Annotated in this window: 52 protein-coding genes, 2 tRNA genes and 4 riboswitches (2 of these 58 only partly in view); of the genes, 24 read left to right on the top strand and 30 right to left on the bottom strand. The window is 60.7% G+C overall.

What is annotated here, in order from left to right; genetic code table 11:
* From FDM28_RS14470 to FDM28_RS14460, 3 genes are all read right to left on the bottom strand, one after another.
* Positions 1–298, bottom strand: the beginning of a protein-coding gene (locus tag FDM28_RS14470; protein ID WP_138516250.1) for a PfkB family carbohydrate kinase. The gene continues 620 nt to the left of window position 1, outside the view; only the first 298 of its 918 coding nucleotides appear in the window; the start codon lies at positions 296–298; the stop codon falls past the left edge of the window.
* Complete coding sequence (locus FDM28_RS14465; RefSeq protein ID WP_138516248.1) at positions 295–1239, bottom strand: ABC transporter permease; 945 nt, start codon at positions 1237–1239, stop codon at positions 295–297. Before FDM28_RS14465 ends, FDM28_RS14470 begins: the two co-directional genes overlap by 4 nt.
* Positions 1240–1328: 89 nt before the next feature.
* Complete coding sequence (locus FDM28_RS14460; protein ID WP_138516246.1) at positions 1329–2285, bottom strand: sugar ABC transporter substrate-binding protein; 957 nt, start codon at positions 2283–2285, stop codon at positions 1329–1331.
* Between the two features lie 165 nt (positions 2286–2450).
* Here FDM28_RS14460 and FDM28_RS14455 point away from each other — a divergent pair, with 165 nt between their 5' ends.
* The 3 genes from FDM28_RS14455 (at position 2451) to FDM28_RS14445 (ending at position 4387) form a co-directional block, all read left to right on the top strand.
* Complete coding sequence (locus tag FDM28_RS14455) at positions 2451–3239, top strand: ATP-binding cassette domain-containing protein (RefSeq protein ID WP_138516244.1); 789 nt, start codon at positions 2451–2453, stop codon at positions 3237–3239.
* Positions 3233–3670, top strand: a complete 438-nt coding sequence (locus FDM28_RS14450; protein WP_138516242.1) for an RbsD/FucU family protein — start codon at positions 3233–3235, stop codon at positions 3668–3670. The genes FDM28_RS14455 and FDM28_RS14450 overlap by 7 nt, the downstream gene beginning before the upstream one ends.
* A 114-nt stretch (positions 3671–3784) precedes the next feature.
* Positions 3785–4387 (top strand): transaldolase family protein, encoded by a 603-nt coding sequence (locus FDM28_RS14445; RefSeq protein ID WP_138516240.1) that lies wholly within the window; start codon positions 3785–3787, stop codon positions 4385–4387.
* A gap of 55 nt (positions 4388–4442) precedes the next feature.
* On the opposite strand, the gene FDM28_RS14440 is transcribed toward FDM28_RS14445, so the two are convergent.
* Positions 4443–5129: a hypothetical protein gene (locus tag FDM28_RS14440; protein WP_138516238.1), complete on the bottom strand. Its 687-nt coding sequence runs from the start codon at positions 5127–5129 to the stop codon at positions 4443–4445.
* A 131-nt stretch (positions 5130–5260) separates the two neighbouring features.
* The gene (locus FDM28_RS14435; protein ID WP_138516236.1) at positions 5261–6790 is read right to left on the bottom strand and encodes a DUF3369 domain-containing protein; all 1530 of its coding nucleotides are present in this window, start codon (positions 6788–6790) and stop codon (positions 5261–5263) included.
* A 64-nt stretch (positions 6791–6854) separates the two neighbouring features.
* Between FDM28_RS14435 and FDM28_RS14430 the strand changes: the two genes are divergently transcribed.
* The 7 genes from FDM28_RS14430 to ntrC all read left to right on the top strand — a co-directional run bounded on the left by FDM28_RS14430 (position 6855) and on the right by ntrC (position 14281).
* The gene (locus FDM28_RS14430) at positions 6855–7604 is read left to right on the top strand and encodes a 16S rRNA pseudouridine(516) synthase (protein WP_138516234.1); all 750 of its coding nucleotides are present in this window, start codon (positions 6855–6857) and stop codon (positions 7602–7604) included.
* A gap of 4 nt (positions 7605–7608) precedes the next feature.
* Positions 7609–8466 (top strand): EI24 domain-containing protein, encoded by an 858-nt coding sequence (locus tag FDM28_RS14425; protein ID WP_138516232.1) that lies wholly within the window; start codon positions 7609–7611, stop codon positions 8464–8466.
* Complete coding sequence (locus tag FDM28_RS14420) at positions 8463–9272, top strand: competence/damage-inducible protein A (protein ID WP_138516230.1); 810 nt, start codon at positions 8463–8465, stop codon at positions 9270–9272. The genes FDM28_RS14425 and FDM28_RS14420 overlap by 4 nt, the downstream gene beginning before the upstream one ends.
* A 222-nt stretch (positions 9273–9494) precedes the next feature.
* Positions 9495–10910, top strand: coding sequence for a type I glutamate--ammonia ligase (glnA, locus tag FDM28_RS14415; protein WP_138516228.1), 1416 nt, complete (start codon positions 9495–9497; stop codon positions 10908–10910).
* Between the two features lie 151 nt (positions 10911–11061).
* Positions 11062–11568 (top strand): hypothetical protein, encoded by a 507-nt coding sequence (locus FDM28_RS14410; protein WP_138516226.1) that lies wholly within the window; start codon positions 11062–11064, stop codon positions 11566–11568.
* An 83-nt stretch (positions 11569–11651) separates the two neighbouring features.
* Positions 11652–12701 carry a nitrogen regulation protein NR(II) gene (gene glnL, locus FDM28_RS14405; protein ID WP_138516224.1) on the top strand — a complete coding sequence of 350 codons (1050 nt, stop codon included), beginning with the start codon at positions 11652–11654 and terminating at the stop codon, positions 12699–12701.
* 32 nt (positions 12702–12733) lie between these two features.
* On the top strand, positions 12734–14281 hold the full coding sequence (gene ntrC / locus FDM28_RS14400) for a nitrogen regulation protein NR(I) (protein ID WP_138516222.1): 1548 nt from the start codon (positions 12734–12736) through the stop codon (positions 14279–14281).
* A 125-nt stretch (positions 14282–14406) separates the two neighbouring features.
* Here ntrC and FDM28_RS14395 read toward each other — a convergent pair whose 3' ends face one another.
* From FDM28_RS14395 to FDM28_RS14365, 7 genes are all read right to left on the bottom strand, one after another.
* A complete protein-coding gene (locus FDM28_RS14395) occupies positions 14407–15207 on the bottom strand; it encodes an exodeoxyribonuclease III (RefSeq protein ID WP_138516220.1) in 801 nt (266 codons plus the stop codon).
* Positions 15208–15263: 56 nt separating this feature from the next.
* On the bottom strand, positions 15264–15764 hold the full coding sequence (locus FDM28_RS14390) for a DUF4337 domain-containing protein (RefSeq protein WP_240792016.1): 501 nt from the start codon (positions 15762–15764) through the stop codon (positions 15264–15266).
* A gap of 114 nt (positions 15765–15878) precedes the next feature.
* Entirely contained in the window at positions 15879–16385 is a 507-nt protein-coding gene (locus FDM28_RS14385) for a dihydrofolate reductase (RefSeq protein ID WP_138516216.1), read from the bottom strand.
* 11 nt (positions 16386–16396) lie between these two features.
* Complete coding sequence (locus FDM28_RS14380) at positions 16397–17245, bottom strand: thymidylate synthase (RefSeq protein WP_138516214.1); 849 nt, start codon at positions 17243–17245, stop codon at positions 16397–16399.
* 12 nt (positions 17246–17257) lie between these two features.
* Positions 17258–18415, bottom strand: coding sequence for an MFS transporter (locus FDM28_RS14375; RefSeq protein WP_170211773.1), 1158 nt, complete (start codon positions 18413–18415; stop codon positions 17258–17260).
* An 84-nt stretch (positions 18416–18499) separates the two neighbouring features.
* Entirely contained in the window at positions 18500–19924 is a 1425-nt protein-coding gene (locus tag FDM28_RS14370; protein WP_240792015.1) for an FAD-binding oxidoreductase, read from the bottom strand.
* The gene (locus FDM28_RS14365; protein ID WP_138516210.1) at positions 19921–20334 is read right to left on the bottom strand and encodes a DUF2069 domain-containing protein; all 414 of its coding nucleotides are present in this window, start codon (positions 20332–20334) and stop codon (positions 19921–19923) included. Before FDM28_RS14365 ends, FDM28_RS14370 begins: the two co-directional genes overlap by 4 nt.
* Positions 20335–20491: 157 nt before the next feature.
* Between FDM28_RS14365 and FDM28_RS14360 the strand changes: the two genes are divergently transcribed.
* The 3 genes from FDM28_RS14360 (at position 20492) to FDM28_RS14350 (ending at position 24989) form a co-directional block, all read left to right on the top strand.
* Positions 20492–21283 (top strand): substrate-binding periplasmic protein, encoded by a 792-nt coding sequence (locus FDM28_RS14360; protein ID WP_138516208.1) that lies wholly within the window; start codon positions 20492–20494, stop codon positions 21281–21283.
* A gap of 51 nt (positions 21284–21334) precedes the next feature.
* Positions 21335–22561, top strand: a complete 1227-nt coding sequence (locus FDM28_RS14355) for a YihY family inner membrane protein (protein ID WP_138516206.1) — start codon at positions 21335–21337, stop codon at positions 22559–22561.
* Between the two features lie 400 nt (positions 22562–22961).
* On the top strand, positions 22962–24989 hold the full coding sequence (locus FDM28_RS14350) for an acyltransferase family protein (protein WP_170211771.1): 2028 nt from the start codon (positions 22962–22964) through the stop codon (positions 24987–24989).
* A gap of 269 nt (positions 24990–25258) precedes the next feature.
* Here the strand turns inward: FDM28_RS14350 and FDM28_RS14345 are convergent, their stop codons facing one another.
* Both FDM28_RS14345 and FDM28_RS14340 read right to left on the bottom strand, forming a co-directional pair.
* Positions 25259–26080, bottom strand: a complete 822-nt coding sequence (locus tag FDM28_RS14345; RefSeq protein ID WP_138516202.1) for an alpha/beta fold hydrolase — start codon at positions 26078–26080, stop codon at positions 25259–25261.
* A gap of 2 nt (positions 26081–26082) precedes the next feature.
* Entirely contained in the window at positions 26083–27396 is a 1314-nt protein-coding gene (locus FDM28_RS14340; RefSeq protein ID WP_138516200.1) for an O-acetylhomoserine aminocarboxypropyltransferase, read from the bottom strand.
* Between the two features lie 103 nt (positions 27397–27499).
* Between FDM28_RS14340 and FDM28_RS14335 the strand changes: the two genes are divergently transcribed.
* Positions 27500–27967: a CBS domain-containing protein gene (locus FDM28_RS14335; protein ID WP_138516198.1), complete on the top strand. Its 468-nt coding sequence runs from the start codon at positions 27500–27502 to the stop codon at positions 27965–27967.
* Positions 27968–28052: 85 nt separating this feature from the next.
* Here the strand turns inward: FDM28_RS14335 and FDM28_RS14325 are convergent, their stop codons facing one another.
* Positions 28053–29270, bottom strand: a complete 1218-nt coding sequence (locus tag FDM28_RS14325; protein ID WP_138516354.1) for a polyhydroxyalkanoate depolymerase — start codon at positions 29268–29270, stop codon at positions 28053–28055.
* A gap of 142 nt (positions 29271–29412) precedes the next feature.
* Between FDM28_RS14325 and FDM28_RS14320 the strand changes: the two genes are divergently transcribed.
* A complete protein-coding gene (locus FDM28_RS14320) occupies positions 29413–30069 on the top strand; it encodes a glutathione S-transferase (RefSeq protein ID WP_138516194.1) in 657 nt (218 codons plus the stop codon).
* Positions 30070–30168: 99 nt separating this feature from the next.
* Here the strand turns inward: FDM28_RS14320 and FDM28_RS14315 are convergent, their stop codons facing one another.
* On the bottom strand, positions 30169–30606 hold the full coding sequence (locus FDM28_RS14315; RefSeq protein ID WP_138516193.1) for a cupin domain-containing protein: 438 nt from the start codon (positions 30604–30606) through the stop codon (positions 30169–30171).
* Between the two features lie 119 nt (positions 30607–30725).
* Here FDM28_RS14315 and aroC point away from each other — a divergent pair, with 119 nt between their 5' ends.
* Positions 30726–31820, top strand: coding sequence for a chorismate synthase (aroC, locus tag FDM28_RS14310; protein WP_138516191.1), 1095 nt, complete (start codon positions 30726–30728; stop codon positions 31818–31820).
* On the top strand, positions 31817–33025 hold the full coding sequence (locus FDM28_RS14305; protein WP_240792014.1) for an MFS transporter: 1209 nt from the start codon (positions 31817–31819) through the stop codon (positions 33023–33025). The genes aroC and FDM28_RS14305 overlap by 4 nt, the downstream gene beginning before the upstream one ends.
* Here FDM28_RS14305 and FDM28_RS14300 read toward each other — a convergent pair.
* The 4 genes from FDM28_RS14300 to FDM28_RS14285 all read right to left on the bottom strand — a co-directional run bounded on the left by FDM28_RS14300 (position 33012) and on the right by FDM28_RS14285 (position 38455).
* Positions 33012–35459, bottom strand: coding sequence for an EAL domain-containing protein (locus tag FDM28_RS14300; RefSeq protein WP_138516189.1), 2448 nt, complete (start codon positions 35457–35459; stop codon positions 33012–33014). The genes FDM28_RS14305 and FDM28_RS14300 overlap by 14 nt on opposite strands.
* A complete protein-coding gene (locus FDM28_RS14295) occupies positions 35459–36379 on the bottom strand; it encodes a phosphate/phosphite/phosphonate ABC transporter substrate-binding protein (protein WP_206021974.1) in 921 nt (306 codons plus the stop codon). Before FDM28_RS14295 ends, FDM28_RS14300 begins: the two co-directional genes overlap by 1 nt.
* A 69-nt stretch (positions 36380–36448) precedes the next feature.
* Positions 36449–37354 (bottom strand): LysR family transcriptional regulator, encoded by a 906-nt coding sequence (locus tag FDM28_RS14290; protein ID WP_138516187.1) that lies wholly within the window; start codon positions 37352–37354, stop codon positions 36449–36451.
* 12 nt (positions 37355–37366) lie between these two features.
* Entirely contained in the window at positions 37367–38455 is a 1089-nt protein-coding gene (locus tag FDM28_RS14285) for a calcium:cation antiporter (RefSeq protein WP_138516185.1), read from the bottom strand.
* 136 nt (positions 38456–38591) lie between these two features.
* Between FDM28_RS14285 and FDM28_RS14280 the strand changes: the two genes are divergently transcribed.
* A complete protein-coding gene (locus tag FDM28_RS14280) occupies positions 38592–39410 on the top strand; it encodes a DODA-type extradiol aromatic ring-opening family dioxygenase (RefSeq protein ID WP_138516183.1) in 819 nt (272 codons plus the stop codon).
* Between the two features lie 84 nt (positions 39411–39494).
* Here FDM28_RS14280 and FDM28_RS14275 read toward each other — a convergent pair whose 3' ends face one another.
* The 7 genes from FDM28_RS14275 to gcvT all read right to left on the bottom strand — a co-directional run bounded on the left by FDM28_RS14275 (position 39495) and on the right by gcvT (position 48506).
* Positions 39495–40085 carry an outer membrane protein gene (locus FDM28_RS14275; protein WP_170211769.1) on the bottom strand — a complete coding sequence of 197 codons (591 nt, stop codon included), beginning with the start codon at positions 40083–40085 and terminating at the stop codon, positions 39495–39497.
* A 118-nt stretch (positions 40086–40203) separates the two neighbouring features.
* Positions 40204–40764, bottom strand: a complete 561-nt coding sequence (locus FDM28_RS14270) for a hypothetical protein (protein WP_138516179.1) — start codon at positions 40762–40764, stop codon at positions 40204–40206.
* Between the two features lie 63 nt (positions 40765–40827).
* Entirely contained in the window at positions 40828–42216 is a 1389-nt protein-coding gene (locus FDM28_RS14265; protein ID WP_138516177.1) for an L-serine ammonia-lyase, read from the bottom strand.
* 34 nt (positions 42217–42250) lie between these two features.
* Positions 42251–43474: a D-amino acid dehydrogenase gene (locus tag FDM28_RS14260; protein ID WP_138516175.1), complete on the bottom strand. Its 1224-nt coding sequence runs from the start codon at positions 43472–43474 to the stop codon at positions 42251–42253.
* A gap of 65 nt (positions 43475–43539) precedes the next feature.
* Positions 43540–43652: riboswitch (glycine riboswitch) on the bottom strand.
* 11 nt (positions 43653–43663) lie between these two features.
* A riboswitch (glycine riboswitch) is annotated at positions 43664–43760 on the bottom strand.
* A gap of 78 nt (positions 43761–43838) precedes the next feature.
* Complete coding sequence (gcvP, locus tag FDM28_RS14255) at positions 43839–46739, bottom strand: aminomethyl-transferring glycine dehydrogenase (protein ID WP_138516173.1); 2901 nt, start codon at positions 46737–46739, stop codon at positions 43839–43841.
* A gap of 115 nt (positions 46740–46854) precedes the next feature.
* Positions 46855–47223, bottom strand: a complete 369-nt coding sequence (gcvH, locus tag FDM28_RS14250; protein WP_138516171.1) for a glycine cleavage system protein GcvH — start codon at positions 47221–47223, stop codon at positions 46855–46857.
* 122 nt (positions 47224–47345) lie between these two features.
* On the bottom strand, positions 47346–48506 hold the full coding sequence (gcvT, locus tag FDM28_RS14245; RefSeq protein ID WP_138516169.1) for a glycine cleavage system aminomethyltransferase GcvT: 1161 nt from the start codon (positions 48504–48506) through the stop codon (positions 47346–47348).
* Between the two features lie 83 nt (positions 48507–48589).
* Positions 48590–48734: riboswitch (glycine riboswitch) on the bottom strand.
* A gap of 19 nt (positions 48735–48753) precedes the next feature.
* A riboswitch (glycine riboswitch) is annotated at positions 48754–48855 on the bottom strand.
* A gap of 78 nt (positions 48856–48933) precedes the next feature.
* Between gcvT and FDM28_RS14240 the strand changes: the two genes are divergently transcribed.
* On the top strand, positions 48934–49653 hold the full coding sequence (locus tag FDM28_RS14240) for a 1-acylglycerol-3-phosphate O-acyltransferase (protein WP_138516167.1): 720 nt from the start codon (positions 48934–48936) through the stop codon (positions 49651–49653).
* 61 nt (positions 49654–49714) lie between these two features.
* Here FDM28_RS14240 and FDM28_RS14235 read toward each other — a convergent pair whose 3' ends face one another.
* The gene (locus FDM28_RS14235) at positions 49715–51424 is read right to left on the bottom strand and encodes an electron transfer flavoprotein-ubiquinone oxidoreductase (RefSeq protein WP_138516165.1); all 1710 of its coding nucleotides are present in this window, start codon (positions 51422–51424) and stop codon (positions 49715–49717) included.
* A gap of 137 nt (positions 51425–51561) precedes the next feature.
* Between FDM28_RS14235 and FDM28_RS14230 the strand changes: the two genes are divergently transcribed.
* A complete protein-coding gene (locus tag FDM28_RS14230) occupies positions 51562–52344 on the top strand; it encodes an SDR family oxidoreductase (protein ID WP_138516163.1) in 783 nt (260 codons plus the stop codon).
* A 90-nt stretch (positions 52345–52434) separates the two neighbouring features.
* On the opposite strand, the gene FDM28_RS14225 is transcribed toward FDM28_RS14230, so the two are convergent.
* Positions 52435–53193 (bottom strand): 3-hydroxyacyl-CoA dehydrogenase, encoded by a 759-nt coding sequence (locus FDM28_RS14225; protein ID WP_138516161.1) that lies wholly within the window; start codon positions 53191–53193, stop codon positions 52435–52437.
* A 148-nt stretch (positions 53194–53341) separates the two neighbouring features.
* Between FDM28_RS14225 and FDM28_RS14220 the strand changes: the two genes are divergently transcribed.
* The 3 genes from FDM28_RS14220 to rimO all read left to right on the top strand — a co-directional run bounded on the left by FDM28_RS14220 (position 53342) and on the right by rimO (position 55438).
* Positions 53342–53418: transfer RNA gene (locus tag FDM28_RS14220), tRNA-Val, on the top strand.
* A 121-nt stretch (positions 53419–53539) separates the two neighbouring features.
* Positions 53540–53989: a polyhydroxyalkanoate synthesis repressor PhaR gene (gene phaR, locus FDM28_RS14215; RefSeq protein WP_138516159.1), complete on the top strand. Its 450-nt coding sequence runs from the start codon at positions 53540–53542 to the stop codon at positions 53987–53989.
* A gap of 45 nt (positions 53990–54034) precedes the next feature.
* Positions 54035–55438, top strand: a complete 1404-nt coding sequence (gene rimO, locus FDM28_RS14210) for a 30S ribosomal protein S12 methylthiotransferase RimO (protein ID WP_138516157.1) — start codon at positions 54035–54037, stop codon at positions 55436–55438.
* A gap of 107 nt (positions 55439–55545) precedes the next feature.
* On the opposite strand, the gene FDM28_RS14205 is transcribed toward rimO, so the two are convergent.
* A tRNA-Leu gene (locus FDM28_RS14205) sits at positions 55546–55630 on the bottom strand.
* A 49-nt stretch (positions 55631–55679) separates the two neighbouring features.
* Between FDM28_RS14205 and rnr the strand changes: the two genes are divergently transcribed.
* A protein-coding gene (gene rnr / locus FDM28_RS14200; RefSeq protein WP_138516155.1) for a ribonuclease R crosses the window boundary here: on the top strand, positions 55680–56000 show its 5' end (the start). The gene runs 1944 nt beyond the window's last position; the window shows 321 of its 2265 coding nt (coding positions 1–321); its start codon is at positions 55680–55682; its stop codon lies off the right edge, out of view.

The raw sequence follows: 56000 nt of genomic DNA, 5'->3' as shown, positions 1-56000 counted from the left end.
CTTCGCGGTAAAAGCCGTAGCTGGGTTGGCCATTGGTAATCTGCACCACCGCCAACGACGTGGGCAAGCGGCTTTGGCCGGACAACACTTGTACGCCGTCTCTTTCCAGCTGTTGGGACATTTGTTGGCCGAACTTGTCGCTGGAGAACGGATTCACAAACCCGACAGATGCCCCACGCAGTGCGGCTGCGCGGGCCATGTTGTAGGGGCTGCCGCCCATGAAGGGGCGCAATGTGCCGTCTGCCTGCGAGAGGCAGTCCATCAATGCTTCGCCGAGTACCCAGATCGATGTGCTCATTTTTTCAAGAGTCGTTGACGACGGATCACGTCAATCCACACAGCCACGATCACCACCGCGCCGATGGCCATCATCTGTTTGAACTGCGAAATTTCCATCAGGTTCATGCCATTGCGGATCATGGTGATCAGCACGGCACCCAAGAGGCTGCCCCAGATACTGCCACGTCCGCCGAATAGGGAGGTGCCGCCCAAGATGACCGCCGCGATGGCGTCCAGCTCGAACATCTGGGCCATTTTGCCGCTGGACGAATCCATGCGAGCCATCAGCACCAGCGCACCCAGCGAGCAGCTTAAACCGGATACCACGTACACGCCTAACTTGTACCAGCGGATGTTGATACCGACTTGACGGGCCCCCATTTCGTTGGAACCCATGGCGTAGACGTAGCGGCCCAATTTGGTGCTGGAGAGGATGAACGCCATCACCACGAAAAAGATGCCGGTAATCCAGATGGGCATGGGCACACCCAGTATCTGGCCGTAGCCGATAAAGGGCAGGGGATCGGGCATGCCGGAGTTGTCGAAGCCACCGGTGGACTCAAACGCCAAGCCGCGCCACAGCGTGAGGCCACCCAAAGTCACGATGAAAGAGGGGATGCCTACAAAGGCCACCAGGTAGCCGTTGAACACGCCCACCGCTGCGCCAATGGCGAATGCAGCGGCAATACATACATAGGGATTTATGCCCAGCTTGATCATCATGTGGCCGGCAAGAGCACCTGCCAGTGCAGTCAGTGCACCCACGGCCAAATCCACGCCGCCGGTCAAAATCACAAAGGTCTGGCCACCGGCCAGCAAGGCGATGACGGAAGCCTGCACCAGAATGTTGGACAAATTGCCTGTGGTCAAAAAGTAGGGCGATGCAACGGTCAGCAAGGCTCCCAGGACCAAAACGGCGACAAGGGCTCCATACCATTCCTGGCGGGTGATGGACTTCATGGATTCATTTCCTCAAATAAAAAATGACGACCGCCCGAAAGCGGTCGCCTGCGCCCGGCAGCGATCCGCCGGGCAGGGGTCATACCAACTTACTTGGCCTTCATGAACTGGGCTACGCCGGAGTCCTTGGCGAACTGGTCCACATTGGAGGGCAGTACCAGGAAGGAGCCGGTGTCGATACGGGCCTCGACTTTTTTGCCTTCAGCAGCAGCGATGGCGGTTTCCACGCCCACTTGGCCGATTTTGGCCAGCATTTGCGCGGCGTTGGCGGACTGCCAGCCTTGCTTCATCATGTCCAGGCCGCCGGGGGAGCCGTCAAAACCAGCGATCATGACTTCGCCGGCCTTTTTACCCGCTGCCATCAGCGCTGCCTTGGCACCCAGGGCGCCGCCGTCCCATGCGCAGGCAATCACTTTCACGCCGGGGTTGGCGCGCAAGGCGGTTTCCACGCCGTTTTGGGCCATGGTCTGGTCCCAGGTGGTGGAGACTTCCACCACTTTCACGTTTTTGCGCTTGGCATTCAGGCCGTCCAGAAAGCCCTTTTTGCGCTCTTGACCGGTAGATTGGCCCAGGTCACCAGTGATGTAGATCACGGTGTCACCATCTTTGACTTGGCCGGCAGCCCAGTCGCCTTGCACCATGGCAGCCTTGATGTTGTCGGTGGCTACGTAAGAGGTGATCTTGGCGCCAGTGATGCCTGTGTCCACCGCCACTACCTTGATGCCAGCAGCCAATGCCTTGTTGATGGCAGGGGCGATGCCTGCGCTGTCCACGGGGGCGATCGCGATCGCGTTCACCTTGCGGGTGATCATGTCTTCCACGATGGCCAATTGCTTGGACAGTTCGCCTTTTTCAGCGGCCAATTCAATGAACTTCACACCGGCTTTTTGCCCGGCCTTTTTGGCGCCACCGTTGATCAGCGTCCAACCTTCGTTGGTGTTGCCGTTGGTGATGTAGGCAATAGTGGTTTCTGCCATCGCGGCAGACATCAGGCCGGCGGTGGCCATGGCGATGGCCAAGCGGCCCAACATGCGTTTGGTGATCATTCGTTATCTCCGTTGTAGGTTGAATTAGCAGCCGAGGTGGATTCCGTAGCGTGCTGGGAACGAATTACAGCAGAGTTTCATTTAATTAAATCTAGTAGTTTTACTAATACGATCGACGTCATCTTTCTGGCATGCTTGCGTCCAATTTCCCGAAATGAGTCCACCATGACAACTCCTCAGCCCGTCCTGCAGATCAAGAATCTGACCAAACACTACGGCGGCGTGAAAGCGCTGACCGATGCAAACTTCCGCCTGCTACCCGGTGAGCACGCCGCCATCGTGGGTGACAACGGTGCCGGCAAAAGCACGTTTGTGCGTTTGATTACCGGGGTGGAGCAGCCTAATTCCGGCGACATCACGCTGGACGGTCAGAGCGTGCACTTCAGCTCACCGCTGGATGCGCGGGATCAGGGGATTGAAACCGTTTACCAAACATTGGCCTTGGCCGAAGACCTCGATGTGCCGGCCAACATCTTTCTGGGCCGCGAGCTCACCCGCCTGTCGCTCGGCCCTTTGTCGGTCCTCAACCACAAGGCCATGCGGGAACAGTCAGCCACCATGCTGTCGACCACAGGGGTGAAGATTCAAGACATGTCGGAAAGCCTGCGCGGCATGTCCGGCGGCCAGCGCCAGTGCGTGGCGATTGCTCGGGCTGCCGGTTTCGCCAAAAAGCTGATCATTCTGGACGAGCCCACCGCGGCATTGGGTGTGGCAGAGACGGCCCGGGTGGAAGAGATTGTTAAGGGCCTGAAGAAGCAGGGCATTCCGCTCATCATCATCAGCCACAACCTGCGCCAGGTGTTTGATCTGGTGGACCGGATTTGGGTGTTCCGCCAAGGGCGCATTATTTGCAGTCGCTTGACCAAGGAGACCAATCCGGAAGAAATTGTGGGCCTGATCACCGGCGCCATTGATCCGGCGACTTTGCGTTCTGAGGAGGCCGTCGCATGCTGAAAGGTCTGGACCCCCTGTTGACGCCCGAGTTGTTGATGCACTTGTCTGCCATGGGGCATGGCGAGTGGGTTGCTGTGGTGGATGCCAATTTCACCGCCGATTTTCTGGGCAAAGGCAAGGCGCTGGTGCGTTTGCCCGGCCACAGCTTGGAGCGGGTGAGCCAAGCGGTGCTGTCGGTGTTTCCCTTGGCCGAAGACGTGGCGTGCCCGGCCGCCTATATGCAGGTGTGTCACAGCCCCGAGGGCCACAAAACTGCTGCGCAAACATCGGTAGTGGCTTTGCTGGAGCGAGAAGGTGTTGCTGCGAACCGGTTTGAGGCCGTGGAGCGTTTCGCGTTTTACGACAAGATCAAGGGCGCCAGCGTCATTGTGCAAAGCGGAGAAGTGACGGCCTACGGCAACGCCATGTTTTGCAAAGGCGTTATTCTTTGAGGGCTTGGCTGCGCAGGCAGCCCGTCAAAGAGGGAACCTATTTTGAAAATTTATCTCGATTCCGCGCGCACTGAAACATGGAGCCTGCCAGCAGGCTGCCCACCGGTGCAAGGTGTGACCACTAACCCGACGCTGGTATTTCAGGCCGGTTTGCCGGTGACCCTGCAAAGCTATCTGGGGCTGATTTCCGCAGTAGCGGACCAAGGGCTGCCAGAGCTCATGCTGCAGTTACCCGACAGCGATCCCCAGCAAGCCCGCGAATGGCTCAAGGTGCTGCAGCCAGCCGCCGCAGCACGCAAGGTACAACTTACGATCAAGCTGCCCTGTGCCCCCAACTGGGAGGCCTGTATTGACGCCGTCCAGGCCGAGCAACAGGGCATTTTGCTCACGGGCTTGTCTAACGCTGTGCAGTTGTTGTGGGCCCAGCACAAAGGTGTGCAGTACGTCGCTCCGTATGTGGGGCGTTTGGTCAACGACGGGCGCAACGTCTGGGCGTTGATGGAGGCGTGTGTGGCGGTTCAGCCCCATGGGCCGCAGCTATTGGCTGCCAGCATCAAAACCCCGGAAGTGCTGGCCCAGTTGATGGCGGTGGGCGCGGCGGCGGTCACGCTGCCACCCGCGAGTCTCGCAGCGTGGTGCACGGATGCACTGACGCAAACTGCGGTTCAGCAGTTCGAGAGCGATATTCAATCGAGTTTGAAATTGGGCGCCAAGTAAACCGGCGCTGCACCATGCAAAAAGGGGCCTTGAGCCCCTTTTTGCATGGGGTGGATCACAGCTTGTTCATCCGGCTGTCCAGCGGGCTGACAAAGGAGTTCAGCTCCCAGCCGGAAGGCAACCGGCTTTCCTGAAAGTCGCCGCCAGCCAAGGGTGTAAAGCCGGAGGCGGTTTCTGCGGACTTGCTTTGCCGTCTGCGGGTCACCGCAGCTTGCAGGTGCTCGCGCACGTCCTGGAAGCGGCCGTCGAGCGGCTTTTCGGCCATCATGGCGGCATGTTCGCCGAGGAAGGCGGTACGAATCTGCGTGAGGTGCGGCAGATTGTCCGGGTCAACCACCCAGTAGCGGATGTTGCATTGGTCCAGCAACGTGTGCTTGAGCGTTTGGTTGCCCAGCGACAAACCGTGGGGCCCCGGGACGTCTACGCACCCGATCACTTTGCCGTCCAGGCTGCAGATGGTGAAGGTGCAATACACCCCGTTGAGCAATTTGTACCAGTGGGTGGCTTCTGTTTGCGATACAGGCACGGTAAACCGGGTGACCGGCAACTTGACCAGAACCTGGTGGTCAAACATGACCTTGGTGAGCCACAGCCATACTTTGCGCTCCCGGCTGTTGACCAAGGGGCGTGCTTTTAGCGGCCAAACCGCCGGAATTTTGCGACGCTGGCGTTGCAAATAGCGGCTGCGCCAATAGAAGGCGGCGAGGCCGAGCAGCAGCCCGCCAAGAAATGAAAAAAACATAGCAACACCCTGGATGTGAGGCCTTCATGCGAGGCCTTTAGTTATGGCAAAAGTTTAAACCGCTTTTGCCATTCCCACTACTGGCAATGCCAAGCGGGTTGGGGCGCCAGGTTGCCGTGGGCGTCTGGAGCCTAGTTTTTGTAAATGAGCCGCACGTCGTCCAAGTGGGTCAGCAGCAGCTCTACCAATGCCGGGTCGAAGTGCTTGCCGGATTCCTGGCGGATGTAGTCCAGCGCCTTGTCCAGATCCCAGGCGGGTTTGTAGCAGCTGGCGCACACCAGAGAGTCGAGTACGTCCGCAATCGCGGAAATGCGTCCTGGCAGGCTGATAGCCGCACCGGCCAAGCCGGCAGGGTAGCCGCTGCCATCCCAGCGCTCGTGGTGTTCCTGGGCAATCTGGGCGCCCAAGGCATGTATGCGGGTGCTGGACTGCGACAAGAGCGTATGCCCTTCGCTGGCATGGGTGCGCATCACACGCCACTCGTCATCGGTCAGCGGGCCGGGTTTGGTCAGGATCTGGTCGGGAATACAGGCTTTGCCCACATCGTGCATGGTGGCCGCCACCCGGATCAATTCCACTTCAGCATCAGAGGCTCCGCCCAAGCGGGCGAGCAAGGCGGCGATATCGCCTACCCGCTCGGGGTGCTTGGAGGAGGCGCTGTCGCGTCGCTCGATCGCACCACCCAAGATCGAAATGGTGTCACGTTGGGTGCTTTCCGTCTCGTCGCGTAGCAGCAGGCTGTCATACGTAATGGCCACATTGCGGGAGAACAGCTCCAGCAGTTCCTGGGCCTGCTCGGTGATGGCCTCTGGGAACTCCATATAAATCAGGCTTTCACTTCCAGCCTTGGTACAAAAGTAGCCCGCGTAGTAGCGCTCACCATGGTGGCTGGCTTTCTCGGCCAGGGAACGCTTGATGGCGGCTTGCACCGCCGGCGGCAGGTTGGCTACCTGGTCGGCCACCATGAGCTGGGAGTAGGCGCTGGTGGCTGCCAGCACGCGCAATTGGCCATGGCCGATGTTGGCGGTGTAGGCACTCACGCGGCTGGCGCACAGGCCTTCGCCATTCAGGTCGAGCAGGTAGTTGAGCTGGGAGAGCACGGCAGAGGCAAAGCTGCGCAGGTTGTTGGAGTCGCAGACTTCGCTGATCGCTTCGATGGAGCGCACCAGGCCTTGGCGAGCATGCTCAATCCGCATCAAATCGCGATAGGCCCGCAAGCCTGCGTAAAACACGGTGATCAGCTTGCGCCGGGTGAGGTCGGTTTTTTCTTTGTAGTCGTTGATGTCGTAGTCGCGGATGACTTGCTCTTCCGGTGCCTGACCGGGTTGCCCGGTGCGCAGCACGATGCGGACATTGAGGTTGCGCAGCTCATCGCGAATGTGTTTGGCCAAGTCCAGCCCCGCGTGCTCGGACTCCATCACCACGTCCAGCAGGATCAGCGCAATATCTTGCCGCTGCTCCAGCACGGTCCGCGCCTCGGCGGCGCTGTAGCAGTGGGTGAACTGCAGGCCCCGGCCGTCCATTTCAAAGTCGGACATCACCAGCTTGGTGACTTCATGCACGGCAGGCTCGTCATCCACGATCAAGACCTGCCAGGGCACCACGGTATCGCGTTGCACCTCAGTTTCTTGCTCGTCGCTGAACACCAAATCATCGGTCATGGCACAGGTCCTCGTTGGAAACGAATCTTTCAAGTCTAGCGGATGTCACTGCCATACTACGCCCATGCAGTTACAGGAAATACTCTACACCCAAGGCTTCGGCACCCGCCGGGTCTGCGCCGGCCTGATTCAGCAGGGGCTAGTGCAAGTTTATATGCCCAATGAGGGTCCAGCGCCCGTCACCATTGTGCAAGCAGCTACTGAATTTGTAGCGGAAGGTTTGCGCTTCCGGGTGCAAGGCGTCGATTGGCCTTATGCCGAGCGGGCGTACCTCATGTTGCACAAGCCGGCAGGCACCGAGTGCTCGCAAAAGCCGTCTACCTACCCCAGCGTCTACACCTTGTTGCCCAGCCCGCTGCGCATGCGCCCGCAAAAAGCGGCGGTGCAAGGCGTGCAGGCCGTGGGCCGGCTGGACCAGGACACGACGGGCATGCTGCTGCTGACCGACGACGGCAAATTCATCCACCGCATGAGCTCACCCAAGCACCATGTACCCAAGGTGTACGAGGTCACGGTGAAGCACCCGCTGGATGACAAGCAGGTCAGCAAGTTACTCAGTGGTGTGGTGCTCGACGACGACCCCCAACCGGTGCGCGCTGCGGCCTGTGAGGCCGTGAGCGAGTTTCACCTGCGGTTGACGCTCACAGAAGGCAAATACCACCAGGTCAAGCGCATGGTGGCAGCGGTGAGCAACCGGGTCGAGGGCCTGCACCGCTCCCGCATCGGCGGTGTGTCGCTGCCTGCAGACCTGGCGCCGGGCCAGTGGCGCTGGCTGACGGAGGCGGAAATCGCGGCCGTGCAGGCCAAGGCGTAAGCAGATGAACGCCGTTCTGGACGCCTTCTGGCGCTCATTGATGTACTGCCTGCACCCTAGGGTGGTGCTGTGGTCCCTGATGCCGCTGGTGCTGATGATCGGCATCACCGCCGGCTTGGGCTATTTTTATATGGACGGCCTGCTGGCCTGGGTGGGGCGGGGGCTGGAGTCGCAGGACTGGCTGCAGGCCATGTGGGCATGGCTGGAGTCGGTGGGTTTTGGCAAACTCAAAATGGTGCTGGTGCCGCTGATCGTCATCTTGGTGTTGACGCCGGTAGTGGTGTCGGTCAGCCTGCTGGTGGTGGCCACCATGATGGCGCCGCAAATGGTGCAGCTGGTCGCCAAGCGGCGCTTTCCAGTGCTGGAGAAGTCGGGCAGTGGCTCATGGTTGAAAAGTGCGGGCTGGGCGCTGATGTCTACCCTGGCCGCGCTGCTGGCGATTGTGGTGACTTTGCCCTTCTGGTTGATTCCGCCACTGGTGCTGGTGTTGCCGCCGCTGATTTGGGGCTGGTTGACTTACCGGGTATTTGCCTATGACGCTTTGGCGGACCACGCCAGTGCAGATGAGCGCCGCGAGATTTTTGCCCGCCACCGTTGGTGGCTGCTGGGCATGGGCGTGTTCACCGGCTACCTAGGCGCGGCGCCGAGTCTGATCTGGTCACTGGGTTTTACAGCGGTCGCACTGGCGCCGGTGCTGGTGCCGGTGTCCATCTGGTTGTACACCCTGATTTTTGCCTTTGCCTCCTTGTGGTTCACCCATTTCGGACTGAGCGCGTTGCAAGGCTTGCGGGCTGAGCGTGCTCGTGCGAGCGACGAGGTACCCACCGAGATTCTTCAGGTTGTGGATGTGGAGCTTTTATGAAATTTGGCGTCATCATCATCGGAGACGAAATTTTGTCCGGCAAGCGGGCCGACAAGCATCTGGCCAAAGCTATCGAGCTGCTGGGCGCACGCGGGCTGCCCTTGGCTTACGCGCATTACGTGGGGGACGACCCGGAGCGCATCACCGCCACACTTGCTGCTGCTTTTGCCTCGGGTGACACCGTGTTTTCTTTCGGTGGCATCGGCGCCACGCCGGATGACCATACCCGCCAATGTGCCGCCCGGGCGCTGGGTAAACCTTTGCAGTTGAGCGACGCCGCCCGCGCACTGATTCTGGAGCGCATGCAGGATGTGGCCCGGGAGCAGGGCCAGCCCTTCGAGCCCGAGCGCCCCGACAATGTGCACCGCTACCAGATGGGCATGTTCCCCGAAGGTGCATCCGTCATTCCGAACCCGTACAACAAAATTCCCGGTTTCAGCCACCCCGGTACAGGTGAAGGCACGGTGCATTTTGTGCCGGGTTTTCCGGTGATGGCCTGGCCGATGGTGGAGTGGGTGCTCGACACCCATTGCCGTGGGTGGTTTCAGCAGGGGGGCTGGCGTGAGCAATCCGTGATTGTGTTTGGCGCCATGGAGTCTTTGTTGACGCCTTTAATGGAGTCCCTCGAGGCACAGCATCCGGTCAAAGTGTTCAGCTTGCCCAGTGTGGACCACCCGGAATACGGCCGCCATATTGAGTTGGGTGTGAAAGGCCACCCGGACGTGGTGCCCGTAGCGTTCGCGGCCCTGCGGGAAGGGCTCCAAGCCCTGAACATGCCGCTAGGCCCCGAATTGGTGCGCAATTGAATTTGCACGCTATTGGTGCATCATCGAGTTTGCACCAATGGTGTGCACATAGGGACCCGGCAAGCCACAAACGAGTTTCTTTGTGGCTTGCCGGGTCCCTGAAAGCACTTTCTGGAGGCAAAATAGAGCGGTTTGCCAATTTGAGTTTGGTGCACGCTTTGGCATAAAAGCTGCATTAAGTGCCGGGCAATCTTTTTTACAACCGTGCAACAGGAGTATTTGATGGCAAAGACCGTCGCTGACGTAATGAAATTGGTGAAAGAAAACGAAGTCAAGTTTGTTGACTTCCGTTTCACCGACACCCGCGGCAAACAGCAGCACACCACTGTGCCTGTGTCCCACTTCGACGAAGACAAGTTCACCTCCGGCCACGCATTCGACGGTTCTTCTATCGCCGGCTGGAAGGGTATTGAAGCGTCTGACATGTTGTTGATGCCCGATCCCAACACGGCCAACATCGACCCCTTCTTCGAAGAAACCACCCTGATCATGAACTGCGACGTGGTGGAGCCTGCCGACGGCAAGTCCTACGACCGCGATCCACGTTCCATCGCCAAGCGCGCTGAAGCCTACCTGAAGGCTTCCGGCATGGGCGACACCGCTTACTTCGGTCCCGAGCCAGAGTTCTTCTTGTTCGACGGCATCCGTTGGAGCACCGACCCCCAGAACACCTTCTACGAAATCGAAGAGTACGAAGCCCCCTGGAACACCGGCACCAAGCTCGAAGGTGGCAACCGCGGTCACCGTCCCACCGTCAAGGGTGGCTACTTCCCCGTTCCTCCTGTCGACAGCACGCAAGACATGCGCGCTGAAATGTCCCTGATTCTCGAATCCTTGGGCATCCCGGTTGAAGTGTTCCACCACGAAGTGGCGGGCGCTGGCCAGAACGAAATCGGCACCCGCTTCTCCACCCTGGTGGAGCGCGCTGACTGGACCATGTTGCAAAAGTACGTGATCCACAACGTGGCCAATGCGTACGGCAAGACCGCGACTTTCATGCCTAAGCCTTACCACGGCGACAACGGCTCCGGCATGCACGTGCACCAGTCCGTGTGGAAAGACGGCAAGAACTTGTTCGCTGGTGACGGCTATGCCGGTCTGTCTGACTTCGCGCTGTACTACATCGGCGGCATCATCAAGCACGCACGTGCTTTGAACGCTATCACCAACCCCGGCACCAACAGCTACAAGCGCTTGGTTCCTCACTTCGAAGCTCCGGTCAAGTTGGCGTACTCCGCCAAGAACCGTTCCGCTTCCATCCGCATTCCTTTTGTGGCAAACCCCAAGGGCCGTCGCGTGGAAGCCCGTTTCCCCGATCCATTGATGAACCCTTACCTCGGCTTTGCAGCCTTGTTGATGGCAGGTCTGGACGGCGTGGAAAACAAGATCCATCCCGGCGAAGCTGCTACCAAGGACCTCTACCATCTGCCTCCCGAGGAAGATGCAAAGGTGCCAACCGTGTGCCACAGCTTGGATCAAGCCTTGGAAGCCTTGGACAAGGACCGCGCGTTCCTGACCAAGGGTGGTGTGTTCACTGACTCCATGATCGATGCCTACATCGACTTGAAGATGCAAGAAGTGACCCGCTACCGCATGTCGGTGCACCCTGTCGAATTCGACATGTACTACAGCCTGTAATCTTCGCGCTGCAAAGCACATAGACCAGCAAAAAGGACGGCGCAAGCCGTCCTTTTTTTATGGCAACACTTCCACACATATCGCCTTGCCAAGGTCGGGGATACTCTGTGGTTTGGTCAACAGGCATTTTTTGACGCATACTGAATCCAGCATGAAACCCATACTCCCGATTCTTTTGCTTATGGCAGGCGCGCACATGGGCGCACAGGCGCAAGAGCGCATTTACCGTTGTGGCAATGAGTACACCAATACGGTGTCGGAAGCCAATGCCAAAAACTGCAAATTGATCTCGGGTGGCAATGTGACCGTGGTGCAGGGGCAAAAGTCTGCATCGGCCAGTAGCGGTGGCGCGAAAGTGGCCTCGGCTCCCAGCAGTGCGCCGCGCATCGACACGGCGGACCAGCGCGCCAAAGACTCGGATGCCCGCCTGATCCTGGAAGCTGAACTCAAGAAGGCCGAAGCCCGCCAGTTGGAGCTGCAAAAAGAGTACAACAATGGCGAGCCCGAAAAGCTGGGCCCCGAGGCGCGCAACCACCAGAAATACCTGGACCGGGTGGCAGAACTCAAAGCCGCCCTGGCCCGCAATGAGAGTGATATTGCCGGCATACGCCGCGAGCTCGGCCGCCTGCCCGGCAGCGTCAGCACCGCCAAGCCTTGAGGCGCACGCGGCCTGTGTGCTGCACCGGCGTCCCCGGCCCCGCGCTCTGCATTTGAAGCCCTTTTTTCACCGGACAGACCCCCATGGAGCGATTCCAATCTTTTGACCTGCTGGCAACCCTGGTGGCGGTCGTGTCTGCAGATGCCTCGGTACGCTTTTCCAACGCAGCGTTGGAAGACTCGCTGGGCATTTCTCGTCGCAGCATTGTGGGCTCCAATTTTGCCGAGGTGTTTACCGAGCCGGCGCAGCTCTTGAGCGCGCTGGAGGGGGCGCTGGACAATGCCTTTGCCGCCCTGCGTTACGACGCTTGGCTCAAGCGTGCGGGGCTGGAGTCCATGCCGGTGCACGTGATCGTGACGCGCACCGAAGCGTCTGAGGACATCATTGTGGAAATGGTGCCGCAAGAGCAGCAAACCCGGCAGGACCGCGAAGAGCGCCTGGCCGAGCAGGCCCAGACCAACAAAGAGCTGATCCGCAACCTCGCGCACGAGATCAAGAACCCGCTCGGCGGCATTCGCGGCGCAGCCCAGTTGCTGGAGATGGAAATGGAGTCCCCGGAGCTCACTGAGTACACCCAGGTCATCATCCACGAGGCCGATCGCTTGCAAAGTCTGGTCGACCGCCTGCTGGCCCCGCACCGCCGGCCGCATCTGGTGGGCGACGTGAACATCCACGAAGTGTGTGAGCGGGTGCGCTCCCTGATCCTGGCGGAGTTCCCCAAGGGGCTGCGTGTGGTGCGGGATTACGACATCTCTATTCCCGAGTTTCGCGGCGACCGGGAGCAGCTGATTCAGACCGTGCTCAACATTGCCCACAACGCCTGCCAGGCACTGGCAGAGCGGATCACTGCAGGTGACGGTTGTGTGACATTCAAGACCCGTGTGACGCGGCAAATCACCTTCGGCAAACAGCGTTACCGGTTGGCATTGGAATTGCATGTCATCGACAACGGACCTGGCGTGCCAGATTCGATCAGAGACCGCATTTTTTACCCGCTGGTGTCGGGCAGAGAGGGCGGCTCCGGGCTGGGGCTCACATTGGCACAAACCTTTGTGCAACAGCACCATGGACTGATTGAAGTGGACAGCGTGCCCGGCCGTACGGACTTCAAAATTCTGATTCCGTTACCGTAACAAACCGACAAAGAAACTAGGGTGCCTACAACATGAAGCCGATTTGGATCGTAGATGATGACCAGTCCATCCGCTTCGTGCTGGAGAAGGCACTGCTGCGTGAGCACCTTCCCACCCGCAGCTTTTCCAATCCACGCGATGTATTGACGGCGCTGAGCACCGCCGCAGACGATGAAGGCCCGCAAATCCTGGTGAGCGACATCCGCATGCCCGGAGGCTCCGGTCTGGACCTGCTCGAAAAAGTCAAAGCCAAGCACCCCGGCCTGCCCGTCATCATCATGACGGCCTTCTCAGACCTGGACAGCGCGGTCAGCGCCTTCCAGGGCGGTGCCTTTGAATACCTGCCCAAGCCTTTCGACCTGCCCAAGGCGGTGGAGCTGATCCGCCGCGCGGTGGAAGAAAGCCAGCGCGAAGAGGTGAGCGAAGAGCGCATGGCCGAGTCGCCCGAAATGCTGGGCCAGGCGCCTGCCATGCAGGACGTGTTTCGCGCCATCGGGCGCCTGAGCCAGAGCAATGTCACGGTGATGATCACCGGCGAATCCGGTTCCGGCAAAGAGCTGGTGGCCCGTGCGCTGCACAAGCATTCCCCGCGCGCCGATGGCCCGTTTGTGGCCATCAACACTGCAGCCATCCCCAAGGACCTGTTGGAGAGCGAACTCTTCGGCCATGAACGTGGTGCCTTCACCGGCGCGCAAACCATGCGCCGCGGCCGCTTTGAGCAGGCCGATGGCGGCACGCTGTTTCTGGACGAAATCGGCGACATGCCGTTTGAGTTGCAGACCCGTTTGTTGCGTGTTTTGAGCGACGGCCACTTTTACCGCGTGGGCGGGCACAGTGCCGTCAAATCGAATGTGCGCGTGATCGCGGCCACCCACCAGAACCTGGAGCAGCGCGTCAAGGACGGCGTGTTCCGCGAAGACTTGTTCCACCGCCTCAACGTGATTCGCCTGCGCCTGCCAGCCCTGCGCGAGCGCAAGGAAGACGTGGCCATGTTGACCCGCCACTTCCTGCAGCAAAGCGCCAAGCAACTCGGCGTGGAGCCCAAACGCATCTCCGACTTGGCCCTGGCCTGGCTGGAGGGCTTTGGCTTTCCGGGCAACGTGCGCCAGCTGGAAAACATCTGCCACTGGCTCACGGTGATGGCGCCTGCGCAAGTCATCGAGCGCAAAGACCTGCCGCCTGAGGTGAGCCAGGGGCGTGCCGAGTCCGGTGAGCCCTTGGTGGCCAAGCCGGTGCTCACGGCGGCGCCTGAAGCGCAGCTCAAAGACGTGCCGCTGGATAGCCCGGTGCATGCCCCGGCTACCGGCACGGAGTCTGAAGACCTCTCGCATGTGCTGGCCCGCGCCGCTGCGGCCCATGGTCCTCTGGAAGGCTGGGAGGCCGAGTTGGAGACTGAGGCCGTGGCCATGCTGGGTGCCGGCCACGCCGAGGTGTGGGACACCTTGACCCGTCGCTTTGAGTCGCGCCTGATTCTGGCGGCCTTGGCCAACACCAAGGGCCGCCGGATTGAAGCGGCGCACAAGCTGGGCATTGGCCGCAACACCATCACCCGCAAGATTCAGGAGCTGGGCTTGGAGTAGGTTTTATAAGCAAAAAGAACCGCTAGTGCACGTGGAATTTGCGCTAGCAGCTCCTGATTTGATAGCAAAAAAGCCGACGCATGCGTCGGCTTTTTTGCAGGCGAGGGGTCGTGCAGGTTGCCGGCTCAGGCCGCCGGGCTGATCTCCACCACCACCGGCGCGTGGTCGCTGGGGCGTTCGTTCTTGCGCGGGGTCTTGTCGATGGTGCAGGCTTTCACCAGCGGCTTGAGCGCGTTGCTCACCAGAATGTGGTCAATGCGCAGCCCGCGGTTGCGGCGAAAGCCCGCATCGCGGTAATCCCACCAGCTGTAAGACTTGGGCGGCTGCGTGAACAGGCGGTGGCTGTCGCTCAGACCCAGCGCAATCAGGGCGCGCAGGTGATAGCGCTCTTCCTCGGTGCAGTGGATGGTGCCTTCCAGGTTCACCGGGTCCCACACATCGTCCTCGTCAAAGGTGATGTTGTAGTCGCCCATGAGCACCAGATTCGGGTGCGCGGCGAGCTCGTCCTTCACCCAACGGCGCAGGGCGGTGAGCCACTCCATCTTGTATTCAAACTTGTCGCTGCCCGGCTCCTGCCCGTTGGGGAAGTAGGCGCCGATCACGCGCACCCCCGGTGCACCGGCAGGGGCGCCTTCCAGGGCCACGGTGCCGGTGATCACGCGGGACATGTCGTCGTCAAAACCGGGAATGTTTTTGATGACGTCGCTGGCAGGGGTGCGGGTGAGCAGGGCCACGCCGTTGTAGGTCTTCTGGCCGAACCACTGGGCGTGGTAGCCGATGGCCTCAAAGGCGTCGGCGGGGAACTTGTCGTCGGTGAGCTTGAGCTCTTGCAGGGCCAGCACATCTACCGGATTGGCGGCCAGCCAGTCCAGCACTTGGGGCAGGCGCACGCCTAAAGAGTTGACGTTCCAGGTGGCGAGTTTCATGGTCTTTTCCAAATAAAAACGGGCGCTAGCGCCCGTCTGATCTGCGCAAGCAGCTCCTAAATATGTAGCGCAGCCAGTGCGCCAACGACAACCCCCACGCCGCCCACGCCGAACATGGCCCACTCCAGCCACTTCTTCTTGGTCAGCAAGGCAATAGCGGCCAGGGCAATGGCGACCTGCAGCACGGTGGTGGCTTGCGCCCAGCGGTGGTGCTGGTGCATTTGCTCATCGCTCCGGTGGTCCCACTCGGTGGCCTCGGCTTCCAGGGCTTCGGCTTTGGTTTTGATCTCGGCCTTTTCGCCTTCGTAACGGTCGATCTTGGCCTGGTATTTGGCCTTGTCTTCGTCCTTGGCGGTCAGGTCGCGGGCCAACTCGGCGAGCGACTGCTTGGTGCTTTTGGCCTGAAAGAAATTCCACTGGTTCGAGGCCTCAGTCTTCTTCAAGGCCGCGTTGTTCTTGTAGAGGCCGGCATTGGCCTGCGTGGCGCCGCCCATGTAGGCAAAAATGGCGCCCACCGTGGCGATGATGGCTGTGAACATGGCGATCTGGTTGATCATGCCGCCGCCATGGCCTCCGTGCTCACCACCGTGGCCACCTTGCGTGGCGTGCTCCAACTCGTGGTCGTGGGGTCCGTGGACGTGAAAACCTCCGCCTGACATCTGCGTATCTCCTTAACTGCGTGTGTAGGTTACAAAACTGAATGGCAACCCGCTGGCTGCCACATGGCGCTCGCGGGCAGTCTCTTGCCACGCGTTGCCCAAAGTGGGGGCGAAGGCGTCGCCTTCAAAGTCTTTTTCAATCTCGGTGACCACGGCAGTCGTGGCCAGTGGCTCCGCCAGCGCGTAGAGCTGCGCGCCGCCAATCACCCAGACGTCGGCTGCCTGCTCACAAAGTTGTAGCGCCTCGCGCAAGTCAGACGAGCGCTGGGCGCCGGTTTCGCTCCAATCCTGCTGGCGGGTCACCACGATATTGGCGCGGCCGGGCAGGGGGCGGAACTTCGGCGGCAACGAGTCCCAGGTTTTGCGACCCATGATGACGGGGCAGCCCAGCGTGGTCCGCTTGAAGTGCGCCAAGTCCTCGGGCAAATGCCAGGGCAGCGTGCCGTTCACGCCAATCACGCCGTTGGCGGCGCGGGCGTAAATGAGGTGCAGGCGGGGCAACGCTACGGGAGTGCTCATCGTGCCTGCCATCACACCGCCACCGGTGCCTTGATGGCGGGGTGGCACTCGTAGCCCAGCACCTCAAAGTCTTCAAACTCGTAATCGAAGATGCTCTCGGGCTTGCGCTTGATGTGCAGCGTGGGGTAAGTCATAGGCGCGCGGCTCAGCTGCAGCTCCACCTGCTCGGTGTGGTTGCTGTAGATGTGGCAGTCGCCACCCGTCCAGATGAAGTCGCCCACGTCCAGGTCGCACTGCTGCGCCACCATGTGGGTGAGCAGGGCGTAGCTGGCAATGTTGAATGGCACGCCCAAAAAGATGTCGGCACTGCGCTGGTAGAGCTGGCAGCTCAATCGGCCCTTGCCGCCCGGCTCGGTGGCCGGCGCCACATAAAACTGGAAGAAGGCGTGGCAGGGCATGAGCGCCATCTTGTTCAGCTCCGCCACGTTCCAGGCGCTCACGATGATGCGGCGGCTGTCAGGGTTGCTTTTGAGCGTCTTGATGACGTCCGCAATCTGGTCGATATGGCCGCCGTCCGGCGTGGGCCAACTGCGCCACTGTACGCCGTACACCGGGCCCAGGTCACCGGTCTCAGGATTCGCCCACTCGTCCCAAATGCTCACGCCGCGCTCTTTGAGCCAGTTGTTGTTGGCAGAGCCGGTCAGGAACCACAGCAGCTCCTGGATGATGCTGCGCAGGTGCACTTTCTTGGTCGTGACCAGCGGAAAGCCTTCGTTCAGGTCGAAGCGCATCTGGTAACCGAACACGCTCTTGGTGCCGGTGCCGGTGCGGTCGGCTTTGAACACACCGGTGGTGTGCACATGGCGCATGAAGTCTTCGTACTGGCTGCGCACAGGGCGGAGTGGTGTGGTACTGGTCATAAGGGCAAGATTTTATGTAATGCGGTCCAGCGCGCTGGAGAGGGCCAGCAGCGCCACCAAAATAAGCACGACTACCGGCATCACCGCACCCAGCCCGGCCCAGGTGGCCAGCAGCCCGAAGCCTGCGGGAATGAGGGAGCCGCCGATATAGGCAAACGTCATTTGCCGGCCGATCACGGTGCGGGCCACGTCTTCCGGAAAGCGGCGCGCGGTCTCGTGCATCAGCGATGGAAACACCGGTGCGCAGCCCAGGCCCATGAGCACCAGCCCGACGCTGGCCGCACCGCCAAACACGGCCGGCAATGCAAACACCAAGGCACCCACCGTGGCCAACGCAATGCCCAGGCGCACCAGCCGGCGGTTGCCCAAGCGGTTGGCAATCAGGCCCACCGCAAAGCGTCCGGCGGTGATGGATCCGAAATACACCGACACCCAGATGCCCGCCTGCGCCTGCGTGAGGCCGCGGTCGGTGACCAAAATACTGGCCGCCCACAGGCCGGTGCCCATTTCAGCGGCCACATAAAACAAAAACAGCGTGGGCGCCAGCCACAGCGCCAGCGGGCGCACGGGCTTGAAGGGGGCTTCGCCATGGGCATCTTCACCTGCAGGTGGTTTGGAGTGTTCCTTGGCCCAGAGCGAGAGGGTGGCCCACAGCACTACGGCCAGCGTGAGCTGCATCAGACCGATGCTGCGCACACCCAGTGCCCAGCCGCCGCTGCTGGCCAGCGCCACGCCCATGATCAGCGGGCCGGTGGTGGCACCCACGCCCCAAAAGCCGTGCAGCCAGTTCATGTGGCGGGATGAATAGTGCGCCGCCACAAAGTGGTTCAGGCTCGCGTCCACCGCGCCTGCGCCCAGGCCCAACGGCACCCCCAGTGCGACCAGCCATCCGAACGAGGGCGCAACGGAAAAGCCCAACAGCGCCAGTGCTGTCATCAGGCAGCTGGTGGCCACCACCGCACCAGTGCCGATGCGCTTGGCAATGGCGCCGGCAAAGTAGCTCGCCGTGGCGGAGCAAATGGTCATGGTGATGGTGATGGCTCCCACCGCCGCCAGCGGCTGGCCCATGTCGGCGCGGATGGCCGGCCAGGCCACACCCAGAATGCCGTCCGGCAGGCCCAGGCTGATGAAGGACACGTAAACGATGCCCAGGAGAATGAGGTGCGCCACAGTGGGCTCCTGAATGCGGGGTGAGTGGATGGGGTGGTTGTGTGCCAAATGGGGCGCTAGCGCCCGTGGAGTATGCGCAAGCAGCTACTCGTTTGATAGCACCCGACCCGGGTTGAGCAGGTTGTGCGGGTCCAGCGCGCCCTTGATGGCGCGCATGGCGTTCAAGGCCACCGGCGATTTGTGGTGTGCCAGCTTCTCGCGCTTGAGGCTGCCAATGCCGTGCTCGGCAGAAATGGAGCCGTTGTAGCGGTCCACCACCTCGTAGACCAGCGTGTTGATCGGGCCTTCCTGGTCGCGCAAAAAGGCTTCGGCATCGGCGCCGTCCGGGGCCTGTACGTTGTAGTGCAGGTTGCCGTCGCCCAGATGGCCGTAATTCACCAAGCGCACGCCGGGGAAGTGCTGCTCCAGCAACGCATCCACTTCGGTCACAAAGGCCGGAATGCGCGACACGGCAATCGAGATGTCGTGCTTGATGTTCAGGCCCTCTTGCGCCTGCGCCAGCGGAATGCTCTCGCGGATGTGCCACAGCGCGCGGGCTTGGGCAATGTTTTCGGCCACCACGGCGTCGAGCACGTAGCCTTGCTCCAGGGCAGCTTCCAGCAGGCGCTCGAACTGCTCGCGGGCATGGCTCTCCGACTCGTGGTCGGAGTTTTCCAAAACGACGCAGTACGGCGACATGCCGCCGAACGGCACGTTCTGTTGCGGAAAGTGTTTGCGCACCAGGCTCAGGGCAAAGTCGCCCATCACCTCAAAACCGGTGAGGCCGGCGTTCAGGTGCTGGTGCGCCAGGCCCAGCAGTGCTACGGCCGCGTCCAGCGAGGGCACGGCGGCAAACGCAGTGAGCTGGGCGGCAGGCAGGGGGTACATGCGCAGCGTGGCCGCGGTGATCACGCCTAACGTGCCCTCTGAGCCAATGAACAGGTGGCGCAGGTCGTAGCCGGTGTTGTCTTTGCGCAGGCCGGTCAGGCCGCTCCAGACCTCGCCCTGCGCGGTCACCACCTCGAGGCCCAGGCACAGCTCACGGGTGTTGCCGTAGCGCACGACCTGGGTGCCGCCCGCGTTGGTGGCCAGGTTGCCGCCAATGGTGCAGCTGCCTTCGGCGGCCAGGCTCAGGGGGAACAAAAAGCCTTCTTTTTCGCACGCCTCTTGCAGCGTTTGCAGCACGCAGCCGGCTTCCACTGTCACGGTGAGGTTGGCCGCGTCGATGCTGCGGATGCGGTTCAGGCGCTGCAGGCTCAGCAGCACCTGGGTGCCCGACGCATCGGGAATGGAGCCCACCACCATGCCGGTGTTGCCGCCCTGTGGCACCAGGCTCGCGCCGGCGGCGGCACAGGCTTTCACCACAGCGGCAACCTCTTCGGTGGTGCCGGGGCGCACGACGGCCAGGGCACGGCCGCGCTCGCGTTTGCGCCAGTCTTGTTCATAGGCAGTCAGGTCGCCGTCGGTAAGCACGTGGGCGTCACCGACAAGGGTGCGCAGCGTGGCGCGCAGAGCTTCGATGTTCATCATGGGGCAGGGCGGGTGGTGGGTTCTTCGGGGTTGGCAGGCAGCGCCTTGGCATGCTTCAGGCGCAGGCGGATATGGAAGGTGCAGGCCACAAATAGCACGATGCACAGCAGCACTTCCAGCAGGGCCAGCCAGTTGCCGGGCGCCTTGTCGCTCCAGGCGCGGACCACACCTTCGGTGAAATACAGCCACACCATGAGGCTCAGCCAGCGGTAGGTGTACATGCGGCTTTTGAGCAGGCCGGCCAGCGGTATGCACAGGGGCAGCACCTTGAGCGCCAGCGAGCCGCTGCCGGTGGGTGCCAGCCACAGCTCCCACACCAGACCCAGAAGAATCAGCGCAATCAGGCTGACAACGGCGGCCCAGCGGGCGGCAACAACGGTGGGGGCAGGGGTGGCAGCGTGCACAGGCAAAAAACCGGTTGGGAAAGAGCTGCGTAGCTTAAGCCAAACCGCACACCTGCCGGACGGGCAAGGGCAAGGCGGGTGGGGCACTGTGGATATTCCCCTTGCCAAGCCTGCGTGGCGGGTTTACCGTGGGGCATGTCTCCTGTGAGACAAAGGGGGTTTTATGTTCTGGCAAAAAGTCGCTTACGGCTTGCTGGGAGGCTTGCTGAGCGTGTGCAGCTCCGGCGGGCAGGCTGAATGCACCCGCATGGTGGTGAGTGCCGACCCTGCCTACCCACCCTTGCACTGGTTCGATGGCGATACCCTGCAAGGCGCCAGCATCGACATCGCCAAACGCGTGCTCTCCGACCTCAAAATCGACTTTGAAATCCGCAGCGTGGGCCCCTTCCCCCGGGTGATGGCGCTGGCTGAGCGCGGTGAGGTGGACATGGTGGCCACCCTCAAAAAAACGCCTGAGCGCGAAGCCTTTTTGCTCTACCCCAAAACCGTGGCCCTGCAAAACCCGGTGGCGGTGTTCACCGCCAAGGATTTGCCCTTGGCCTACAAAGACAAGTCTGACCTGGTAGGCCTGCGCGGCGCCATGGCGCGCGGCAATGTGTTTGGCAACGGGGTGGACGAATACATCAAAGACAAGCTCAACGTGCAGGAGGTCAACCGGCCGGATGCCAGCTTCAGCCTGATGCTCATGGGCCGGGCCGACTACTTTATTACCGGCTACTACACCGGCATGGCGTTGATCTGGAAGCGGGGGGACGAAGATCGCTTTGTGGCCAAAGAGCCCTATCTGGTGGACACCCCCAACTACCTGGCACTGACCCGCCATGGCAAGTGCGCCGACAAGCTGGAGCAGATTGACGCACGGCTGGCCATGCTGAAAAAAGCCGGTGTGCTGGATGACATTGTGCGCACCAACATCCAGCGTTGGAAAAACCACCCGGTGATGGCTGAACGCTGAGCCGCGCCTGCAGGTGCCGGTGCGGCGGGCCTGAGGTGGCATGATTCGGGCATGCACGCCAAAAACCTGTTGACCTCCTGGTTGCGCGACCTCGCCAGTATCCCCTGGCGGGATGCGGCCATCACCCTGCGCGAGCGTTTTCGCGAAGACCGCCTGGGCCTCACCGCCAGCAGCCTGACCTTTACCACCACCATTGCGCTGGTGCCCCTGATTACCGTGGCTTTGGCGGTGTTTACCGCCTTCCCCATGTTTGCCAAGTTTCAGGACGTGTTGCAAAAGTGGCTCATCGAGAGCCTGGTGCCTGACAACATTGCCCGCCAGGTGCTGGGTTACCTGAACCAGTTTGCCGGCAAGGCCAGCCGCCTGGGGGTGGCCGGCCTCACCATTTTGTTGGGCACCGCGTTGGCATTGATCTTCACCATCGACCGCACGCTTAACAGCATCTGGCGAGTCAAGAAGCGCCGCCCGTTTGCGCAGCGGGTGCTCATCTACTGGGCCGCGGTGACCTTGGGGCCTTTGCTGCTGGGGGCTAGTTTGTCTATCACCTCGTATGCCGTTACCGCCTCCAAAGGCGTGGTGGGCGGTTTGCCCGGCGGGCTCACCCTGCTGCTCGACAGCTTGCAGTTTGTGCTGGTGGCAGCGGGCACGGCAGCCACGTTTCACTACGTGCCCAACACCTATGTGCGCTGGGGCCATGCGTGGATGGGGGGTTTGTTTGTCTCTGCCGGCATGGAACTGGCGCGCAAGGGGCTGGCGCTGTATTTGAGCAAGGTGCCGACCTACTCGGCGGTATACGGCGCATTTGCCACCGTGCCGATTTTGCTGATCTGGATCTACATCGCCTGGGTCATCGTCTTGTTGGGCGCGGCCCTCACCGCCTACCTGCCGAGCCTGCTGGCCGGCGTGCCGCGCCGCAAGTTGGGGCATGGCTGGCAGTTTCAGCTGGCGCTGGAGGTGCTGCAGATGCTGGACACCGCCAAAGACAGCGACGACCGCGGGCAGACCTTGTCGACCATGCGCCTGACCTTGCAGGTGGACTCGCAGCGGCTGGAGCCGGTGTTGCAGACCTTGCAGGAGCTGGACTGGGTCGGCCAGCTGCAAGAGTGCACCGGCCGGGACGGCCAGGCCCGCTACGTGTTGCTCGCCGACCTCGGCCAGACTGTGCTGGAGCCGCTGATGCAGCGCCTGCTGCTGACCCCCGAGCCGTTCACTGCAAATTTATGGAAAATCGGCCGCTGGCGCACAACCACTGTGCGCGAGGCGCTACAAAAAGAGTAGCGAATTGTGATGGTGTTTTATAGCAATTTTTGCATGCATGCTTGCCGCTTTGTTGTTAGAAAAAGCAGTTGAGTCAGATAAGACGACGTCAAGAAATATGCATGAGAAGAATTTACCGATGAGCTGATTTAAAGTAATTATTTTACTCGTTGCATCATTTTTTTACATATTGCGACAGATAGAAATTAGACGAATCAGCGACTCTGTGTTATCAAAATAATAGGTGTCTCATATCGCCAAGCAATACCCATTACTCAGCTAAGGCGGTTTGGAAATGGTGTGTGCACTTATATTTCTCGTTCATTTTAAAATTATTAAAGTAATTTTTGCTTAATTGTTGATTGAGTGATTAATATTGTTTCTAATGAGGGTGGTTGCGTTGACTTTGAAAAATAATGCTATGAAATATCGTCCCGATATCGATGGCTTAAGAGCTATTGCCGTCTCTTTGGTTGTCGTATTTCATGCTGCTCCAGATTTTTTGAGGGGCGGATTTGTTGGCGTTGATGTGTTTTTTGTTATATCTGGCTATTTAATAACTTCGATAATTCATGCTGAGCTGAGCGCAGGAGCCTTTTCTCTTGTTGGATTTTATTCAAAAAGAATATTGAGAATATATCCGGCGCTGATATTGGTTTTAATAGTTTGCTTGGTGTTGGGCTACTTCGTGTTGCTCTCTAGGGAATACGCGTCATTGGGAAAGCATGTGGCGGCGGGTGCTGCTTATGTTTCAAATTTTGTTTTGATGAAGGAGTCTGGGTATTTTGATACCCAAGCAGTCAATAAGCCCTTATTGCATCTTTGGTCTTTGGCAATCGAAGAGCAATTTTACTTGATATGGCCAACGGTCTTAATGATGGCGATGGCTAAAAAAGGCCGCCTCTTGATCATATTAACTTTGATTGCATTGGTTTCCTTTTGTTTGTGTGTTGGATACACAGCAAGACTTCCTGATGTGGTTTTTTATACATCGCTAACGCGCTCATGGGAGCTTCTTATTGGGGCGGGTTTGGTATTGGCTAATCCGCAATCATTGCAGTTGGCATCAAAATGGATCTTTGAAAAAATTGGTGCCCCCATTTTAAGCACACAGGTTTATTCTCAACTTCTCTCCTTTGCTGGTTTCGCGGCGATTTGTTTTTCTTCAATATACTTCGATCACACTGATAGATTTCCGTACTGGCGCGCACTCGTGCCCTGTATTGGTGCAGCTTTGATTATTGCATCAGGCCCCTTTGTATTCGTTAATAGGTTTCTAGCAAGTAAGCCTTTGGTTTTTATAGGCCTAGTCAGCTATCCATTGTATTTGTGGCATTGGCCGGTGCTGTTTTATGTTAGGGCTTTAACAAATAATCGGGATTCCTTCTTTTCCATAACTTTTGCGCTTCTTGTTTCCGTTGTGGCGGCGATTGCGACATATGGACTCGTAGAGATCAAGGTTAGAAGATCGTCTGCAAAAAAGACTTTATCTCTCGCACTTTTTGGAGCCTTGGTTTTTGTTGGGTTACTAGGGTTTGCTGTATACCAAAAAGAGGGTTTTCCCACCCGGTATCCCCAGCAAGAGCAGCAGGCACGCAACGTTGATTCATTTACTTGGAATGAGGAAGGATACAACTCTAGCGCTGGTTGTATAGTAAAACTTGGCGAAAAATTCAAACAATATTGCAATTTAATGAATTTGGACTTGCCACCTACCGCTGTCCTTATCGGAGATAGTACGGCAAACCATTTTTATTATGGATTGTCAGTTGCATTAAGTGAAAAAGGAGGGGCCGATAACTTATTGCAAATTGGAAAAGGTGGCTGTCCTCCATTGATCGGTGTTGAAGCAGTTAGAAAAGAAGGGGGCCTTCATTGCAATGAATCTACTAGTGATATGTTAGATTACATTAGCGATCATCTGAGCATCGACACAGTTATTCTTACAATGACTGGTGCAACTTATATGGCTGAAACCTTCTCTGCGGTGAAGCGCGGAGACTCTTATCAACGATTGCGATCAATCGATGATCCTTTAATTAATGATCCTGGTTTGATTCTTGAGGCGGGATTGCGCCTGACACTTTCTAAGCTCTTAAGTATGAATAGGCACGTGATTGTGTTAATGAGCGCGCCGGCGTTGACTTTCAACCCCTCTGAGTGCCTATCAATACGACCGTATGCATTAATGGGGCCGAAAAGAGAGTCTTGCGATATAAGCCAAGAAGATATAGCTGATTTGAATGGTGTCTATCGTACTTTGATTGCAAAAATATCTCGTGATTTTCCTGGCGTGGAAATATGGGATCCTTATGATTTTGTTTGCAATACAAGTACTTGTAATTCTGTTGTAGACGGTGTTCCTCTGTATAGGGATAGTCTGCATTTGAGTATATATGGATCTCATTATTTGGGGAGGAAATTGCTGCAAAAATACTCCTTGAGGTGATGGGGTGGATTGATTTTAAATAGATGGTTTGGATTTTGTGGTTGTTTTTATTTTGGTTTTGGTTGTGAGTGGAATGTTCGGTTTTTATTGATGTCTGGCGTATTCAATAAAATTGGTTTTGTTAAATTGGTTGTGCGACCATGTTTGCTGGGTAAGCACTTACGACCAATTCGGGGTGTTTCAATGAATAAGGGGTTGGCATGGGGGCTCCGGTGTCAATGTAGCCGCCATGCTCTACCGCGCCGGCCGGGCCGGCAAGAGAGCACGCCCTAAGGCTTGCCTAAAAACTGTCGCACGGCCGACAGGGTTTCCTCGGGCGCCTCGGTCATCTGGTGGTGGCCCACCTCAATCCGCGCGACCTCTGTGCGTACGCCTGCGGCTTTGCCTGCTTGCACCAGCGTCTGTGCGGCTTTGGGCGATGTCATCTGGTCCTGATCGCCCAGTACAAACAGCACCGGGCACTGCACTTGGGCCATGGCCGCCTCGCCATTGGCATAGCTGTCGCACGCCTTGAAGCCGCGGTGGAACACGTTGATCGCCGTGTTGCTCGCCAGCACCCGCCGACCCAGTGCCATGCTGGCGCCGTACACCCAGGTGCCCGGGCCCAGCGCTGAGGGCGGTGCAGCCAGCGTGCTGCGAGAAAACACGTTGATCATGGTGAGCGCCTTCATCGGCTCATGGAGTGAAGTCTCCAGCAGGGCGGGGGACACTTTCATGGGGTAGGCGGTACCCACCAGAACCAGGTGGGTCGCGCGGGTGTTCAACCGGCTGGCGGCCTCCAGCGCAATCAGCGAGCCCCAGCTGTGGCCCACCAAAGCGGCGTTGTCTATGCCCGCGGCATCCAGCAGGGCCACGATGAAGGCGGCGGCTTGTTCCACAGTTTCCGGCGCCTCGCCGCCACTGCGGCAGTGGCCGGGCAGGTCCACGGCCAGCACGTTGTAGCCATGGTGGGCGAGGTAGCGGCTTTGCAAAATCCAGACGCTGTGGTCATTGAGCACACCGTGGATAAAGACTACCGTGGGTTTGGCCGCATCGAAGGGTTTGCCGCCGGTGTAGCAGTAGGTGTTGGCGCCGTTGACGAGTAGTTGCATGGTCAGGCTCCCGCTTTCTCGGCCGCTTTGAGCGCGCGTTTGAGGTCGTCAATCAAGTCGTCCGCGTCCTCGAGTCCGATGGACAGGCGGATGGTGCCCTGCGTGATGCCGCCCGCCACCAACGCCTCATCGCCCATGCGGAAGTGGGTGGTGCTGGCCGGGTGAATGACCAGGCTGCGGCAGTCGCCCACATTGGCGAGGTGGCTGAAGACCTTGAGGGTTTCGATGAACTTTTTGCCTTGCTCGCGGTTGCCCTTGAGGTCGAAGCTGAATACCGAGCCTGCGCCTTTGGGCAACAGCTTTTGCGCCAGTTGGTGGCTGGGGTGGCTCTCCAGCAGCGGGTGGCCCACGCGGCTCACAAAGGGCTGGCTGGCCAGGAACTGCACCACCTTTTCGGTGTTGCTGATGTGGCGGGCCATGCGCAGGCTCAGGGTCTCTATGCCTTGCAGAATGAGCCAGGCGCTGTGCGGGCTCATGCAAGCGCCGAAGTCGCGCAGGCCTTCGCGCCGGGCGCGCAGCAAAAAGGCGCCCACGGTGCTTTCCTCGCTGAAGTTCATGTGGTGAAAGCCCTCGTAGGGCGCGGCCAGCTCAGCGAATTTGCCGCTTGCTTCGAATGCGCGCGCCCAGTCAAAACTGCCACCGTCCACCACCACGCCACCAATCACCGTGCCATGCCCGCTCAAAAATTTGGTGGCCGAGTGGTAAACCAGATCGGCGCCTTGGCTCAAGGGCTGCACCAGCCACGGCGAGGTGAGGGTGGAGTCCACCAGCAGCGGCACACCGGCTTCATGCGCAATCTGCGCAATGGTGGGGGTGTCCAGCACATCCAGGCCGGGGTTGCCTACGGTTTCCCCGAAAAACAGGCGTGTGTTGGGCCGCACGGCGGCGCGCCAGGCATCCACATCGCCGGGCTTCACAAAGGTGGTTTCAATGCCGAAGCGGGACAAGGTGTAGTGCAGCAGGTTGTGCGAGCCGCCATACAAGGCGCTGGACGACACGATGTGCCCGCCCGCACCCATGAGGGTGGCAATGGCCAGGTGCAGAGCGGCTTGGCCGCTGGCGGTGGTGATGGCGCCTATGCCGCCCTCCAGCGCGGCCACCCGCTGCTCCAGCACCGCGTTGGTGGGGTTGCTGATGCGGCTGTACACATGGCCTGCGCGCTCCAGGTTGAAGAGGGACTGCGCGTGCTCGCTGGACTCGAACACAAACGATGTGCTCAGGTGGATGGGCACGGCGCGTGCGCCGGTGGTGGGGTCCGGTGCGGCACCTGCGTGGAGCGCGAGGGTGTCGAAGCCGGGGTCTGCGTAACCAGCCATAGGTGTCTCCAGTGATGAAACCTTGATGAAACCGCGATGAAACCCGCGCATTGTGGGCTATATTTGCCGTACAAATTCAACCCAGTGTCACGAGGAAGTCTCCATGAAAGTCAGCGATATCCTGCGCGTAAAAGGCGGAACGCTTTACACGACCACGCCAGAAGATACGCTGGCCGATGCCGCCCAGCTGATGGCGGAGAAAGACATCGGTTCGCTGGTCGTCATTTCGCATGGCTTGGTGGTGGGCATGCTGACTTTCCGCGAAGTGATTCAGGCGGTCGTCAAAAACGGTGGCAGTTTCGGCACCACCAGCGTGTACCGCGCCATGGACCCCGGCCCGCTGACCTGCACCCTGGAAACTGAAATGGATGAAGTGCGCCGCATGATGCTGGAGCGCCATGCCCGTTACATGCCGGTCATCGACAACCGCATGCTGCAAGGCGTGATCAGCTTCTATGACGTGGCCCGCGCCGTGGTGGACAGCCAGAACTTCGAAAACAAGATGCTCAAGGCCTACATCCGCGACTGGCCTGAAGGCGAAGACGCCAAGCCTGAAGCTGAAAATACCTGAGAGCTCGCCGCCGGGCCGCCCCAAGGCGAGCTAGCCCCCTCGGGGGGCAGCGACCCGCGCAGCGGCGGAGCGTGGGGGCAATGCTTTAGCCTTCGCTGGCGTGAATCATCTCCCGCACCCGCGGGTAGATTTGCTGGTTCCACTTGCGACCACTGAACACACCATAGTGCCCCACACCGGTCTGCACATGGTGTGTTTTCATGTAGGGGCGGATGCCGCTGCACAGGTCTTGCGCCGCCACGGTTTGTCCCACAGCACAGATGTCGTCCCGTTCGCCCTCCACCGTCATCAAGGCGGTGCGGCGGATGGCAGCCGGGTTCACCAGCCTGCCGCGGTAGCTGAGCTTGCCCAGCGGTAAGTCGTAGGTCTGGAAGACTTTCTCTACGGTTTCCAGATAGAACTCAGCTGGCAAGTCATTCACCGCCAGGTACTCGTCGTAAAACACACGGATCACGTTGGCCTTTTCCACATCGCCATTCACCAGGTGCTGGTACAGGTCTTTGAACGATTGCTTGTGTCGCTCCGGATTCATGCTTAAAAAAGCGCTGAGCTGCACAAAGCCCGGGTACACGCGGCGCATATAGCCCTTGTGGGGCAGGGGCACGTGGCTGATGAGGTTTTTCTCGAACCAGTCAATGGGCTTGCTGATCGCCAGCTTGTTCACCTCGGTGGGGTTCACCCGGCAGTCCACCGGGCCGGCCATCAGCGTGAGGCTGCGGGGTTGCGCCGGGTCGTCGTCCTCGGCCATCAGGGCAGTGGCCGCCAGCGCCGCCACGCAGGGTTGGCACACCGCCACCAGATGGGCGCCGGGGCCAATCGTTTGGGTGAAGCGGATCATGTGGTCGATGTAATCGTCCAGCCCGAACGGGCCGTGGCGCAGCGATACATCGCGTGCGTTGTGCCAGTCGGTGATGTAGACATCGTGGTGCTGTAGCAGGGTGCGGGCGGTTTCACGCAGCAGGGTGGCAAAGTGGCCCGACAAAGGGGCCACCAGCAGCACTTTGGGCTGGGGTTCCGCCAGAGCCGCAGTTTTGCGGAAGTGCAGCAGGCTGCCAAAGGGCAAGCTCAACACCGTTTCTTCTTCAATCGGGTAGACCTCGTCGTCCACTTTGATCGAGTGGATGCCGTAGTCAGGTCGTGAATGGGTCATGCGCATGCGGGAGATCACCTCCATGCCCGCAGACATTTTGCGCAGCCAACTGCCCTCGGTCTGGTTCATCCACAGCATGGCGCTCATGCTTTGTGCCATCAGGCGCAGGGGCGAGCTCAGATCGGTTTGGTTCTGGTAGGCCTGGTACAGCATGGGAGTCCTGTCTTGGTGCGGCATGAGCCTGGTGCTTGACCCTAGGCAATTTGTGGGCCAAGCCCGCCTCGTGGGTGCAATCCGGCGCTTGGCACAACCCTTGCACTGAAGCAGCTTCCCGCACCACCTTGAAAGCACCGTCATGGCCAAAGCAGTACTCACCATCAGCAGCAAAAACTACGGTGCCTGGGCACTGCGCGGCTGGTTGATGACCAAGCTGGCCGGGCTGGAGTTTTCAGAGCACGTGATTTCCGCTGACGATCCAGCCATGCGGGCCGAGATGCTGTTGCTCTCCAGCAGCATGCTGGTGCCCTCCCTGCTGCACAACGGCGTGACGGTGTGGGACACCCTGGCCATCGGCGAATACCTGAACGAAGTCAAGCCCAAGGCGGGGCTGTTGCCGGCCGACATCAAGGCGCGAGCGCACTGTCGCGCAGTCAGCGGCGAAATGCACTCCGCCTTTGCGTCCATGCGCGGTACTTTGCCTATGAACATCAAGGCGCACTTTCCTCACTTCAAGGTGTGGTCGCGCGCGCAGGCTGACATTGACCGGGTGCTCGCTATTTGGCAAGACTGTCTGGAGACGTATGGCGGTCCGTTCTTGTTTGGCAAGCAGCCGTGCATAGCTGATGCCATGTATGCGCCGGTTGTGACGCGCTTCATGACCTATGACGTTCAGCTCAGCCCTGCAGCTGCGGCGTATTGCCAGCAGATGATGGCCTTGCCTGCCATGCAAGAGTGGGTGAGTGCCGCCAAGTCAGAGCCTGACGAAATCGACGAGTTGGACGCGGAGTTTTAGGCCCCCACGCTCCACCGCTGCGCGGGTCGCTGCCCCCCAAGGGGGCTAATTTCGCTTGGGGTGGCCCGGCGCGGAATTGCGGCCCCACGCCCCGTAGCCTCAGGCTGCTTTTTGCTCCGGCCACGGAGTCGGCTCAGGGATTTCGCAGACCGGCTCTACGTCCACCGACTTGAAGTCTGCCGGTGAGACGATTTCCAGGTATTCCATGTCGGGAGAGTAGTCGAACAGGTAGTGGCGGATGCCGGGGCGCTGGTGAACCACATCGCCGGCCTGCACCAGGGTCTCCTTGTCCTCGTACATGAAACGCGCCCAGCCTTTGGTCATGATGACGATCTGAAAATCCGCCTCATGCCGGTGCCAGCCGGTGCCTTTTTCTGGTGCCATATTGGCTTTGACCAGGTGTGCAATCACCTTTCCGTGCGTGGCGTCGGCAATGCCGAGGTCTTTGTACAAAAAGAAATCGCGCAGCCCCCCGGACACAAATTGCGTGTCCTCAGGTTTGACATGGGAAAACTTGGTCGCAGTGCGGTCTAGCATGGCTCACTCCTGGTTCAAAAAGCGGTGAAACACTGAAATGGTGCGCTGCAGCACGATGCATAAACTGTTCCAACCCGGTTACCGGGTCCGGCAGTCGCGTCGGGGATAATCGGGGCACTATGAGCGGCAATACCTTCGGACATACATTCACAGTCACCAACTTCGGTGAATCCCACGGCCCGGCCATCGGCTGCATCATTGATGGTTGCCCCCCGGGCATGGAGTTGTCCGAGGCGGACATCCAGATCGACCTGGACCGCCGCCGCCCCGGCACCAGCCGCCATGTGACGCAGCGCAACGAGCCGGATGCGGTGCAGATTCTCAGTGGCGTCTACCAGGGCAAAACCACGGGCACCCCGATTGCGCTGCTCATCCAGAACACCGACCAGCGCAGCAAGGACTACGGCAACATCCTCGACACCTTCCGCCCCGGCCATGCGGACTACGCCTACTTCCAGAAATACGGTATCCGTGACCCGCGCGGCGGTGGCCGATCCAGCGCGCGCCTCACCGCGCCCATGGTGGCGGCCGGTGCGGTAGCCAAAAAGTGGCTCAAGGAAAAATACGGCACCGAGTTCCGTGGCTGCATGACCCAAGTGGGTGAGTTGCCTATCGCTTTCGAGTCGTGGGACCACGTGCCCAACAACCCTTTCTTCGCCCCGGTTGCCGATGTGCATGCCCTTGAAGACTATATGGACGCGTTGCGCAAAGCTGGCGACTCCTGCGGTGCCCGCATCCGCGTCACCGCCAGCAATGTGCCGGTAGGTTTGGGTGAGCCTTTGTTCGACAAGATGGACGCCGACATCGGCTACGCCATGATGGGCATCAACGCCGTCAAGGGCGTGGAAATCGGCGCCGGCTTTGCCAGCGTGGCCCAACGCGGAACCACCCATGGCGACTCCCTGACTCCTGAAGGCTTTGCCACGAATAACGCCGGTGGCGTGCTCGGCGGCATCACTACCGGGCAAGACCTGGAGGTGAGCATCGCCATCAAACCGACCAGCTCCATCATCACACCGCGTGCCTCGATTGACTCGCAAGGCAACCCCACCGAGGTGGTGACCAAGGGCCGCCACGATCCGTGTGTGGGCATCCGCGCCACGCCGATTGCCGAGGCCATGCTGGCCCTGGTGGTGATGGATCATGCGCTGCGCCACCGTGCCCAGTGTGGTGATGTGGTGCCCAGCCTGACGCCGATTCCAGGCAGTCTGTGAGCCAGGCCTTGCCGCCTGCCGCATTGCCCGGCGTGCTGCAGGTGCTGCCGTTTGCCGTTTTAACGGCGGTCTACTGCGCCCATGGCGCCTTGTTCAACCCCTACCTGCCCCTGTGGCTCAAGAGCTTGGGGCTGGATGTAGTGCTCATCAGTGTACTGTGCTCGGTGCAGGCAGCGACCCGCATGTTTGCGCCCTATGCCTGGGGCGCCCTGAGCGACCGCACCGGTGAGCGCGCCAAGCTGATGCGCTGGGGCGCGGTGCTGGCCTTGCTGGCATCGGGCGGTTTGTGGTTCCAGGGTGGGGCGGTTTGGCTGGGTGTGGTGTTGTTGCTGATTTATGTGCAGACCAGCGGCATGATGCCCATGACCGAAGCGGCGGTGGCCCATGTGGTGACCCATAACGGCGTGTTCAGCACCAAGCTGTACGGCCGGGTGCGCCTTTGGGGCTCGCTGGGTTTCATGCTGGCCGTGATGGCCGCAGGGGCCTGGTACGAGCATGTGGGCATGGGCAGTTTTCCGCTCATCGTGACACTCAGCCTGCTGGCGCTGGTGGTGTCTGCCTTCCAAATGCCGGATGTCAAAGAGGCTCACGCAGCAAGTGTCCAGCCTGCCATGCCCATGGCGCCGGTGCTGGCCCAACCGGTGGTGCGCTGGTTTTTCGCTTCGGTGTTTTTTCACATCCTCTCGCACATGGGGATTTACAGCTTTTTTTCGCTGTATATGGATTCGCTGGGCTATTCCAAAACCATGATCGGTGTGCTCTGGGCGGTATCGGTCACGGTGGAGATCGGCTGGTTCTTCACCCAGAGCCGCTGGATGCCGCGCTTGAGTCTCAGTGCCTGGCTTGTGTTGTGCGCCGGGGTGATGGCCTTGCGCATGGGAGTCACCGCCTCCTTGGCGTCGATGTTGTGGCTCTTGATGCTGATGCAGGCGCTGCACGCGCTCACCTTTGCCGCCCACCACAGTGCCTGTATTGCGCTGGTGTCGCACCATTTTCCCGGCCGCTTGCGGGGGCGCGGGCAGGCGCTGTACATCATCGTGGGCTATGGCGTGCCCGGCGTGGTGGGTGGTTTGGTCGGGGGGCAGCTCAGTTCCCGCTGGGGGCTGGCCAGTGTGTTCTGGGCCACATCGGCCATGGCTGTGTGCGCGCTCTTGTGTGCGGTAAAGGTGTGGCGGCTCAACCACCGGCCGCTTACAGGGTCTTGAGGGGCTGCAGGGGCGTGAGGAATTGCTGTACCGAGGCCTCAAACACCTCCATCGGTAGTGGTCGGCTGAAGAGGTAGCCCTGGTAGGCATGGCAGCCGTGGCGGGCCAGATACTGCATCTGCTCGATGGTTTCCACCCCCTCGGCAATCACGCTCAAGCCCAGGCTGTTGGCCAGGGCCACGATCATGTTGGCAATGGCGGCATCGTTCGGGTCTACCAGTACATCACGCACAAAGCTTTGGTCGATTTTCAGCACATCCAGGGGCAGGCGCTTGAGGTAGGTGAGCGATGAGTAGCCGGTGCCGAAATCGTCCATGGCAAAGCCCACGCCGTGGTGCTGCAGCTCTTCCATACGCACGATCACATCGTCCATGTTGGCGATCAGCATGCTCTCGGTAATTTCCAGCTTGAGCCGGTAGGGTTGGGCACCGGTGCGGTCCAGCGCGTCCATGACCGACTCCACAAAGTCCGGCTGGTGGAACTGCTTGGCACTCACGTTGACCGCAATCGTCATCTGCTCAAAGCCCGGAGTGCGGGCCCAGCGCGCCAGCTGGCGGCAGGCGGCCTCCAGCACCCACTGGCCCAGTGGCACGATGATGCCGCAATCCTCTGCCACGCTGATGAACTCGCCGGGGGCAATCACCCCTCGCACCGGGTGGCGCCAGCGCAGCAGGGCTTCGGCTCCGGTGACGCGGGCGTCTTCGGTGACTTGGGGTTGCAAGTACAACTCGAATTGGTTTTCCTCCAGCCCGGTGCGCAGGGCCGATTCCAGTTCGGCCCGGTGGGTTACGGCGGCCTGGGTTTTGGGGTCAAAAAAGCGCAAGGTGTTGCGGCCTGCTGCCTTGGATTGGTACATGGCGAGATCGGCGCGCTTGAGTGGCTCGTCCATGGACTCGGTGCGGTCTCCAAACAGCGTGATGCCGATGCTGGGTGTGCTCTTGCGGATCAACTCTCCCAGTGCGTAGGGCTGGTTCAGGGTGGTGAGAATTTTTTGTGCAATTACGCCGGCATGGCGCGCGGCATCGTCCGCGTGGGTACTGAGGCCTTCGAGCATCACCACAAACTCATCGCCACCCAGGCGGGCGACCGTGTCGGCATCGCGCACGCAGGATTGCAGGCGCTGCGCGACCTGTTGCAGCAGCAGGTCGCCCTGGTGGTGGCCCAGCGTGTCGTTGAGGGTTTTGAAATCGTCCAGGTCGACAAACAGCAGGGCGCCTAGGTGGCGGTGGCGCTGGGCGGCGTCCATGGCCGCTTCGAGCCGGCTGGTGAGCATGCGCCGGTTGGGCAACTGGGTGAGCGCGTCAAAAAACACCAGTGTTTTGATCTCGTTCTCGGCGGCTTTGCGCGCGCTGAAGTCCGAGAGGTTGGCCACGTAGTGGGTGATGTCGCCATGCTCTGAGCGCACTGCGGTCACGGTGGTCCATGCGGGGTAGTTTTCGCCGTTCTTGCGCTTGTCCCACACCTCGCCTTGCCAGCTGCCGTGGGTTTGGATGCTGGCGTTCATGGCCTCGTAAAAGTCTTCTCCGTGCACCCCGGAGCCCATGAGTTCGCGGGGTTGCCGGCCTATGGCTTCTTCTGCGGTGTAACCGGTGACGCGGCTGAAAGCGGTGTTCACTTGCAGAATGTGCCAATCCGCGTCGGTGACAAACATCACGTCGTTGGACTCAAATGCGGTGGCCGCAATGCGCAGTGCGTCGCGCGAGTGCAGCAGTTCGGTTTGCCGCTGTTGCAGCGTGTCCAGCATGGCATTGAAGTCCCGGGCCAGGCGTGCGGCTTCATCGCTGCCTTGTATGTCTACCCGGCGGTCTGCATCGCCTGCGCGCACCGCGTCTGCCACCCGGCTGATGGCGCTCAGGCGCCGGGTGAAATACAAGCCCGTGAGCGATGCGAACAGGGCAATCAGCAACACACCGGTCAGCATGAACCAGAGGCTGCTGCTGATCAGTCGCTCAATTTGCTGGTTGAGTTGCGTGCGCCCCATGCCGATGCGCACCCAGCCCAGGTGCTGCGCATCCAGCCGCACCGGGCTGGCTACATCGAGCAAGGTGCTGGCGTTTTGTAGCAGCGCCGCTTGCGGGGTGGCCGGCAGGTCATGTAGGTACTGCCCGATCCGGCTGGCATCCGAGTGGGCCAGCACCTGGCCCTGGCGGTCCAGCACCATGGCGTAGCGCACGTCGGGGAAGCCCGCCGCGTTGTGGATGATTTCCTGCAAGCCCGCCAGGTCGCGGGCTGCCACCCATACGCTGGCCGACACCGCCATGCTGTTGGCCAGTGCCAGGGCTTGCTCGGTTTGCTGGGTGCTGACCTCGTGGTGCTGGCGTAAGGCCAGATCCCACACCAGCACCGTGAGGATGATGGCAACCACCACGGCCATACCCGCCATGAGCTGGCGGCGAAGGCTGCTGAGGAAGAGGTTGCGCAGGGTGTGGAACATCAGTTCAGCTTCAGTTGCACCGGCCGCACGGTTTTCTCAAAGTGGGCCAGGTAGCGTTGCACCACGTCGTAGCTTTTGTCATCAGCGGGGAAGAATGCCTCGGTTTCCATCATCCCAAGGATATGCGGGCCGTCTGCCGTGTTTTTTAGTCCCAGTAGCAGGAGCTGCACCTGCCGCTGGATGGCCGGTGGCACGTCCTGGCGCACCATGACCGAGTTGTTGATGAGTGGCGGTGTCTCCCAGAGCACCTGCAGCTGCGCCGCTTCGGCAGGGTAGTCCTTCTGGAACATGCGCCAGGGCGGCGGCCAGGTGGCTGCCGCTGCCGAGTGCCCCATGTAGGTGTTGAGGATGGATGACTCGTGCGAACCCACGTAGCGGTTGGTGATGTCGTGTTGCACATCCAGCCCGTGGGTGTACAAAAAGTACTGCGGCATGATGGCCCCCGCCAGCGCGGTGGGCGAGGGGTAGCTCACCACCTTGCCCTTGAGGCTCTCCGGCTGTTTCAGCAGGCTGTCTTTGCGGACAATAAAAATGCCCTTGAAGTCCTGCGGATTGCCGGCCATGGCAATCACGCGGTAGCCGGTTTTCTGGGCCAGCAAGGTCTGCACCGGGTTGGGCAGCAGAAAGGCCGGGCCGCTCTCGCGCACTTTGTCTTCGAAGGCCGCGTAATCGCGGGAGGCCTCAATCTCCATGCGTGCACCATTGAGGTGGGCATTGAGGTAGTCCATCAGCGGCTGGTAGGCCTGAATCAGTTTGTGCGGGTTGTAGAGCGGGTGGATGGCCATGCGGTACACGGTGGTGCCCGAGGTTTGAGGCTGATCGGTGTATTCCAGCGCGCGCTCGGGCTGGCCGGGAGAGCAACCGCCCAGCAGGCATGCACACGCCATCAGCAGCATCAACCGGGCCCGCAGGAATTGCATGTTGACTCCATCTTTCATGGCACTGTAGCAGTGGCGGCAGCACCTCAATTGACAAGGATCAAGAGTGCATCAGTCGCAATGCCAGGCCGGCGTCTGAAAGGCATGGGCCAGAAAGTCCACCATCGCCCGCACTTTGCCCGGCAATTGTTTGCGGCTGGGGTACACCGCATGGATGCCCAGGGTCGGTCCCTGCAAATGGGGCAACACCTGCACCAGTCGGCCCAGCCGGATGTCTTCGCCCACCAGAAAGCCGGGTTGAAAGATCAGGCCCTGGTCCGCCAGTGCCGCGGCGCGGCAGGTGTCGCCGCTGTTGGCGCGCAGGCGGGGGCGGGTGGTCACGCTGTGCTTCTTGCCGTGAGCGTCTTGCAGGGTCCATACGTCACCCCCGGACCACCACGAGTACGCCGCCACGCTGCAGGCGGCAACGTCGCCCAACTGCGCCAGCGGCCCGGTGTGCTGGAGATAGGCCGGCGAGGCGCACAGCAAAATCCGGTCTTGCGCGAGCTGGCGGGAGACCAGCGTGGAGCTCGCTTGCAGGCCGATGCGCACGGCCATGTCGAAGCCTTCCTCCACGAGGTCCACCACCCGGTCGGTGAGGCTGATGTCCAGCTCCACCTGCGGGTGCAGTTTGAGGAATTCACCCCACAGCGGCGCCAGGTGCAGGTTGCCAAAGGTGAGCGGCGCGTTGATCTTGAGCCTGCCTTTGACTACGCCGGTGCCCGCGCTGGCGGCGGTGTTGGCGTCTTCCACATCTTCCAGAATCTGTTTGCAGCGCTCCACATAGTCGGCCCCCGCATCGGTGAGGGAGATACGGCGGGTGGTGCGGTGGAGCAAGCGGGTGGAGAGCGACTCTTCCAGTTCCAGCACCAGGCGGGACACCACTGCCTTGGAGGTGTCCAGCCGCTCGGCCGCCTGCACAAAACTGCCGGCTTGCACCACGGCCACAAAGGCCTGCATCTGGCGTAACTGGTCCATGCCGCGACAGCGTCAGGGGACGATGGTGGTGAACAAATACGTGGCCAAGAGCACCAGATGCACCGTGCCCTGTAACACCGTGGTGCGCCCCGTGCTGAGCGAGAGGCTGGAAACAAACAGCGACAAGAGCAGCAGCACGCTGGATTTGATGTCCAGGCCCAGGGTGAGCGTCCAGCCGGTGGCCAGCGACACGATGGCCACCGCCGGAATGGTGAGGCCGATGCTGGCCAGCGCCGAGCCCAGTGCCAGGTTCAGGCTGGTTTGCAGGCGGTTGGCGTGCGCTGCACGAAAGGCGGCCAGGCCTTCGGGCAACAGCACCACCATGGCAATGATGATGCCGACCACCGCTTTCGGCGCCCCCGCATTGGCCACCAAGGTTTCAATGGTGGGTGCCAAGGCCTTGGCGAGCAGCACTACGGCGACCAGACCCAGCAGCAGCAAGCCTGCACTCACGGCTGCCAGCTTGCCGCTGGGCGGGTGGGCATGGGCTTCTTCATCCGCCTTGGCGCCTTTGGGCAAAAAGTAATCCCTGTGACGCACCGCTTGCACCAATACAAAGGTGCCATACAGCACCAGCGACACCACGGCCACAAACGCCAGCTGGCTGGGGCTGTACATGGGGCCGGGAGTGGTGGTGGTGTAGTTGGGCAGCACCAGGGTGAGCACCGCAATGGCGGCCAGTGTGGTGAGGGACGCACTTACCCCGCGCTGGCCGAAAGTCTGCTCGTGGTAACGGCTGCCACCGGCCAGCAGGCAGATGCCCACGATGCCGTTGAGGATCAACATCACCGCTGCAAAGACCGTGTCCCGTGCCAGGGCGGTGGTTTCGGGGCCGCCGGCCAGCATCATGGAGACGATGAGCGCCACCTCAATCACCGTAATGGCCAGCGCCAGCACCAGCGTGCCATAGGGCTCCCCCACCTTGTGGGCCACCACCTCGGCATGGTGCACCGCCGACAGCACGGTACCAATCAGCCCTGCGGCGAGCACCAGCACCCACCAGCCACCTGCCAAGCCGGCCAGGCTGCCGCCCAGCAGACACCAGCCCAACACGGGCCAGGCGACGGACCAAAGCGGGAGCGGGGCGTGCGTGGTGGACATGGCAGTCTTTCTGAACATCGTGTGGGAATGTCTCATTGTCAATAAAACGAGGACAGTTAATCAAGAGCCTGCGTATTTATCTTTGTTTTGTGGGTATTTACAGTGCCTCCATCGCAGCACATTTTTGGAATCCGCCATGACGACATTGACCACGGCCACCCCCGTATCAGCCCTCACCGGCACTCTACCCGCGCTTTTCGTATCCCATGGCGCGCCACTGTTTGCCTTGGAGCCCGGCACCACCGGCCCGGCGTTGGCGGCGTGGGGCGCGACCTTGCCTGACGGGTTGCGCGGCATCGTGATGATGTCGCCCCACTGGATGGCGCGCCGCCCTGCGGTGATGACCAACCCCCAACCCGAAACCTGGCACGATTTCGGCGGCTTTCCCCAAGCACTCTATGCCCTGCAATACCCGGCACCCGGCCACCCGGCCCTGGCCGCCGAAGTGCTGGCGGCTCTGCAGGCTGCCGGTGTCGATGCCGTGGGCGACGAAAACCGCCCGCTGGACCATGGCACCTGGGTGCCGCTGATGCACTTGCTGCCGCAGGCGAATGTGCCCGTGGTGCAACTGGCTTTGCCATTGGGTTACGGCCCGCGTGAGGTGTATGCGCTGGGCCAGGCGCTGGCGGGTTTGCGCCAGCAAGGGGTGTTGTTGGCCGGCTCCGGCAGTATGACGCACAACCTGGCCGAGTTTTTTGGTGGGCACCGCGAGGTGGCGCCCTATGTCACCGAGTTCAGCCGCTGGATTGAGGACCGCCTGGTGGCGGGCGATCTGGAGGCCCTGTTGGACTACCGCAACCAGGCCCCCCATGCCCACCGCGCCCACCCGACAGAAGACCACTTTTTGCCTCTGTTTTTTGCCCTGGGGGCTGCGGGCCCCGACGCCCGCCCGGACTACCTGAGCCGCGAGGTGATGTACAGCATGCTGGCCATGGACAGCTTTACCCTGCAATAACTCTCGGGCTGTTTATAAGCAAAAAGAGCAGCTGGCGCACGTGGATCGTGCGCCAGCTGCTCATCTTTTAGGAGCGTTGGGGGTTTAGAACTTGTAACCGATACCGATGCTGTACACGTTCTCCTTCAGGCTGGAGGTGGTGCCGTTGTTGAAGGTCACATCGCGGAACTGGTTTAGGTCGTAGCCGGCTTGCACGTAGAGGTTTTTGTCCAGCATCTTGCGCACGCCCAGGCCGTAACCCACGCCTTGCACATTGTTGGTGGAGCTGCCGTCGCTGGAGGCAGCGGTACCGTAGATGGACGATATCTTGCCGAACAACTGGTAGTTGTTGGACAGGGCCACGGTTGGCACGATGTCCAGCGAGTAGCGGTTGTTCACCGTGGCGGCCGTGCCGTTGGCGTAGCTGCCGAAGCTGTGGTTGCCGGTGCTGTAGCTGGCGCCCAGGCCGATGGCGAAGTTGGGGGCCAAAGACCAGTCGTAGCGTGCCTGCAGGCCGGCGCTGGTGGTGGCACCGCCATCGGAGCTGCCATCGGTGGCGCTGATGTTGCCGCGCGCAAATTCGGCGTTGGTGCCGATGCTGAAGCCCGACAGATCATTCGCCACCGGGCCCGCCGCGAATGCAGACGTTGCGGCCATTGCGCTGAATACCAAAGAAGACACGAGAAGTTTTTTCATGGATAAGGTTCCGAGTGAAGGGACCTTCATGGTGCGCGGCGGCTGTAAAGCCGGTTTGCGGCTCGTGCAAATATTGGTAAATGTGCGTAAGTGGCCGGTGCTGCCGGGGCCGGGCGGGTCAGGGCCAGTCGCTGGGGGCGCTGCAAGCGCCTACGTGCACGATGCCGGCTCGGCTGTCGTTGGGCACAAATACCTGGGTTTGCGCCGTCTTGGGGTAAATGCTGCCATCGGCACACTGCGCGCTTTGCGTGGTGCCTATCACCAGTTGGCTGCCGGGCCGCACCTGGCAGGCCACCACCTTGTCCAAGGGGCTCCACTCCGGGCAAATGGCGTTGTCCGCCCGGTACTGCGCTTTGGTGCCTGTGGGCGGCTGCAGGGACCACCAGCCACCGAACTGGGTGTAGGGCTTGCTGGCATCAAACGCGCGGTACAGGGTGAGCGGCGCAGTCACCGCCAGCACCTTGGCTTCGCACACGCCGCCTTTGTCGCTGGGGAGTCGGACCATAGCCAGCAGGGCAGGGTTGTCGGAGGGTTGTACGCCTTGTGCAGGCGCCTGCGGGGTGCCGACGCATGCCACGCCGTCCACCCCCACAGACGCACCGGGTGTACTGGCTGGAAAGCCCGCGCAGCCCGTCAGCGCAACGGCAGTGGCTAAAGCAAACAACGCATTTTTGAGCATGACCCCACCCCCCTGAAGTAAACAGGAATTGTGCCTTTCTCCACGCGTGAATGCGCCTCCGGATCAGCACTCCACGATGTTTACCGCCAGCCCGCCACGGGCCGTCTCTTTGTATTTGGTTTTCATGTCCGCGCCGGTTTCGCGCATGGTCTTGATGACCTTGTCCAGGCTCACAAAGTGGCTGCCGTCGCCGCGCAGCGCCATGCGGGCGGCGTTGATGGCTTTGACCGATGCAATCGCGTTGCGCTCGATGCAGGGAATCTGCACCAGCCCGCCCACCGGGTCGCAAGTCAAGCCCAGGTGGTGCTCCATGCCGATCTCGGCGGCGTTTTCCACCTGTGCGGGCGTGCCGCCCATCACCGCGCAAAGGGCAGCTGCGGCCATGCTGCAGGCCACGCCCACTTCGCCCTGGCAGCCCACTTCGGCCCCGCTGATGGAGGCGTTCTCTTTGTAGAGGATGCCGATGGCCGCTGCGGTGAGCAAAAAGTCGATGACGCCTTGGTCATGCGCTCCCGGCACAAAGCGGGTGTAGTAGTGCAGCACAGCGGGGATGATGCCCGCCGCCCCGTTGGTGGGTGCGGTGACTACGCGGCTGCCGGCGGCGTTTTCTTCGTTCACGGCCAATGCGTAGAGGTTCACCCAGTCCAGCACCTGCAGCGGATCTCGCAAGGCCTCCTCGGGTTTGGACACCAGCGCATCACGCAGCGCCTTGGCACGGCGCTTGACCTTGAAGCCGCCCGGCAGCACGCCCTCGGTCGCACAGCCGCGCTTCACGCAGTCTTGCATGACCTGCCAGATGCGTAACAGGCCGGTGTCGATCTCGGTATCGCTGCGCCAGTGCTGCTCGTTGCGGCGCATCACCTGGGCAATACTCAAGCCATGTTGCTTGGTGAGCTTGAGCAAGCCCTCGCCACTGGTAAACGGCAGGGGCAGCACCTTGGCGTCTGGGGCGATCACCTTTTGACGGCTGCCGTCGGCGGCCACTTCGTCACTCACGATAAAGCCGCCGCCCACCGAGTAGTACACCCGGTTGGCCAGCTCTTCGCCCGCGGCATCCAGCGCCACCAGACGCATGCCGTTGGCATGGAAGGGCAGGGGCGCGCGCATGAAGAGCAGGTCTTCTTTCTCGTTGAAGGCAATCGCGTGCTGTCCCGCCAGCTGGATGCTTTTGTTGCCGCGTATGCCGGCCAGCGTGGGGGCAATCTGGTCCACCTCCACCGTGTCCGGCTCCAGGCCGGAGAGGCCCAGCAGCACCGCCACATCGCTGGCGTGGCCCTTGCCGGTGGCGCCCAGCGAGCCATGCAGCCAGCAGCGCACGGTGGCGGTGCGCGCCAGCAGCCCCTCATGCTGCAGGCGGCCTACAAACAGGCGGGCTGCCCGCATGGGCCCCACCGTGTGCGAGCTGCTGGGGCCGATACCGATTTTGAACAGGTCGAACACGGAGACTGCCATGGTGAGGGTTTCCTTCGGTGCGTGAGTGTAAGTATCAGGCGGGCAGCTGCTGGTGCACATGCCCTGCCAACTGGTGGGCGGTGATGGCCGAGAGCGTCCAGCCCAAGTGGCCGTGGCCGGTGTTGTAGAACACGTTGTTGCGCTTGCCTCGGCCGACGCGGGGCATCATGTTCGGCATCATGGGGCGCAGGCCGGCCCAGGGTTCGCAGCGGCGGGTGTTCACACCGGGGAAGAGCTGGTTGACCCAGGCAATCAGCGGGCGGATGCGGTCGGCGCGGATGTCGTAGTCAATGCCGTTGTACTCGGCGGTGCCTGCCACGCGGAAGCGGTCTGCGCCCAAGCGGCTCGTCACCAACTTGGTCTCGTCGTCCAAGAGGCTGACCCAGGGCGCTGCTTGTTGGCTGGCTTCGTCGTTCAGTTGCACGGTGATCGAATAGCCCTTGACCGGATAAATGTTCAGCCGGTCTCCGAGTTGCGCGGCAATGCCACGGCCGTGCACACCGGCGCACACCACCACGCCGTCAAACCGATGGGTCTCGGTGCCGCCCTCGTGTTGCAACTCCAGGGTGGCCACCGTGCCGTCGGTGCTGGCGCTGGCGACCTGGTGGCCGTAAAGCGTGGTTACGCCCAAGCGCGCACAGGCTTGCGACAGGCCATGGGTGAATTTGTGGATGTCGCCGGTGGAATCGCTCTCGGTGTAGTAGCCACCATAGTAGGTTCCTTGCAGGGTGGGCTCGATGGCGCGCATTTCTTCAGGTGTGACGGTGCGGCGCGAGAGGCCGCCCGCGGCCAGCATGGTGGAGACCTTGCCCGCGTGCTCAAAACCTGCCTTGTTGCGGTAGATGTGCAGGATGCCCTTGCGCTGATGGTCGAAGTCAATGCCCTCCGCCTGCGCCCAGGCAAACAGGTGCTCGCGTGCTGCAATGGCCAGGCGGGTGGTGGCTTCGGTGTTCTCGCGGTATTTGGGGATGGAGGCCACAAACTCGGCCATCCAGCTCAGCTTGTGCCAGGTGGGGGCAGGGTTCATGAGCAAGGGCGCGTCCTTGGTGAACATCCACTTGAGGCCCTTCACGAGGGTGCTGGGGTGGGTCCAGACCTCGGCGTTCGAGGCCGAGAGCTGGCCGCCGTTGGCGTAGGACGTTTCCATGCCCGCGTAGCGGTTCTTCTCGATCAGGGTGACCTTGTAGCCGGCCTTGGCCAGGGTGTAGGCGCTGGTGACGCCGGTGATGCCGCCGCCGATGATGGCAATGTGTTTCATAAAGAGCGCTCTCGCAAATCAGTCGCAAACATGGAAGTCGCCCACCCGCACACCATGTGCCGGTGACGACCCCCTCTGTTTGAGACCTGAGAGATTCACCCCCCGCCTTGTGGGCCCGGGGCTTGCTCCTGCGGTGTGCCGGCGGACAAGTGCGCGGCAGCTCTTCAGAGTGCAAAGGGACTTGCGTCCCTGACCGCAGCGGTCCTGGGTGCCTGAGAGTTTCCGGGGTGGTTGCTCCTTCGGCGCTGCTGCCCGGGTGGGCAGCAGGCTCTCCCGCTGCGATGCCGGGGCTAGCCCGGCAAGGGCGGCGGCATGCAATGCACAGCCGCCCTGAAAACCATGGTGAGTGGTGTAAGACTTTCCTTTATGCGCTGGCGTATTCCGCCACCGGCACGCAGCTGCAGAACAGGTTGCGGTCGCCATACACGTTGTCCACCCGGCCCACAGTAGGCCAGTACTTGGCCGCCTTCAGGGTCGCTACCGGGAAGGCACCGACCTCACGGCTGTAAGGGCGGTCCCACGCAGCACCGATCACCGCAGCGGCGGTGTGGGGAGCATGCTTCAAGGGGTTGTTGTCCTGCGGCCAGACACCGGCTTCGACCTGGGCAATTTCGCCACGGATGGCGATCATGGCGTTGATGAAGCGGTCCAGCTCGGCCAGCGTTTCGCTCTCGGTGGGTTCCACCATCAGCGTGTTCGGCACGGGGAAGGACAGCGTGGGTGCGTGGAAGCCATAGTCCATCAGGCGCTTGGCCACGTCTTCGGCCATAACGCCGCAAGTTTCCTTGAAGTGGCGCAAATCCAGGATGCACTCGTGGGCCACATGACCGTTGCTTGATGCGTACAGCGTGGGGTAGTGGTCGGCCAGGCGGGCGCTGATGTAGTTGGCGCTCAGGATGGCCACTTCGGTCGCTTGTTGCAGGCCGTCCGGGCCCATCATGCGGCAGTACATCCAGCTGATGGGCAGCACGGCTGCGTTGCCCAAAGGCGCGGCACTCACCGCGCCCGTGCCGGGCACACCACCCGTGGCATGGCCCGGCAGGTAAGGCACCAGGTCTTCCACCACGCACACGGGGCCCACGCCAGGGCCGCCACCGCCGTGGGGGATGCAGAAGGTCTTGTGCAGGTTCAGGTGGCTGACGTCACCGCCAAACTCACCGGGGGCCGCAGTGCCCACCAGTGCATTCATGTTGGCGCCGTCCACATACACACGGCCGCCGTGCTGGTGCACCAGGGCGCACAGCTCTTTCACGCTGGTTTCAAACACGCCGTGGGTGCTGGGGTAGGTGATCATCACCGCCGCGAGGTTGGCGCTGTGCTGCTCGCACTTGGCTTGCAGGTCGGCCATGTCCACGTTGCCGTTGTCGTCGCACTTGGTGACCACCACCGTCATGCCGACCATCATGGCGCTGGCTGGGTTGGTGCCGTGCGCGCTGCTGGGGATCAGGCAGATGTTGCGGTGGCCCTGGCCACGGGCCTCGTGGTAGGCCTTGATGACCAAGAGGCCGGCGTATTCGCCCTGGCTGCCGGCGTTGGGCTGCAGGCTGATGCCCGCGTAGCCGGTGGCGGCGCACAGCCAGGCGCGCAACTGCGCGTCCAGCTCGGTGTAGCCCTCGCGCTGGTCGGCGGGTGCGAAGGGGTGGATGTTGGCGAACTCGGGCCAGGTGATGGGGATCATCTCGCTGGTGGCGTTGAGCTTCATGGTGCAAGAGCCCAGCGGGATCATGCTGCGGTCCAAGGCCAAGTCTTTGTCGCTCAGCATGCGGATGTAGCGCAGCATGCCGGTCTCGGAGTGGTGGGTGTTGAACACCGGGTGGGTCAAAAAGGCACTGGTGCGGCGCAGGGCTGCGGGGATGAGTGCTTCGGCACCGGCTTCCAAGGCCTCCACGGTAGGCAGGGCTTGGCCCTCGGCCGCAAACAAGCTCCACAGCAGGGCGATATCCGCACGGGTCGTGGTTTCATCCAGAGAAACAGCGATGTACTCTTCAAAGTAAATTCGCAGGTTAGCGCCCATGGCTACTGCGCGAGCAGCTATCGATTTGGTAGCGGCGCCTGTCTTGATGGTGAGGGTGTCAAACGCGGTGTCGCTGGTAGGCGCACGGCCCAGGGCGCGCAGGCCGGTCGCCAGAATGGCGGTGAAGGTGGCCACACGTTGCGCGATGCGGGTCAGGCCGGCAGGGCCGTGGTACACGGCGTACATGCTGGCGACCACGGCAGGCAGCACCTGCGCGGTGCAGATGTTGGAGGTGGCTTTTTCGCGGCGGATGTGTTGCTCGCGGGTTTGCAACGCCAGGCGGTAAGCGGGGTTGCCATGGGTGTCCACACTCACACCCACAATGCGGCCGGGCAGGGAGCGCTTGTACTCGTCGCGGCAGGCCATGTAGGCGGCGTGCGGGCCGCCGTTGCACAGGGGCATGCCAAAGCGCTGGGTGGTGCCGACGACGATGTCGGCATCAAATTCGCCGGGCGGCGTGAGCAGTGTGAGAGCCAGCAGGTCGGCGGCCACGATAAAGGCAGCTTGTTTGCCATGCACAGTGGCCACGTCGGCGCGCAGGTCATCAATGCGGCCGCTGGTAGCGGGGTACTGGGCCAGCACAGCAAAGTAGTCACCGGCCAGCGCGGCTTCCCACTCCGCGGCGGAGTTGGCCAGTTGCACGGTGATGCCTAGGGGCTTGGCGCGGGTCTGGATCACTTCGATGGTTTGCGGGTGGCAGTCGCCCGCCACCACGAAGGTGTTGCTTTTGCTCTTGACCGAGCGCTTGGCCAGCGTCATGGCTTCGGCAGCAGCCGTGGCTTCGTCCAGCATGGAGGCATTGGCCATGGGCATGCCGGTCAGGTCGCACACCATGGTCTGGAAGTTCACCAGTGCCTCCATACGGCCCTGGCTGATCTCGGCCTGGTAGGGCGTGTAGGCGGTGTACCAGGCGGGGTTCTCCAGGATGTTGCGCAGAATCACGCCGGGGGTATGGGTGCCGTAGTAGCCCTGGCCGATGAAGCTCTTGAGCACCTTGTTTTTGCCTGCAACCGCCTTCAGCTCCGCCAGGGCAGCCGCTTCGGTAATCGCTGCAGGGATCGCCATGGCGCTCTTGCGCGCAATGCTGGCGGGCACGATGCTGGCAATCAGGTCGCTGCGCGACTTTTCGCCGATGGCCTGCAGCATGACGGCTTCGTCATCCGCAAAAATGCCGATGTGGCGGGCCTGGAATTCGCTGGCGTTTTCCAGCTGGGCCAAGGAGGGCGTGGAGGTGGTGGCAAAAGTGGACATGGCGGTGGCGTTCGGTGGTGGGCAGAGAAGTCAGGGGCAATTTTTCGACGGGCCGCCCCTAGAAAAATTAGCCCCCTTGGGGGGCAGCGACCCGCGCAGCGGCGGAGCGTGGGGGCTAGCCCGCAGAAAACGCGGTGTAGCTGGTTTCGTCCATCAGGCCTTCGAGTTCGGCCGGGTTGGACAGCTTGACCTTGAAGAACCAGCCGGCGCCCAGCGGGTCGGTGTTGGCCAGCGAAGGGTCGTCGCGCAGGGCTTCGTTGACTTCGGTGATCTCACCGGTGACAGGCATGTACACGTCAGCCGCGGCCTTTACGGATTCGACTACGCCGGCCACGGCCTTGGCATCAATGCTGGCGCCCACGGCGGGCAGATCCACAAACACCACGTCGCCCAGCGCATCTTGCGCGTGGTGGGTGATGCCGACAGTAGCGATATCGCCTTCGACCTTGAGCCATTCGTGATCGGCTGTGTATTTGATTGACATAACGTTCTCCTGAAACTTGAAAAAAGGGTTTGCGGTAAAGGGTTGAACCACCGGAACTGGAACCTGCCAGACGCCACTGTAGCGGCTGAATCTGCAGTTTTCAGTCCCAAGGTGCCCCGGAATCAACCGCGGTAGTAGTTCGTGGGCACAAAGGGCATGGCGCTTACCACCATGGGCACCGGCTTGCCGCGCACGATAGCCACCACTTGGGTGCCCAAAGCCGCCAGCGATGCGTCGATGTAGCCCATGGCCACGCACTGGTTGATGGTGGGGCCGAGCAGACCGCTGGTGACTTCGCCGATGCGGTTGCCCGCGCCGTCTTGCAGCTCGGTGTGCTCGCGCACCGGAATGCGCTCCTGCGCAATCAGGCCCACCCGTTTTTTGGTACCTTTTGTGCCGCTAGCGCCCGTGGAATCTGCGAGAGCAGCTAGGATTTTTGTAGCGCCGGGGAAACCGCCCGCACGCGCACCACCGGTGCGGCGCACCTTCTGGATGGCCCAGTTCAGGCTGGCTTCGACCGGCGTGGTGCTGGTGTCAATGTCGTTGCCGTACAGGCACAGTCCCGCTTCCAGGCGCAAGGAATTGCGGGCGCCCAGGCCAATGGGCTGCACTTCGGGTTGGGCTAACAGGGCGCGGGCCAGGGCCTCGGCGTGGTCGTTGTGGACCGAGATCTCAAAACCGTCTTCGCCGGTGTAACCGCTGCGGGTGAGGAACACGTCAATCTTTTGCGTGCCCGTATCTACGGTGAAGTCCCCACCCGTCATGAACACCAGCTTTTCCACGCCGGGCGCCAGGCGGGCCAGCGCCGTTACCGCCTGGGGGCCTTGCAGGGCCAGCAGCGCGTAGTCGGGCAGGGGGGTGACCTGGCAGTGGCTGCCGATCTGGGCTTGGATGTGGGCAATATCCCCCGCCTTGCAGGCGCCGTTGACGATGACAAAAAGCTCGTTCTGCGTCTTTTTGAAGAACATCAGGTCATCGATGATGGTGCCCTCGATGGTGAGCAGCAGGCCGTAACGCTGCTTGCCCACGGGCAGGTCGATCACGTCTACCGGCATCAGGCTCTCGAAGGCCGCGCAGGCGTCCGGGCCGCTTAGGCGCAGCTGGCCCATGTGCGACACGTCAAACAGGCCGGCGGCCTTGCGGGTGTGGTGGTGTTCGGCCATCAGGCCTGCGGGGTACTGCACGGGCATGGAGTAGCCGGCAAACGGCACCATGCGGGCGCCCAGTTCGATGTGCAGGGCGTTGAGCGGGGTGGTCAACAAAGAGGCGTCAGAAGCGGACATGGCGGCGATCCAAACAGGGCCCGGCGCCAGGCGCCGGAGGGGCAATCGAATCCCGGACGCACGCCTGCTGGCGCCCATCCGGTGCTGCCCCCGCTGTCCGCTTTACCTGAGAGATTCGCCGGGCCTGCGTGCACCCGGCGGTTAGCCAGTGCGCAGACTGCGGGTTGCTCCTTCGGTGGTTGGCAGGCCGCCGTGATTGCGGTGCCAACTCTCTCCAGTGGGGTGTTGCCGGAGGCGCAAGCGCTGCCGGCGGTTGTCAGTCCTTTTGCCTGAGCGTTCAGACCGCTGCAATCAGCCGTCCTGCGCCTTCGGCGGCCCAGTGTGTGGGGCTCTCTCCTGACAGCTGCGGATTCTAAACCAGCCATGGTGCCCGCGGCGCATTGGTTACCATGACGGCTGGCATTTGCCGATTCTTACCTTCTTTTGCATGCTCCACTTTGTACGGCTGGTGCTGATCAGCATCCAGTTCCTGTTGGCCTCGATGGTCAATCTTCTGATTTGTTTTGCCCGTCCGTTCAACCCGGACAACTCGCGGCTTTGCGGGTGGATGTTTTCGGCGCCGGCCTTGAAGCTGCTGGGTCTGAAAATGCGCTTGGAGACGGCGGATTTTCAATCGCTGCCTAACCCGTTTGTGGTGGTGGCCAATCACCAGTCCAACTGGGATTTGTTTGTGTTGGGCTCCGCTGTGCCCCGGCGCACCGTGTCGCTGGGCAAGAAGAGCTTGAAGTGGATTCCTTTTTTCGGCCAGATTTACTGGTTGGCCGGCAACATCCTGATCGACCGGGGCAATGCGGTCAAAGCCAAGGCGGCCATGCTGCACACCACCGCGGTGATGCAGGAGCAGGACACGTCGATCTGGGTGTTTGCCGAAGGTACGCGCAATCTCGGGCGAGGCCTGCTGCCTTTCAAGAAAGGGGCCTTCCAGATGGCGATCAACGCCGGCGTGCCCATCGTGCCGTTGTGTTGCAGCAGCTACAAAAGCACCATGAACCTCAACCGTTGGCGTAGCGGCAACATCATCGTCAAGACATTGGCACCCATTCCCACCGCCGGGTTAACGCTGGACGACATGCCCGCCCTGATGGAGCAGTGCCGGACGCAGATGGTGGCGTGCATTGCGGAGCTGGATGCCCGGGCCCAAGCCTGACCGGCGCCATACCCGATAAAAAAGGAGGCCTGGGCCTCCTTTTTTTTGTGACGCAATGCGGTTACATGCCCGCGTAGTTGGGCCCGCCGCCGCCTTCGGGTGTGACCCAGACGATGTTTTGCGTGGGGTCCTTGATGTCACAGGTTTTGCAATGCACGCAGTTCTGGGCATTGATCTGCAGGCGGTCGCTGTTGTCTTCGTTTTTGACGAATTCATACACACCGGCAGGGCAGTAGCGGGCTTCTGGGCCGGCGTACTTGGCGAGGTTGATGCTGACCGGCACCGACGCGTCCTTCAGCGTCAGATGAGCCGGTTGCTGCTCTTCGTGGTTGGTGTTGCTGATGAACACGCTACTCAGCCGGTCAAAGGTCAGCTTGCCATCGGGCTTGGGGTAGACGATGGGTTTGCATTCGGCAGCGGGCTTCAGGTATGCATGGTCAGGCTTGTCGCGGCGCAGGGTCCAGGGGATGTGGCCGCGCAGCACAAATTGCTCAAACCCGTTCATCAACGTGCCAACGGTGAGGCCGTATTTGAACCAGTTTTTGAAGTTACGGTCCTTGTTCAGCTCGGTGTGCAGCCAGCTCTTGTCGAATGCGTCGGGGTAGGCGCTCAGCTCATCGTGCTGGCGACCGGCCACCACCGCGTTATACGCGGCTTCTGCGGCGAGCATGCCCGTCTTGATCGCCGCGTGGCTGCCTTTGATGCGGCTCACATTCAGGTAGCCCGCGTTGCAACCGACCAGGCAGCCGCCAGGGAATACGGTTTTAGGCAAGGCGTTGATGCCGCTGGCATTGATGGCGCGGGCGCCGTAGGACAGGCGCTTGGCGGTGACTTCACCCTTGTCGTTTTCAAAGTAGTAACGCACGTTGGGATGGGTTTTCCAGCGCTGGAACTCTTCAAACGGGCTCAGGTAGGGGTTGGAGTAACCCAGGCCGGTGACGAAGCCGAGTGCCACCTTGTTCCCCTCCAGGTGGTACAAAAAGGCACCGCCGTAGGTGTCCGACTCCATGGGCCAACCGGCGGTGTGCATCACAAAGCCGGGCTTGTGGCGGTTGGGGTCGATTTCCCACAATTCCTTGATGCCGATGCCGAAGCTTTGCGGGTCGCGGCCCTCATCCAGTTGGTACTTGGCGATGAGCTGTTTGCCCAGGTGGCCGCGGGCGCCCTCAGCAAATACGGTGTATTTGCCCAGCAACTCCATGCCGAGCTGAAAGCTCTCCATGGGTTCACCGTCTTTACCTACACCCATGTTGCCGGTGGCCACACCTCGGACCGCAGGTACGCCCCCGTTTTCAGAACCATCTGTGTAAAGCACTTCCGCCGCCGTAAAGCCGGGGAATATTTCCACACCCAGGGCCTCCGCTTGCTCGGCCAGCCATTTGGTGACTGCGCCCAGGCTGATGATGTAGTTGCCCTCGTTGTGCGCGAAAGGAGGCAGCAAGGGGTTGGGTACACGGAAGCCGGATTTTTCGCTCAAGAAGATGTAGGCATCGTCCGTGACGGCTTGGTTCAGCGGGGCGCCGAGCGCCTTCCAGTCGGGAATCAGTTCGGTCAGCGCCTTGGGGTCCATGATGGCGCCCGAGAGGATGTGGGCACCGGGCTCCGAGCCTTTTTCCAGAACCACCACAGAAATGTCGGTGCCTTTTTCAGCTGCCAGTTGTTTGAGGCGGATGGCCGTGGCCAAGCCACCGGGGCCGCCGCCAACGACGACCACGTCGTATTCCATGGATTCACGGGGGCCGAATTGAGCCAGTATTTCCTGGTTTGTCATGGGGAGTCTCGCTTAATAATGGGTGGTCTTCTTGTCAGCGTTCGCGCGCTGGAGCGCACGCGACCGGCAGCAGATTTTATTCGCTGATTTTTCAAAAAAGAACGACCGTTCTTTTTTAATTTGTGGAGGCACTCTAAATGGCTTACAGCATCGATCTTTCGGGGCGCATTGCTTTCATTACCGGTGCTTCCGGCGGGCTGGGCGCGCAGTTTGCCCGCACCTTGTCGGCCGCCGGGGCTGCGGTGGTGTTGGCCAGCCGCCGCATCGACAAGCTCAAAGATTTGCGCGCTGAAATTGAGGGCAAAGGGGGCGATGCCCATGTGATTGAGCTCGATGTGACAGACCACGACTCCATCAAATCGGCAGTGGCACACGCCGAAACGGAGGTCGGCTCCATCGACATCCTGATTAACAACTCCGGTGTCAGTACCACGCAGCGTTTGCAAGACGTGAGCCCGGAGGACTACGACTTCATGTTCAACACCAATGTCAAAGGCGCGTTTTTTGTGGCACAAGAGGTGGGCAAGCGGATGCTGGCCCGCGCCAAAGGTGCTGCGCCGGGCAGCTATACCGGCGGGCGCATCATCAACATCGCGTCCATGGCGGGCTTGCGGGTGCTGCCTCAGATCGGCGTGTATTGCATGAGCAAGGCTGCCGTGATCCAGATGACCAAGGCGCAAGCCTTGGAGTGGGGCAAGTTCGGCATCAACGTGAATGCTTTGTGCCCCGGCTATATCGATACCGAAATCAACCACCACCACTGGCAGACCGAAGGCGGGCAGAAGCTGGTGCAAATGCTGCCCCGTAAGCGCATCGGGCATCCTGCAGATCTCGATGCCATGCTCGTCACACTGTGCTCTGACCAGAGCTACTTCATCAATGGCGCCGTGATTGCGGCGGACGATGGGTTTGCCATTTGAACGCCGCTTAACAATTCGGAATAAGCCGATTTTGTGTGCTGATGTTTTGCACCGCTGCATTGACGCTGCGGCGCAAAACATGTTTGTGATTTATTTCGGTGCGAGGCGGATTGCGCCGTCCAAGCGAATCACTTCGCCATTGAGCATGTCATTCTCAAAAATGTGCACCGCCAGCTTGGCGTAGTCCTGCGGAGTGCCCAGGCGGGACGGGAACGGAACGCCCGCGGCCAAGGCGTCTTGCACTTCCTGTGGCATGCTGAACAGCATGGGGGTGCCGAAGATGCCGGGGGCGATGGTCATGTTGCGGATTCCGTTGCGAGCCAAATCGCGTGCGATGGGCAGCGTCATGCCAACCACGCCGCCTTTGGATGCGCTGTAGGCCGCTTGCCCGATCTGTCCGTCGTAGGCGGCCACCGAAGCGGTGGAAATCATGACGCCACGTTCGCCGGTGGACTCTGGTTCGTTCTTGCTCATCGCGTCTGCGGCCAGGCGGATCATGTTGAAGCTGCCGATCAGGTTGACCGTGATGGTTTTGCTGAAAGATGCGAGTGCGTGCGCTCCGTTTTTGCCGACTGTTTTTTCGGCTGGCGCAATGCCTGCGCAATTGACCAGGCCCATCAGTTTGCCCATGGAAACCGCTTGTGCAACAACGGCTTGGCCGTCGGCTTCATTGCTCACATCGCACTTCACGAAAGCGCCGCCCAACTCTTTGGCAATCGCTGCGCCTTTTTCTGCTTGCATATCCGCAATAACGACCTTGCCGCCCTTGGCGGTGAGCATGCGGGCAGTGCCTTCGCCCAGGCCGGATGCGCCTCCTGTGACGATGAAAACTTTTCCTGCGATTTCCATGAAAAACTCCTTGTTAAAAGTGGGGAAGTTACGTTTACGTAAACGTCAATTATGACGCGTTGCGACTCGACCTTTTGCGGGTCTTTTTGGTCGTTTTCTCCGGAAGGCTGTTTTTATGCTGCTATACTTCGGCCTCTCGGATAAATGTAGGCGCATAGCTCAGCTGGTTAGAGCACCACCTTGACATGGTGGGGGTCGTTGGTTCGAGTCCAATTGCGCCTACCACATTTCTCCGGATGTCTCTTGCAGCTAGGGTAATCCTAGGTCAGCATCAGCCGGTCTCTCTCTAGAATGTGCTGCAGTGCAACACTTACTTGGCTCCCACATTTCGTGCTGAGCGATCGCAATGCAAAAAACCTCCTCCAAAGAATCCAAAAACGCTCAGCGGGTTATCAAAAAGTACCCGAACCGTCGCCTCTACGACACGGATACGTCCACCTATATCACATTGGCTGAAATCAAGCAGTTGGTGATGGATAGTGAGTCGTTTGCGGTGGTGGATGCCAAAACGGGTGAAGACCTGACGCGCAGCATTCTGTTGCAGATAATTTTGGAAGAGGAAGCCAATGGCTCTCCCATGTTCACCACGCCGGTGCTCTCCAGCATCATTCGTTTTTACGGGCATGCCATGCAGGGCATGATGGGCGGCTACTTGGAAAAGAACATGCAAGCCCTGATGGAGATGCAGGCTCCCATGGTCCACGGGGTCATGGGCAACAATATGTTCCAGCAAATGCAGGAACAGATGCAAAAACAAACCGAGCAATTCCTCGGCACTTTTGGCCTTAAGCGTTAATCGCAAGGGCGTGTGTCTGGGGAGAGGGCTCCGGAACTTCTCACTATGACTGATATTTTGACCCCCACCCAGACAGCGCAAGCTGCCCCTAAAGTTGGTTTCGTGAGCCTGGGTTGTCCCAAGGCGCTGACCGACTCTGAACTCATCTTGACCCAGCTCAGCGCAGAGGGTTACCAAACATCCAAAACCTTCCAAGGTGCGGATCTGGTGATCGTGAATACCTGCGGATTTATCGATGATGCTGTTAAAGAAAGCTTGGACACCATTGGTGAGGCGCTGGCTGAAAACGGGCGCGTGATCGTGACAGGTTGCCTGGGTGCAAAGACCACCGATGGCGGAGAGAACATGGTGCGTCAGATGCACCCCAAGGTGCTGGCGGTGACTGGCCCACATGCGACCCAAGAGGTGATGGATGCGGTGCACTTGAATTTGCCCAAGCCGCATGACCCATTTCTGGATTTGGTTCCTCAATCCTTTGGGGTGGCCGGTGTCAAGTTGACGCCACGGCATTACGCGTATTTAAAGATCAGCGAGGGTTGCAACCACCGCTGCACCTTCTGCATCATCCCCAGCATGCGCGGCGACTTGGTGTCCCGCCCCATTGGGGATGTGCTGAGCGAAGCTCGTGCATTGTTTGAAGGCGGCGTGAAAGAGCTGTTGGTCATCAGCCAAGACACATCGGCTTACGGTGTGGATGTGAAGTACCGCACCGGGTTCTGGGACGGCAAGCCGGTCAAGACCCGCATGCTCGAGCTGGTGCAAGCCTTGGGTGACATTGCCGAACCCTATGGCGCTTGGGTTCGTTTGCACTATGTGTATCCATACCCGAGCGTGGATGAGATTGTTCCCTTGATGGCAACAGGCCGTGTGCTGCCGTACTTGGACGTTCCTTTGCAACACAGCCATCCCGATGTGCTGCGTCGCATGAAGCGCCCTGCCAGTGGTGAAAAAAATCTGGAGCGTTTGCAGCAATGGCGTGAAGCATGCCCGGAGTTGGTGGTGCGTAGCACGTTCATTGCGGGCTTTCCCGGTGAAACGGAAGAAGAGTTCGAGCACTTGCTCGACTTTGTGCGTGAAGCTCAGATCGACCGTGCGGGTTGCTTCGCCTACAGCGCAGTGAATGGTGCGACTGCCAACGACTTGCCAGGCATGTTGCCGATTGAGTTGCGTGAGGAGCGCCGCGCCCGATTCATGCAAGTGGCCGAAGAAGTATCTGCTGCTCGCTTACAGCGACGCGTCGGCTCTGTGATGCAAGTGTTGGTGGATTCTGCTCCGGCTTTAGGGCGCAAGGGCGGGGTGGGACGCAGCTATGCGGACGCCCCTGAAATTGATGGCGTGGTGCGACTATTGCCACCCGAAAAAATCAGCAAAACACTGAAGGTGGGTGAGTTCACTAAAGCGCGCATTGTGAGTGCCCAAGGCCACGATCTGGTTGCACTCCCCATCTGATATTTAGGCCACTGACCGATGCATCAAACGGTCAGTGGCACGAATCACACAGGCAAAAAAAAGCCGCTGTTTTCACAGCGGCTTTTCATTATCTACATTACCATTGTTGGTGCCCAGAAGAGGACTCGAACCTCCACGATGTTACTCGCTAGTACCTGAAACTAGTGCGTCTACCAATTCCGCCATCTGGGCATCTCAGGAAAGAGAGAAGTATATCAAACATTTAGCCCCAAACAGCAGTTTGCTGGAAGAAGTTGAAGGAATTGTGCAGGGACATCGGGATGGGCACGGTTTCGTGTCCCGCGATGACGGTGCTCCCGACATTTACCTGCCCCCCAATGAAATGCGGGCGGTGCTGCACAAAGACCACGTCAAGGTCCGTATCGTGCGCAGCGATCGCAAAGGCCGCCCCGAAGGTCGTGTGGTGGAAATCACTGAGCGCTCTAAGCAGCCCATCATCGGCAGGTTGCTGCAAGAGAGTGGTGTGTGGTTGGTGGCGCCAGAGGACAAGCGCTATGGCCAGGATGTGCTGATTCCGAAAGGTGCCACCAGTGTGGCCAAA

It is taken from the genome of Rhodoferax bucti, from assembly GCF_005876985.1.
Taxonomy (GTDB): domain Bacteria; phylum Pseudomonadota; class Gammaproteobacteria; order Burkholderiales; family Burkholderiaceae_C; genus Allorhodoferax; species Allorhodoferax bucti.
Note: the sequence above shows the minus strand (reverse complement) of the source record. Positions and strands in the feature narration are given on the sequence as shown.

Excerpts from the sequence above, each read along its gene's own strand:
- FDM28_RS14465 (WP_138516248.1), bottom strand. The coding sequence starts at position 1,239 with ATGAAGTCCATCACCCGCCAGGAATGGTATGGAGCCCTTGTCGCCGTT.
- FDM28_RS14460 (WP_138516246.1), bottom strand. The coding sequence starts at position 2,285 with ATGATCACCAAACGCATGTTGGGCCGCTTGGCCATCGCCATGGCCACC.
- FDM28_RS14455 (WP_138516244.1), top strand. The coding sequence starts at position 2,451 with ATGACAACTCCTCAGCCCGTCCTGCAGATCAAGAATCTGACCAAACAC.
- FDM28_RS14450 (WP_138516242.1), top strand. The coding sequence starts at position 3,233 with ATGCTGAAAGGTCTGGACCCCCTGTTGACGCCCGAGTTGTTGATGCAC.
- FDM28_RS14440 (WP_138516238.1), bottom strand. The coding sequence starts at position 5,129 with ATGTTTTTTTCATTTCTTGGCGGGCTGCTGCTCGGCCTCGCCGCCTTC.
- FDM28_RS14435 (WP_138516236.1), bottom strand. The coding sequence starts at position 6,790 with ATGACCGATGATTTGGTGTTCAGCGACGAGCAAGAAACTGAGGTGCAA.
- FDM28_RS14430 (WP_138516234.1), top strand. The coding sequence starts at position 6,855 with ATGCAGTTACAGGAAATACTCTACACCCAAGGCTTCGGCACCCGCCGG.
- FDM28_RS14425 (WP_138516232.1), top strand. The coding sequence starts at position 7,609 with ATGAACGCCGTTCTGGACGCCTTCTGGCGCTCATTGATGTACTGCCTG.
- FDM28_RS14420 (WP_138516230.1), top strand. The coding sequence starts at position 8,463 with ATGAAATTTGGCGTCATCATCATCGGAGACGAAATTTTGTCCGGCAAG.
- glnA (WP_138516228.1), top strand. The coding sequence starts at position 9,495 with ATGGCAAAGACCGTCGCTGACGTAATGAAATTGGTGAAAGAAAACGAA.
- FDM28_RS14410 (WP_138516226.1), top strand. The coding sequence starts at position 11,062 with ATGAAACCCATACTCCCGATTCTTTTGCTTATGGCAGGCGCGCACATG.
- glnL (WP_138516224.1), top strand. The coding sequence starts at position 11,652 with ATGGAGCGATTCCAATCTTTTGACCTGCTGGCAACCCTGGTGGCGGTC.
- ntrC (WP_138516222.1), top strand. The coding sequence starts at position 12,734 with ATGAAGCCGATTTGGATCGTAGATGATGACCAGTCCATCCGCTTCGTG.
- FDM28_RS14395 (WP_138516220.1), bottom strand. The coding sequence starts at position 15,207 with ATGAAACTCGCCACCTGGAACGTCAACTCTTTAGGCGTGCGCCTGCCC.
- FDM28_RS14390 (WP_240792016.1), bottom strand. The coding sequence starts at position 15,764 with ATGATCAACCAGATCGCCATGTTCACAGCCATCATCGCCACGGTGGGC.
- FDM28_RS14385 (WP_138516216.1), bottom strand. The coding sequence starts at position 16,385 with ATGAGCACTCCCGTAGCGTTGCCCCGCCTGCACCTCATTTACGCCCGC.
- FDM28_RS14380 (WP_138516214.1), bottom strand. The coding sequence starts at position 17,245 with ATGACCAGTACCACACCACTCCGCCCTGTGCGCAGCCAGTACGAAGAC.
- FDM28_RS14370 (WP_240792015.1), bottom strand. The coding sequence starts at position 19,924 with ATGATGAACATCGAAGCTCTGCGCGCCACGCTGCGCACCCTTGTCGGT.
- FDM28_RS14360 (WP_138516208.1), top strand. The coding sequence starts at position 20,492 with ATGTTCTGGCAAAAAGTCGCTTACGGCTTGCTGGGAGGCTTGCTGAGC.
- FDM28_RS14355 (WP_138516206.1), top strand. The coding sequence starts at position 21,335 with ATGCACGCCAAAAACCTGTTGACCTCCTGGTTGCGCGACCTCGCCAGT.
- FDM28_RS14350 (WP_170211771.1), top strand. The coding sequence starts at position 22,962 with ATGAAATATCGTCCCGATATCGATGGCTTAAGAGCTATTGCCGTCTCT.
- FDM28_RS14345 (WP_138516202.1), bottom strand. The coding sequence starts at position 26,080 with ATGCAACTACTCGTCAACGGCGCCAACACCTACTGCTACACCGGCGGC.
- FDM28_RS14340 (WP_138516200.1), bottom strand. The coding sequence starts at position 27,396 with ATGGCTGGTTACGCAGACCCCGGCTTCGACACCCTCGCGCTCCACGCA.
- FDM28_RS14335 (WP_138516198.1), top strand. The coding sequence starts at position 27,500 with ATGAAAGTCAGCGATATCCTGCGCGTAAAAGGCGGAACGCTTTACACG.
- FDM28_RS14325 (WP_138516354.1), bottom strand. The coding sequence starts at position 29,270 with ATGCTGTACCAGGCCTACCAGAACCAAACCGATCTGAGCTCGCCCCTG.
- FDM28_RS14320 (WP_138516194.1), top strand. The coding sequence starts at position 29,413 with ATGGCCAAAGCAGTACTCACCATCAGCAGCAAAAACTACGGTGCCTGG.
- FDM28_RS14315 (WP_138516193.1), bottom strand. The coding sequence starts at position 30,606 with ATGCTAGACCGCACTGCGACCAAGTTTTCCCATGTCAAACCTGAGGAC.
- aroC (WP_138516191.1), top strand. The coding sequence starts at position 30,726 with ATGAGCGGCAATACCTTCGGACATACATTCACAGTCACCAACTTCGGT.
- FDM28_RS14300 (WP_138516189.1), bottom strand. The coding sequence starts at position 35,459 with ATGTTCCACACCCTGCGCAACCTCTTCCTCAGCAGCCTTCGCCGCCAG.
- FDM28_RS14295 (WP_206021974.1), bottom strand. The coding sequence starts at position 36,379 with ATGCAATTCCTGCGGGCCCGGTTGATGCTGCTGATGGCGTGTGCATGC.
- FDM28_RS14290 (WP_138516187.1), bottom strand. The coding sequence starts at position 37,354 with ATGGACCAGTTACGCCAGATGCAGGCCTTTGTGGCCGTGGTGCAAGCC.
- FDM28_RS14285 (WP_138516185.1), bottom strand. The coding sequence starts at position 38,455 with ATGTCCACCACGCACGCCCCGCTCCCGCTTTGGTCCGTCGCCTGGCCC.
- FDM28_RS14280 (WP_138516183.1), top strand. The coding sequence starts at position 38,592 with ATGACGACATTGACCACGGCCACCCCCGTATCAGCCCTCACCGGCACT.
- FDM28_RS14275 (WP_170211769.1), bottom strand. The coding sequence starts at position 40,085 with ATGAAAAAACTTCTCGTGTCTTCTTTGGTATTCAGCGCAATGGCCGCA.
- FDM28_RS14270 (WP_138516179.1), bottom strand. The coding sequence starts at position 40,764 with ATGCTCAAAAATGCGTTGTTTGCTTTAGCCACTGCCGTTGCGCTGACG.
- FDM28_RS14265 (WP_138516177.1), bottom strand. The coding sequence starts at position 42,216 with ATGGCAGTCTCCGTGTTCGACCTGTTCAAAATCGGTATCGGCCCCAGC.
- FDM28_RS14260 (WP_138516175.1), bottom strand. The coding sequence starts at position 43,474 with ATGAAACACATTGCCATCATCGGCGGCGGCATCACCGGCGTCACCAGC.
- gcvP (WP_138516173.1), bottom strand. The coding sequence starts at position 46,739 with ATGTCCACTTTTGCCACCACCTCCACGCCCTCCTTGGCCCAGCTGGAA.
- gcvH (WP_138516171.1), bottom strand. The coding sequence starts at position 47,223 with ATGTCAATCAAATACACAGCCGATCACGAATGGCTCAAGGTCGAAGGC.
- gcvT (WP_138516169.1), bottom strand. The coding sequence starts at position 48,506 with ATGTCCGCTTCTGACGCCTCTTTGTTGACCACCCCGCTCAACGCCCTG.
- FDM28_RS14240 (WP_138516167.1), top strand. The coding sequence starts at position 48,934 with ATGCTCCACTTTGTACGGCTGGTGCTGATCAGCATCCAGTTCCTGTTG.
- FDM28_RS14235 (WP_138516165.1), bottom strand. The coding sequence starts at position 51,424 with ATGACAAACCAGGAAATACTGGCTCAATTCGGCCCCCGTGAATCCATG.
- FDM28_RS14230 (WP_138516163.1), top strand. The coding sequence starts at position 51,562 with ATGGCTTACAGCATCGATCTTTCGGGGCGCATTGCTTTCATTACCGGT.
- FDM28_RS14225 (WP_138516161.1), bottom strand. The coding sequence starts at position 53,193 with ATGGAAATCGCAGGAAAAGTTTTCATCGTCACAGGAGGCGCATCCGGC.
- phaR (WP_138516159.1), top strand. The coding sequence starts at position 53,540 with ATGCAAAAAACCTCCTCCAAAGAATCCAAAAACGCTCAGCGGGTTATC.
- rimO (WP_138516157.1), top strand. The coding sequence starts at position 54,035 with ATGACTGATATTTTGACCCCCACCCAGACAGCGCAAGCTGCCCCTAAA.